46 protein-coding genes and 1 riboswitch (1 of these 47 running past the window's edge) are annotated in these 57,671 nt (G+C 47.7%); of the genes, 36 read left to right on the top strand and 10 right to left on the bottom strand.

Features of this window, described 5'->3' with window-relative positions; genetic code table 11:
• The 23 genes from AC1DLM_RS20050 to AC1DLM_RS19940 all read left to right on the top strand — a co-directional run.
• Positions 1 to 2,827: the 3' portion of an MMPL family transporter gene (locus AC1DLM_RS20050; RefSeq protein WP_477570947.1), read on the top strand. 284 nt of this gene lie to the left of the window's left edge; only the last 2,827 of its 3,111 coding nucleotides appear in the window; its start codon lies beyond the left edge, outside the window; the stop codon is at positions 2,825 to 2,827.
• 134 nt (positions 2,828 to 2,961) lie between these two features.
• On the top strand, positions 2,962 to 3,174 hold the full coding sequence (locus AC1DLM_RS20045; RefSeq protein ID WP_441991182.1) for a hypothetical protein: 213 nt from the start codon (positions 2,962 to 2,964) through the stop codon (positions 3,172 to 3,174).
• A gap of 1 nt (position 3,175) precedes the next feature.
• The gene (locus tag AC1DLM_RS20040; RefSeq protein WP_441991181.1) at positions 3,176 to 4,726 is read left to right on the top strand and encodes a spore germination protein; all 1,551 of its coding nucleotides are present in this window, start codon (positions 3,176 to 3,178) and stop codon (positions 4,724 to 4,726) included.
• A gap of 18 nt (positions 4,727 to 4,744) precedes the next feature.
• The gene (locus AC1DLM_RS20035; protein ID WP_477570946.1) at positions 4,745 to 5,845 is read left to right on the top strand and encodes a GerAB/ArcD/ProY family transporter; all 1,101 of its coding nucleotides are present in this window, start codon (positions 4,745 to 4,747) and stop codon (positions 5,843 to 5,845) included.
• Positions 5,829 to 7,061, top strand: a complete 1,233-nt coding sequence (locus AC1DLM_RS20030; protein WP_477570945.1) for a Ger(x)C family spore germination protein — start codon at positions 5,829 to 5,831, stop codon at positions 7,059 to 7,061. Before AC1DLM_RS20035 ends, AC1DLM_RS20030 begins: the two co-directional genes overlap by 17 nt.
• Positions 7,062 to 7,268: 207 nt before the next feature.
• Positions 7,269 to 8,201 (top strand): ABC transporter permease, encoded by a 933-nt coding sequence (locus AC1DLM_RS20025; RefSeq protein ID WP_235550613.1) that lies wholly within the window; start codon positions 7,269 to 7,271, stop codon positions 8,199 to 8,201.
• 18 nt (positions 8,202 to 8,219) lie between these two features.
• Entirely contained in the window at positions 8,220 to 9,101 is an 882-nt protein-coding gene (locus tag AC1DLM_RS20020; RefSeq protein ID WP_173119739.1) for a carbohydrate ABC transporter permease, read from the top strand.
• Between the two features lie 169 nt (positions 9,102 to 9,270).
• Complete coding sequence (locus tag AC1DLM_RS20015; RefSeq protein ID WP_477570944.1) at positions 9,271 to 10,860, top strand: extracellular solute-binding protein; 1,590 nt, start codon at positions 9,271 to 9,273, stop codon at positions 10,858 to 10,860.
• Positions 10,861 to 10,948: 88 nt separating this feature from the next.
• The gene (locus tag AC1DLM_RS20010) at positions 10,949 to 11,986 is read left to right on the top strand and encodes a response regulator transcription factor (protein ID WP_441991177.1); all 1,038 of its coding nucleotides are present in this window, start codon (positions 10,949 to 10,951) and stop codon (positions 11,984 to 11,986) included.
• Positions 11,986 to 13,839: a cache domain-containing sensor histidine kinase gene (locus tag AC1DLM_RS20005; protein ID WP_441991176.1), complete on the top strand. Its 1,854-nt coding sequence runs from the start codon at positions 11,986 to 11,988 to the stop codon at positions 13,837 to 13,839. The genes AC1DLM_RS20010 and AC1DLM_RS20005 overlap by 1 nt, the downstream gene beginning before the upstream one ends.
• Before the next feature lie 343 nt (positions 13,840 to 14,182).
• Entirely contained in the window at positions 14,183 to 14,950 is a 768-nt protein-coding gene (locus AC1DLM_RS20000; RefSeq protein WP_477570943.1) for an SDR family NAD(P)-dependent oxidoreductase, read from the top strand.
• Positions 14,947 to 17,019: a heparinase II/III domain-containing protein gene (locus AC1DLM_RS19995; protein WP_477570942.1), complete on the top strand. Its 2,073-nt coding sequence runs from the start codon at positions 14,947 to 14,949 to the stop codon at positions 17,017 to 17,019. Before AC1DLM_RS20000 ends, AC1DLM_RS19995 begins: the two co-directional genes overlap by 4 nt.
• A 164-nt stretch (positions 17,020 to 17,183) precedes the next feature.
• Positions 17,184 to 19,484 (top strand): DUF4962 domain-containing protein, encoded by a 2,301-nt coding sequence (locus tag AC1DLM_RS19990; protein WP_477570941.1) that lies wholly within the window; start codon positions 17,184 to 17,186, stop codon positions 19,482 to 19,484.
• A gap of 300 nt (positions 19,485 to 19,784) precedes the next feature.
• A complete protein-coding gene (locus tag AC1DLM_RS19985) occupies positions 19,785 to 21,095 on the top strand; it encodes an extracellular solute-binding protein (protein ID WP_477570956.1) in 1,311 nt (436 codons plus the stop codon).
• A 110-nt stretch (positions 21,096 to 21,205) separates the two neighbouring features.
• The gene (locus tag AC1DLM_RS19980) at positions 21,206 to 22,096 is read left to right on the top strand and encodes a carbohydrate ABC transporter permease (protein WP_477570940.1); all 891 of its coding nucleotides are present in this window, start codon (positions 21,206 to 21,208) and stop codon (positions 22,094 to 22,096) included.
• A gap of 16 nt (positions 22,097 to 22,112) precedes the next feature.
• Positions 22,113 to 22,994 (top strand): carbohydrate ABC transporter permease, encoded by an 882-nt coding sequence (locus tag AC1DLM_RS19975; RefSeq protein ID WP_171633585.1) that lies wholly within the window; start codon positions 22,113 to 22,115, stop codon positions 22,992 to 22,994.
• An 83-nt stretch (positions 22,995 to 23,077) separates the two neighbouring features.
• Positions 23,078 to 24,910, top strand: coding sequence for a sensor histidine kinase (locus AC1DLM_RS19970; RefSeq protein ID WP_477570939.1), 1,833 nt, complete (start codon positions 23,078 to 23,080; stop codon positions 24,908 to 24,910).
• A 5-nt stretch (positions 24,911 to 24,915) separates the two neighbouring features.
• The gene (locus tag AC1DLM_RS19965) at positions 24,916 to 26,112 is read left to right on the top strand and encodes a response regulator (RefSeq protein ID WP_477570938.1); all 1,197 of its coding nucleotides are present in this window, start codon (positions 24,916 to 24,918) and stop codon (positions 26,110 to 26,112) included.
• Positions 26,113 to 26,270: 158 nt separating this feature from the next.
• A complete protein-coding gene (locus tag AC1DLM_RS19960; protein ID WP_477570937.1) occupies positions 26,271 to 26,813 on the top strand; it encodes a C40 family peptidase in 543 nt (180 codons plus the stop codon).
• 78 nt (positions 26,814 to 26,891) lie between these two features.
• Positions 26,892 to 27,290 (top strand): pyrophosphohydrolase domain-containing protein, encoded by a 399-nt coding sequence (locus AC1DLM_RS19955; RefSeq protein WP_477570936.1) that lies wholly within the window; start codon positions 26,892 to 26,894, stop codon positions 27,288 to 27,290.
• A 12-nt stretch (positions 27,291 to 27,302) separates the two neighbouring features.
• A complete protein-coding gene (locus AC1DLM_RS19950; protein WP_441991168.1) occupies positions 27,303 to 27,521 on the top strand; it encodes a helix-turn-helix domain-containing protein in 219 nt (72 codons plus the stop codon).
• 169 nt (positions 27,522 to 27,690) lie between these two features.
• Complete coding sequence (locus AC1DLM_RS19945) at positions 27,691 to 27,891, top strand: cold-shock protein (RefSeq protein ID WP_028555213.1); 201 nt, start codon at positions 27,691 to 27,693, stop codon at positions 27,889 to 27,891.
• Between the two features lie 181 nt (positions 27,892 to 28,072).
• Positions 28,073 to 30,817, top strand: coding sequence for an SLC13 family permease (locus tag AC1DLM_RS19940; protein ID WP_477570935.1), 2,745 nt, complete (start codon positions 28,073 to 28,075; stop codon positions 30,815 to 30,817).
• Positions 30,818 to 31,161: 344 nt separating this feature from the next.
• Here AC1DLM_RS19940 and AC1DLM_RS19935 read toward each other — a convergent pair whose 3' ends face one another.
• Together AC1DLM_RS19935 and AC1DLM_RS19930 are read right to left on the bottom strand one after the other, a co-directional pair.
• The gene (locus tag AC1DLM_RS19935) at positions 31,162 to 32,496 is read right to left on the bottom strand and encodes a 5'-deoxyadenosine deaminase (protein WP_477570934.1); all 1,335 of its coding nucleotides are present in this window, start codon (positions 32,494 to 32,496) and stop codon (positions 31,162 to 31,164) included.
• A gap of 73 nt (positions 32,497 to 32,569) precedes the next feature.
• A riboswitch (purine riboswitch) is annotated at positions 32,570 to 32,669 on the bottom strand.
• A gap of 126 nt (positions 32,670 to 32,795) precedes the next feature.
• Complete coding sequence (locus AC1DLM_RS19930) at positions 32,796 to 34,904, bottom strand: multicopper oxidase family protein (RefSeq protein WP_477570933.1); 2,109 nt, start codon at positions 34,902 to 34,904, stop codon at positions 32,796 to 32,798.
• Between the two features lie 308 nt (positions 34,905 to 35,212).
• On the opposite strand from AC1DLM_RS19930, the gene AC1DLM_RS19925 reads away from it, so the two are divergent.
• From AC1DLM_RS19925 to AC1DLM_RS19910, 4 genes are all read left to right on the top strand, one after another.
• On the top strand, positions 35,213 to 35,413 hold the full coding sequence (locus tag AC1DLM_RS19925) for a cold-shock protein (protein WP_047679716.1): 201 nt from the start codon (positions 35,213 to 35,215) through the stop codon (positions 35,411 to 35,413).
• A 92-nt stretch (positions 35,414 to 35,505) separates the two neighbouring features.
• Positions 35,506 to 35,733 carry a cold-shock protein gene (locus AC1DLM_RS19920; protein ID WP_056622331.1) on the top strand — a complete coding sequence of 76 codons (228 nt, stop codon included), beginning with the start codon at positions 35,506 to 35,508 and terminating at the stop codon, positions 35,731 to 35,733.
• Positions 35,734 to 35,852: 119 nt separating this feature from the next.
• Positions 35,853 to 37,286, top strand: coding sequence for a M23 family metallopeptidase (locus AC1DLM_RS19915; RefSeq protein ID WP_477570932.1), 1,434 nt, complete (start codon positions 35,853 to 35,855; stop codon positions 37,284 to 37,286).
• A gap of 580 nt (positions 37,287 to 37,866) precedes the next feature.
• Positions 37,867 to 40,197, top strand: a complete 2,331-nt coding sequence (locus AC1DLM_RS19910) for an ATP-dependent DNA helicase (protein ID WP_477570931.1) — start codon at positions 37,867 to 37,869, stop codon at positions 40,195 to 40,197.
• A gap of 70 nt (positions 40,198 to 40,267) precedes the next feature.
• On the opposite strand, the gene AC1DLM_RS19905 is transcribed toward AC1DLM_RS19910, so the two are convergent.
• Positions 40,268 to 41,431: an iron-containing alcohol dehydrogenase gene (locus AC1DLM_RS19905; RefSeq protein ID WP_477570930.1), complete on the bottom strand. Its 1,164-nt coding sequence runs from the start codon at positions 41,429 to 41,431 to the stop codon at positions 40,268 to 40,270.
• 179 nt (positions 41,432 to 41,610) lie between these two features.
• Between AC1DLM_RS19905 and AC1DLM_RS19900 the strand changes: the two genes are divergently transcribed.
• From AC1DLM_RS19900 to AC1DLM_RS19890, 3 genes are all read left to right on the top strand, one after another.
• A complete protein-coding gene (locus tag AC1DLM_RS19900) occupies positions 41,611 to 42,660 on the top strand; it encodes a GGDEF domain-containing protein (RefSeq protein ID WP_441991161.1) in 1,050 nt (349 codons plus the stop codon).
• 5 nt (positions 42,661 to 42,665) lie between these two features.
• Positions 42,666 to 43,061 carry a VOC family protein gene (locus AC1DLM_RS19895; RefSeq protein ID WP_441991160.1) on the top strand — a complete coding sequence of 132 codons (396 nt, stop codon included), beginning with the start codon at positions 42,666 to 42,668 and terminating at the stop codon, positions 43,059 to 43,061.
• A gap of 489 nt (positions 43,062 to 43,550) precedes the next feature.
• Positions 43,551 to 45,371, top strand: coding sequence for an ABC transporter ATP-binding protein (locus AC1DLM_RS19890; protein WP_441991159.1), 1,821 nt, complete (start codon positions 43,551 to 43,553; stop codon positions 45,369 to 45,371).
• A gap of 62 nt (positions 45,372 to 45,433) precedes the next feature.
• Here AC1DLM_RS19890 and AC1DLM_RS19885 read toward each other — a convergent pair whose 3' ends face one another.
• Positions 45,434 to 46,045, bottom strand: coding sequence for an FMN-binding negative transcriptional regulator (locus AC1DLM_RS19885; protein WP_441991158.1), 612 nt, complete (start codon positions 46,043 to 46,045; stop codon positions 45,434 to 45,436).
• Positions 46,046 to 46,226: 181 nt separating this feature from the next.
• Between AC1DLM_RS19885 and AC1DLM_RS19880 the strand changes: the two genes are divergently transcribed.
• Positions 46,227 to 47,204, top strand: coding sequence for a Gfo/Idh/MocA family protein (locus tag AC1DLM_RS19880; RefSeq protein WP_441991157.1), 978 nt, complete (start codon positions 46,227 to 46,229; stop codon positions 47,202 to 47,204).
• Between the two features lie 54 nt (positions 47,205 to 47,258).
• Here the strand turns inward: AC1DLM_RS19880 and AC1DLM_RS19875 are convergent, their stop codons facing one another.
• The gene (locus AC1DLM_RS19875) at positions 47,259 to 48,752 is read right to left on the bottom strand and encodes an MDR family MFS transporter (protein WP_477570929.1); all 1,494 of its coding nucleotides are present in this window, start codon (positions 48,750 to 48,752) and stop codon (positions 47,259 to 47,261) included.
• A gap of 117 nt (positions 48,753 to 48,869) precedes the next feature.
• On the opposite strand from AC1DLM_RS19875, the gene AC1DLM_RS19870 reads away from it, so the two are divergent.
• A complete protein-coding gene (locus tag AC1DLM_RS19870; RefSeq protein ID WP_441991156.1) occupies positions 48,870 to 49,409 on the top strand; it encodes a PadR family transcriptional regulator in 540 nt (179 codons plus the stop codon).
• A gap of 22 nt (positions 49,410 to 49,431) precedes the next feature.
• On the opposite strand, the gene AC1DLM_RS19865 is transcribed toward AC1DLM_RS19870, so the two are convergent.
• Positions 49,432 to 49,917 (bottom strand): hypothetical protein, encoded by a 486-nt coding sequence (locus AC1DLM_RS19865; protein WP_441991155.1) that lies wholly within the window; start codon positions 49,915 to 49,917, stop codon positions 49,432 to 49,434.
• Between the two features lie 189 nt (positions 49,918 to 50,106).
• On the opposite strand from AC1DLM_RS19865, the gene AC1DLM_RS19860 reads away from it, so the two are divergent.
• Together AC1DLM_RS19860 and AC1DLM_RS19855 are read left to right on the top strand one after the other, a co-directional pair.
• Positions 50,107 to 50,781, top strand: a complete 675-nt coding sequence (locus AC1DLM_RS19860) for a response regulator transcription factor (protein WP_441991154.1) — start codon at positions 50,107 to 50,109, stop codon at positions 50,779 to 50,781.
• The gene (locus AC1DLM_RS19855) at positions 50,778 to 51,923 is read left to right on the top strand and encodes a HAMP domain-containing sensor histidine kinase (RefSeq protein ID WP_441991153.1); all 1,146 of its coding nucleotides are present in this window, start codon (positions 50,778 to 50,780) and stop codon (positions 51,921 to 51,923) included. The genes AC1DLM_RS19860 and AC1DLM_RS19855 overlap by 4 nt, the downstream gene beginning before the upstream one ends.
• 548 nt (positions 51,924 to 52,471) lie before the next feature.
• Here the strand turns inward: AC1DLM_RS19855 and AC1DLM_RS19850 are convergent.
• From AC1DLM_RS19850 to AC1DLM_RS19840, 3 genes are all read right to left on the bottom strand, one after another.
• On the bottom strand, positions 52,472 to 52,843 hold the full coding sequence (locus AC1DLM_RS19850) for a DUF2500 domain-containing protein (RefSeq protein ID WP_441991152.1): 372 nt from the start codon (positions 52,841 to 52,843) through the stop codon (positions 52,472 to 52,474).
• A 54-nt stretch (positions 52,844 to 52,897) separates the two neighbouring features.
• Positions 52,898 to 53,341 carry a GNAT family N-acetyltransferase gene (locus tag AC1DLM_RS19845; RefSeq protein ID WP_441991151.1) on the bottom strand — a complete coding sequence of 148 codons (444 nt, stop codon included), beginning with the start codon at positions 53,339 to 53,341 and terminating at the stop codon, positions 52,898 to 52,900.
• 178 nt (positions 53,342 to 53,519) lie between these two features.
• Positions 53,520 to 54,596: a M42 family metallopeptidase gene (locus tag AC1DLM_RS19840; protein ID WP_441991150.1), complete on the bottom strand. Its 1,077-nt coding sequence runs from the start codon at positions 54,594 to 54,596 to the stop codon at positions 53,520 to 53,522.
• Between the two features lie 159 nt (positions 54,597 to 54,755).
• Here AC1DLM_RS19840 and AC1DLM_RS19835 point away from each other — a divergent pair, with 159 nt between their 5' ends.
• Both AC1DLM_RS19835 and AC1DLM_RS19830 read left to right on the top strand, forming a co-directional pair.
• On the top strand, positions 54,756 to 55,481 hold the full coding sequence (locus AC1DLM_RS19835; protein WP_441991149.1) for an MBL fold metallo-hydrolase: 726 nt from the start codon (positions 54,756 to 54,758) through the stop codon (positions 55,479 to 55,481).
• A 15-nt stretch (positions 55,482 to 55,496) separates the two neighbouring features.
• Positions 55,497 to 56,075 carry a TetR/AcrR family transcriptional regulator gene (locus AC1DLM_RS19830; protein WP_441991148.1) on the top strand — a complete coding sequence of 193 codons (579 nt, stop codon included), beginning with the start codon at positions 55,497 to 55,499 and terminating at the stop codon, positions 56,073 to 56,075.
• A gap of 53 nt (positions 56,076 to 56,128) precedes the next feature.
• Here the strand turns inward: AC1DLM_RS19830 and AC1DLM_RS19825 are convergent, their stop codons facing one another.
• A complete protein-coding gene (locus AC1DLM_RS19825; RefSeq protein ID WP_477570955.1) occupies positions 56,129 to 57,562 on the bottom strand; it encodes an IS1182 family transposase in 1,434 nt (477 codons plus the stop codon).
• Positions 57,563 to 57,671: the final 109 nt, after the last annotated feature.

The following is a 57,671-nucleotide window of genomic DNA, read 5'->3' as shown; positions in this document are numbered from 1 at the left end:
CCAGCTCGGTTTCAATCAGTTAATTGATCCGTTTACCATGCCTGAGGCGAAGTCATCGTTGATTTCTGAGGATGGCACAACCTTAATGGCGAGCTTTTCGTTGGATAAAAGAGGGCGTCACGTCGAGGACATTAAGCTGGAGTTTGAAGATGTTCTGAAGGACATGAAGGTGGAGTATTACCTCTCTGGGGAGGATTTCATCCAGGATGATTACATTAAAGCTTCCGAGTCCGGTGTTGAAAAAAGTGCCGCGCTAACGGTCATTTTCATCCTAGCTGTCTTGGTGATCATGTTCCGTTCCGTTATTATTCCGGTGGTATCCTTGTTGGCTGTCGGTATATCGTACCTGGTGTCCATGGGGATTGCCGCGCAGCTCATCGATAAGTTCAATTTCCCGGTGACGAGTGTTACGCAAATGCTGTTGATCTTAATTCTTTTCGGGATTGGGACCGATTATAACATTCTCTTATTTAATCGATTCAAAGAGGAATTATCCCATGGCTTATCCGTGGATGAAGCGATCATTGTGACCTACCGCACGGCGGGTAAAACGATTTTCTACAGTATTTTGACCGTGTTTATTGCGTTTGCTGCCTTAACGTTATCGGATTTCGGTATTTATCAGTCAGGTAACGTGGTTGCGATTGGTACGGCGATTCTCTTGCTCCAAATCGTAACGGTGACGCCGTTTTTCATGAAAATGCTGGGCAATAAGCTCTTCTGGCCTTCCAAAGGCATGGGGGGTCATAAGGAGAGTAAATTCTGGGCAGGTTTGACGAAAATTGCGGTGAAAAGACCGATTATAACGACAGTAATCATTCTAATTATTACAATTCCGCTTGCGCTTGCGAATCATCAGAAACTGTCGTTTGACCAGTTGAAGGAACTTGGAAATGATCACCAATCCACCAAAGGCTTCAGCCTCGTTGCGGACCATTTCAGCCGAGGTCAGGCACTCCCAACGATGGTCGTTATTGAGAATGACAAACCACTTAACACGAATGATGGTTTAGCGGCAATTGATAAAGTGACGGAGAAGCTGAAAACCATTCCAGGTGTCGATATGGTTTCCAGCGTGACACAGCCGCAATCGAAGCCGATTGATGACTTCTATATTTCTACGCAAACGAAGACGGTTGCCGATGGCATTACAGCTTCGCAAAAAGGGGTAAATCAAATTCGGGATGGCCTTACTATGATGCAAAGCAAGCTGGAAGTGCCTGATACATCAAGCGTTGGCCAACTTGTAGATGGCACAAGTCAAGTGCAGGATGGCTATAGCAAACTGACTACTGCTCTGGATCAAGTAGCTAGCGGTATCGCGCAAGGTGCTGGCGGTGCAGATGAGCTAAGTACGGGAATTGCTGCATTGAAAGATGGCATGGACCAAGTGAGTGTCAATAGCGTTAAGATCACTGACGGGCTGACACAGCTAGGGCAAGGATATAACGCTATGACGGAAGGTTACGGCCAAATTGAGGGGCAGCTTACGGGGATTCAGCAAGGACTTGTCGGGATGAATGGTCTGATTGGCGGGCTTGGCAGCAAGTACAACCAATTGAACACTGATGAAGATTACATCAAGCTGAAGCAAACGGGCGAAGGTCTTGCCTCCGGTCTAACGCAGCTGAGCGGCGGACTAAGCGAGCTTGGCAAGAACGCAGCCAAGCTGAACAGTGCTTTCGCCGAAGCGACGCAAGGCTTGGCGCAAGTGAACGGCGCGCAGGCGCAGCTAGCGGCGGGACTTACGCAGCTGGAGAGCGGAGCGGATGAGCTCGCCAAAGGGCTGAAGCAAGGCAGCGCGGGCAGCCGCGAGATCGCTGCGAACATGGCGAAGCTGAACGCTGCGCTAGGCAGCGTCAAAGACGGTCAGCAGAAGCTGAGCGAAGGCCTGTCAGGTCTTGGCAGCGGCATGGGCCAGCTGAAGGACGGCCTTGGGCAGAGCGGCAACGGACTCGGTGACGTGTCCGAGGGACTTGGCATGACGAGCCAGTTCCTGACGCAGCTGAACGGCTCCAAAACGTTCTTCATCCCGAAAGAAGCGCTGTCGAGCGCAGATTTCGGCAAGTCCTTGGACAGCTTCATGTCCAAGGATCGGAAGATGACGAAGATGATCGTCATCTTGAAGGATGACTCGTATTCATCGGCGGCGATGGATACGATTGAAGGCATTAATGCGGAGCTCGCTGCGAGCGTGAAAGGCACCGTGCTGGAGAATGCGAAGGTCGGCGCGGCAGGACCGAGCTCGACGACATATGACACGAACAAGGCGCAGCTGAAGTCGTTCAATAGCACCGCGATTATCGTCATTATCGGTGTGTTCATCGTCTTGCTGTTCGTCATTCGGGCCTTCTGGCCAGCCGTTTATATCATATTGAGCTTAGTGATATCTTACTATGTGGCGATGACGGCGACGAACGTCGTCACGGATAAAATCATTGGTGCCGATGGGGTTTCCTCTTTCGTACCGTTCTTCTCCTTCATCATTATTATTGCTGTCGGCGTCGACTACAGCATCTTCCTGATGATGCGTTATAAAGAGCTTGGCGATTTATCGCCTTCGAAAGCGATCGTGCAAGCCGCTAAGCACATCGGCGGCGTGGTCATCTCGGCGATGGTCATCCTTGGCGGAACCTTCGCCACGCTCGTACCATCCGGCCTCGTTCTGTTGATCGAGCTAGCGGTGGCCGTGATCGTCGGCCTCATCGTGCTCTGCTTCGTCTTGCTGCCGATGCTGCTGCCTGCGCTGCTGGCTATGCCAGAAGCACTACGGGCAAAGCGCGGCGCCAGCGCGCACAAGATGTCGACGGAGAGTCGCACGGCGTAGGTACAGAGATTTGTATAGGGCTTCCTTCCAAGGTGATTGCACCTGGAGGGGAGCCTCTTTGCTGTGTAGATAAGAATGGATATAAATACAAGTAAATGCAGAACCTAATGTCAAAATAAGATTAGGTGATACTTATGCTATCGTTACTTGTTTCTCTTTTTCTGTTTATCATTGGTTATCCCCGAAAAAGTACTCGCCAAAACGATAGCAGAATCGTTGTTGCCTATGTTTCCCTGGCCATGATCGGCCTGGCTCTGGCTGTTTTTCATGCAACGGAAACAACCTATGTCCTAACGAACATGTTACAAAACACGCTGAACAGTATTGTTGAAAAGGGGGGCGGATAGTGTGTCTCTATTGGGAAAGCTTCTTAAGAAATCAGCATCGAGCGCATCGCCCGATCTGTTGACAGCAGCCGTCGAATTACAAGAGCAATCGTCAGAACAATTGAGTGGCAGTTTAGAGAGCAACTTGAGCTTGATTAAAGACGCTACGCAGAATCCTTCCGATCTCATTGTTCGTGAACTTCTATTGCAGAACGAGGATGGCTTGAAAATTCGAGCCGCTGTTCTATATATTGATGGACTTGCAGAAAAAGATATTGTACACCAATGTGTCATTCTCCCTCTGATGCAAATGGACCATAACGTGCAGGTTACATTAACACATATCGAAAAATTTGTCATAACAGCTAGCGGTATAAAGCGAGTAAGCACGCTAAACGAAAGTATCAAAGGACTGTTATACTCAAGCACGCTTGTTTTGCTTGACGGGGTTGCTGAAACCTTACTCATCACCTCCGAGGGCTGGGAGCATCGGTTCGTTTCCAATCCGACTAGCGAGCCGATTATTCGAGGCCCTCAGGATGCCTTTAATGAGGTGCTTCGAACCAATACAGCCTTAATAAGAAGAAAGATTAAAGATCCGCAATTAGTGCTCTTTCCTATTCAAATTGGTACGCGAACATTGACCGATGGTGCTATCGCTTATTTACAGGACGTAGCGAATCCAAGCATCGTGAATGAGGTCAAACGAAGGCTCGCCAAAATTGAAACCGAGGGTATTCTGGATAGCGGCCAGCTTGAGGATTATCTAAAAGATTCTCCGTACTCGCCATTTCCGCAGCTCAACTCGACGGAAAGAGTGGATAAGGCATCTGCAGCGATCTTGGAGGGTAAAGTTGTCGTGCTCGTTGATGGCACGCCATTTGCACTAACGATGCCGATCACTTTTACTGAATTTCTACTGGCTACCGAGGATTATTACACGAATTATTGGGCAGCAACGATGCTGCGCTGGGTGCGATTCTTGGCGATGCTTATGGCGCTTACGCTGCCCTCCATCTATATTGCAATTACGACGTTTCATCAGGAAATGCTCCCGACGGAGCTCATGCTTGCTATTGCAAGCAATCGCAGCGGGATTCCATTTCCAGCTTTTTCAGAAGCGTTGATTATGGAAATCAGCTTAGAGCTGCTGCGGGAAGCAAGTCTTCGCCTCCCTGGCACAATGGGCCAAACGGTCGGTATCGTTGGCGCACTTGTCATTGGACAAGCGGCTGTTCAGGCGAATATCGTCGGCCCTGTACTGACGATAATCGTTTCTTTTACGGCCATTGGTGCTTTCGCCATACCGAATTACAATGCCTCTTTAACCATTCGGCTGCTGCGCTTTCCTATTATGATGCTAGCTGCCGTTTTGGGCATTTTTGGTATCGTGTTTGGAACCAGCATGATTCTCATCCACATGATTCATCTACGCTCCTTCGGCGTCAACTATCTGGCTGCTCTGACCCCCCAATCCTTAAAAGATGTGGATGATTCCATCGTGCTCAAAAAGCCAGCGTTTTCTTTAAAATACCGCCCATCTTTTCTTGGCTTTAAGAGGCGAAAACCGTAAGCGAGTGGAGGCATATCGTTGAAATCTGCACATCTAACGACCAAGCAAATGATGATTCTAGTATGCTTTATATCTTTTGGTACGATTTTTTTTACACTTCCGCGCACGTTAGCGCAAGCTTCGGGGCATAGTGGATGGCTGTCGATCCTCATAGGCAGTCTTATGGTCATTCCAACTTTCTGGTTAATTACACAAATTGGTTCAGCTATGCAAGAGATGAGCATTATTGCGTATTGCTTAAGCCTGTTTGGACCTGTCTTCGGGCGTGTTTACGCACTTCTCTTCCTGCTGCCGTTATTGTTTTTTGCTGCAATTATTATACGGATCCTTGCGGAAATTATCGTTTCACTGGTTCTCCCGGAAACTCCCTTGGAGCTGGTTATCATTATGCTGCTCGTTCTGCGTTATTATTTGGCGCAAGGCGGGATGCTGTCAATTGCTCGCTGGGGCGAGATCATTGCTCCCGTGATCGTTTTAATGTTCGTCACGATGTTTGCCCTTTCGATGGAAAATGTGGATCTTGAACGCATAGAGCCTTTTTTTAGTGCTTCATTGATGGAAGTATGGAAAGGTTCATTGGGCATTTGCAGTACATTCTCTGAAATGATCGTGCTCCTATATATCTATCCACAAATCAAGAAGAAAGCCCAAGTATTGCCTGCGTTACTGTGGTCTATGTTCATCGTCTTGTGCTTGTTTGAGGTAACTTTCCTGATTACGATGGGAACCTATGGCAGTGCATTTACACAAAGACTTATGTTTCCTGTCATTGAATTAGTAAAAGATATTGCCATATTTGAATTTATTGAGCATTTGGAGAGTCCCTTCTTGGCCGTGTGGATATTTATAAATATTACCAAAAATTCATTGTTGTTTTACGCTTGCTGCGTTGGTTCTCGGGACTGGTTCGGTACGATTGACATTGGTAATCTAATGATTCCAATTTCTATAATTATCTTTTACTTGTCTATGATCCCTGACAACATTAACGCTAGCATCGTTAGTTTCGAAATAGCCAAAGGGGTTACGTTCTGGCTGTATGCGTTCGTTCTTCTCACGATTCTATGGTTAGCAGGTAAGATGAAAGCAAGGAGAACCGCGAATGAGAAACCTGCGTAGAAGCGTCAATTTGCTGTTGCTGAGCGGGATTCTCATCTTAACCACAGGGTGTTGGAACAGACAGGAAGCCGATAAAATCGAATATGTCCTTGCCGCGGGCGTCGATCTTAACGATAAGGGACAAATCGTTCTTACGGTTCTAACGCCTGTATTGGAAGCTATGAAACCAACGAGCGGCTTAAAGGGAGAGCAAAAGAAAACATTGAGTGTAGTCGGAGATACAACATTCGAAGCAGCGCGGAGTTATCTGCAAATCGTGGGAAGAAAGCTGTATTGGTCCCATCTGCAGGTGTTAGTAATTGGAGAAAAAGCGGCAAGAACAGATGTTCGACATTACTTGGACTTTTTCTCATCGGATCCCGAGCTGCGGGGCACGGCATACATAGCCCTGGTAAAAGGACGCGCGCTCGATATGCTAGAGTCAACGCCAGACATTACAGCCATATCCTCTAATTACTTGAAAGATAGTATTAAAAATACGGACTTAGATGGCAAATCCGTCAAGGTGCATTTTACTGAATTTGCTCGCAAGCTGGCAGAACCAACAGGCGGACAACCTTACACCTCTATGCTTCAGTTAGTTGAACAAGCGGATTATGTCAAAAATACGGTCGGTGTGAAGCCCTATCAAGGAGGGGGGGCCAAACAATCGAGTTTATTTTATACGTCGGGTACAGGCGTGTTTTCCAATGGGATGCTGGTAGGGACTTTGAACGGCACAGAGTCTAGAGGTTTTATGTGGGTCACGGGAAAGCTGAAAACAGCGATTGTCACCGTCCCTTGCCCGAATGAGTCGAATTGTCAAATATCCTTGGAAATTGCAGGTGAAAAGAAAAGTAAGAGCAAGGTTTATTACACGGATGGTAAAGCGGTGATTCAACTCCTTATTAGTGTGGAATTTAATATTGGAGATAAAGCTAGCAGTAAGTTCAAGGTAGATGCCAAAACGATTTCTTATTTGGAAGAACAATTGTCCAATACAATTCGTAACGAAGTGCATATGGCTTTTCGCAAAGTTGCCATTGACTATAAATCAGACATTTTTGCTTTCGGCAACAGATTAGAAGATCGAAATCCTAAACTATGGAAGCAAATTAAAGATCGGTGGGAAAATGAGATACTACCAGAGGCCGAATTGGATATACAGGTCATCTCCAAGCTTCGCAGAACGTCAAGAACGCTCTATTCGCCTTGGGTGAAAGCTGAGCATTCTTAATTAGACATACAAAGAGGGACGTATGATGCACGGATTAGCATGTTCATCCCTCTTTTTCCATGCCCCAAAACCTAAAAAAAACACAAGTGAGTGAAAAGCCATTCCATAGTTGAAAGCGCTGTATCAGGTTACGATAGACCTATAACATCGACGAAGATAAGTGAGGGGGGCCAGAGGATGGCGGTCAACGCACAAGCAGTAAAGCAAATGAGTGGACGTAAGCAGATGAGCAAGGGCAAGTCCTTGCTGCGAACGTTTTGGAAGTATAGGGCGCTATATCTAATATCTCTGCCGGGCATTATTTATTTTATTGTATTCAAGTATGTACCTTTGCTAGGATCCGTTATTGCTTTTCAGGATTACAACATTTTCGACGGCTTCACGGGCAGCAAGTGGGTAGGGCTTGAGCATTTTACCCGGATGTTTGCACACTATGATTTCCTCAATATTTTGAAAAATACAGTGCTCATCGGTGTTTATGATTTGCTGCTAGGGTTTCCAGCGCCGATCATTCTTGCATTGCTTCTAAACGAGCTGCGCATCGTGGTGTACAAGCGTATTCTTCAAACGGTTGTGTACATGCCTCACTTCTTATCCTGGGTTATCGTAAGTGGGATTGCAATCGGTATTCTTTCTCCTTCAACAGGAGCTGTTAACCACTTTATTACTTGGTTAGGCTTTGAACCCATTTATTTTATGGGTGAAGAATCGTGGATTCGTACCGTGTTAATTTCCTCAGGTATTTGGCGTGATTCCGGTTACGGCACGATCATTTATCTAGCAGCTCTAGCTGGGATTAATCCGGATTTGTATGAAGCTTCTGAGGTAGATGGCGCCAATCGATGGAGACAAACGATATCCATTACACTACCTTCATTATTGCCGACAATTATGATTTTGTTCCTATTACACATTGGTAAATTCCTTGACTTTGGCTTCGAGCGTGTTTATGTATTCTTGAATCCGCTTAACAAAGAAAGTGGCGAAATTCTAGATACGTATATTTATGCGCAAGGTTTACAAGGTCAGCAATTTAGTTATACGACAGCTATTGGACTTTTCAAAGCCGTTGTAGGCGTGATCTTTATTGTAACTGGTAATATTTTAAGCAAAAAAACAACGGGTGAAAGCTTGTACTAAGACGGAGGTGAACGCTATATGAATCGCAAGCCGACAGCCGGCTGGCAAGTGTTTAACGGCTTTAATATATTATTTCTATCACTCCTATCGTTAGCGATGCTCCTGCCGTTCTTAAACGTGCTGGCTCAATCGTTCAGTTCTTCGGAATCTATTGTGAATGGGAAGGTATTGTTCTGGCCTGTTCAGTTTACATCAATTAATTATCAATATGTATTTAGTGATGCGGCAATCTGGCGTTCCTTCGGAGTAACTGTGTATATTACTGTAGTGGGAACACTCATTAATCTGATCGCGACCGCCTCACTGGCTTATCCGGTGTCGCGTCCTGAGTATGCCGGCCGTAAAGCAATCGTTATTATGGTTCTAATTACGATGGTTTTCACAGCGCCGCTCATTCCTAACTTTATTTTGATGAAAAATTTACATCTGACGAACTCGCTTTGGGCCTTAATGATTCCTGGTGCGATCAGTGCTTTTAACTTCTTCATTATGCGTTCGTTTTTCATGCAAATTCCGAGTGAGTTAATTGATTCTGGTCGAATCGACGGTTGTTCCGAGCTCAGAATGATTTGGAATATTGTTTTACCGCTATCCAAACCGGTTATGGCTTCCTTGGGGATTTTCTACGCTGTAAGCCATTGGAATACGTTTCAAGCTGCCTTGTACTATGTAAATAAGCCTGCACTTTGGCCGCTTCAAGTTAAGCTTCGTCAATTGATTGTTTCCGAGGATATCAGTATTGATCCGAACGCTTCCCAGTTCAGCGGGCTTGCTCACATGGACCCGGAGGGTATCAAAATGGCGACGATTATTATCGCAACGCTTCCGATCATTATTATTTACCCGTTCTTACAACGCCATTTCGTAAAAGGTATGATGGTGGGATCGGTTAAATCCTAGTTGCTGTCGACAGATATATACAAAAAACCTACTATTTAACTCTTTTTACACAATTCTAAAAAAAAGACAATTCGAACTAAAGACAGTCCATAGTCGCTAATTGTAAACGCTTTTACAATGGGGTTATGAAAGTGTTAGTTACCTAGTCGATAAGAAAAGAGGGGTAGAAATGAAAAAATGGATTCCCACGACGATGGCTGTCGTATTAATGGCCAGTGTGATGGCTGCTTGTTCTTCTTCCAAGACTGAGGATAAACCGGCATCTAGTGCTGGTGCGACTACAGCTGCTAGTACTAAACCAGCAGAGAAAACGAAGTTCTCGATCTCCTTGCGTACACTTGCTTTCGGACATGTTGAGAAATCGCCTGATATTAATCAAGACAAATGGGTGAAAAAGCTCGAAGAACTAACAAACTCCGATATGAATATCGTGCTTGTTCCACACAAAGAATATGAACAAAAAATGATCCAAATGTTTGCAACAAATGACATTCCTGACGTCGTACAAGGCAGTGGTGGCGTGAACGGGAAGGAAATGGCGGGATCTGTAAAAGCCGGCGTATTCCAACCGCTAGATGAGCTGCTGAAGAAGTATGGTCAGAATTTGCTGAAAAAAGTTCCGAAAGACGCTTGKGATAACGTAACGTACAACGGTAAAATCTATGCGATTCCGGAGTATTTGTCCAATCCATCCCGTCGTTCGATCTTTATCCGTAAAGATTTGCTAGACAAAGCAGGTTTAGGCGTGCCGAAAACGGTTGATGAGTATATGGCTGTTCTGCGTAAGTTCAAAGAAATGGGTGTTGAGAACCCATACATGGGCCGTGAAAACTTCAAGTATGCCGATTCCTTCTTCGGTGCTTATGATGTGTATCCGTACCTGTCGATGTTCGAGAAGTCTGGGGATCAAATCCTGCCGAAATTCTTTGATTCAGAGAACATGATGAAAGCACTGCAAACGTACAAAACGATGTTTGACGAAGGCTTGATCAACAAAGAATTCGCAACTATCAATGCGACTGTGTTCAAAAACACGATTCTTGCAGGTAAAGCAGGTATGTGGTCCATGAACGCCAATGAAATGCTGCAATGGGAGACACAACTGAAAGCAACAGTGCCAACGGGCGATATCGAAATTATCAGTTCTCCAACTGGACCCGACGGTAAAGGTGGTCACTACTTGTATGGACCAGCGCCGCGTGCTTACTTCATCAACAAGAACGTGAAAAATGCCGAGCAAATCATTAAGTTCTTCGACTGGATGATGTCCGATGAGGCTGAGAAATTCTTCACATTCGGTATCCAAGGCGACACGTATACAGAAGCTAATGGTAAAATCGACTACAAAGCACCAACAGATCCAGCTGCAGTCGATGAAGAGCGTTACCGTCAATCTTTCTTGTGGCTTGTCCAAGATACAACTTATAATAAGGGTACACTTAGCTTGACAGAAGATGGCAAGAAATTGATGAACGTGTATGACACGACGTTGAAGAATGAAGGACGCGACGGTATCAACTTCGAGCCTCGTCTAGAATCTTTGATGAAAAACCCTGATATTTCACCACTTTCTGACCAAGCACCTCCAGTTATTCTTTCCCACATGGTGAAAATGGTTTATGGTAAAGAACCAATTTCCGACTGGCCGAAAGTATTGGAAGAGTGGAAGTCCAAAGGTGGAAACGAAGTTATCAAGGAAGCAACAGAGAAATTTAATAGTAAAGATTCCGGTACGACTGTGTCGATGCCGCGTAAATAAGCTCAGTTCCTGAGCATGCCGCCTCCTCACGTGCCCAACGGTACGTGGGGAGCGTGCATTTCATCCCATTTTGAAAGGAGAGTTTCTCATGTACCGCATACTCATTGTCGATGACGAACCGATGATACGCAGAGGATTACAGAAGCTTGTGGAACAATCGGGGCTGCCCATTGAAAGCTTGCGAACGGCTGAGAATGGTGTTGTCGCAATGCAGCGGATTCAAGAGGAACGACCTGATTTTCTTTTTACAGATATACGTATGCCGAAGATGGATGGTCTGGAGCTATGTGCACAAATTGCCGAGATGGATGCTGACATTCAAGTGGTTGTGATCTCCGGTTATGGGGATTTCGAATACGCGCAGAAATGTGTGTCTTACGGGGTCAAGGAATATTTGTTGAAGCCAGTCAACATTAAGGGATTTCAGCAGGTGTTAGAGAAGCTCATTCTGAACAAAAGCAAGGTGAGCTCGGAGTCTTTCGTCGCCGTCACGAAGCTGGAGAGTTGGGCTACGCGTTTGGAGCAAGCGGTATGGATGCTGCAGCAAGAGGAGCTTGACCGAGATCTCGAGGAGATCAAGGCGGAGCTAGGTACTTATAAATTAAAGCTCAATCGCATGAGTGATATTGTGCAGGAGATTTACACACTTGTACATGGGCGGCTTATCGTTCGGGATGTGTATATGATTCAGGAAGAGTCCCAGATTTCTCCTTCGCTCAGCGAGGAAGATGTGTGGCTGTGGTTTACGGCCTCTGTGAGAGGGTTGCTGCAAGAGCTCAAGAATAAGCGCAAAGGCAAGCAGAAGGACCCTGTCGAAGAAGCGAAACAGTATATGGAGAAGCATTTGGCGGAGGAAGTTTCCTTAGAAGAGGTAGCTGAATTCATTGGATTGAATCCCTCCTACTTTAGCCAATTATTTAAGCAAAATACGCAAGAAACCTTCGTTCAGTATCGAACGCGTCGCCGCATGGAGAAGGCGAAGAAACTTTTACAGCAGCCGCATTGGCGCATTACCGATATTTCTGGTGAGGTTGGGTATGCGGATCATCCGCATTTTACCAAAACATTCAAAAAGTATGAAGGCTGTCTACCCTCGGAATACCGTCAGCGTATGGGGATCCGATAATGAAGAGAAAGTCGCTTTCACGTCAAATTTATGCGTATTTTCTCATCGTTATCGTCCTATCGTTGGTGTCCGTTGGGGCTGTGTCCTATGTGCAGTCTTCACGGGCGCTGGATGATCAAGTTAAGCAATATATGGAGCAGATGATCGATAGTGCGAACTATCAAACGGATAGCTATTTACAGGCGTATGAGCTGCTCAGCAATGCCTTTTCGTCGAATTCGGATGTGCGAGCATTCATGGAAATCAAGCCGGATGATGGTTATGAATACTATGTGTATTCGGAAAAAATCAAGGAATTCGCCCGAATTTCGGTCACTTCCGTCATTACCCTGTATAAACAGCTGAACATGAGCTACGTCGTGGGTCAGCACGGTCGATCTGTTATTTACGAGAATCAGAACCTGCTGAATTTCGATCCAGTGCTTGTCCGTGAAAAGTTCGACTACTTGATGAAATCAACGCCTGGAGATGGCAAAATTGCGCTGCTCAATATGAGTATCCGTCCTGTTGATGAAGGGTCCGTTGTAACGATGGCTCGCAAAGTGAGGGGGCCATCCTATGGGGATGCCAACCGCGGAGTTGTCGCCATTGAAATTAAGCTAGATGAACTTGCGAAGACGTGGGACCGTGTTAGCTTGGGGAAAGAGGGCTTTTTCTTCATTGTGGATGACACGGGCAACTACATTTATCCACGTACGATGAGTGAACGCAAATCGCAGGATGAGTTAGCTTCGCAAGTGCTGACAAGTGGAAATCAAACATTTTTGTCCAAATATAATGGCGAAGAACGTATGTTTGTGTCGAGGAAATCAGGATATTCCGATTGGAACCTTGTTGCCTCAATGCCAGTACAGGAGCTGCGCCGACCTGCCAACACGATTCGAACAACGACGATCATTGTAGGTCTGGTTACATTGGCTGCTGCACTTGTGCTTGCTTCTCGCTTTGGTCGCTCCATTATTAGGCCGATTCGGGATCTCAAAGACAGCATGCGGGAGACGGAGAAAGGGAACTGGCAGTATATCGAGGACGCGGGGAGAACGGATGAGATGGGTGGACTCATTCACAGCTACAACCTGATGGTAACGCGTCTATCGGATATGATCGAGCGTGTGTATGAGGCCGAGCTGGAGCAGCAGAAAAACGCACTCGAGCTTGGCGAGACCAAGCTGGAACGTCAGAGGGCCGAGTTTCAGTCCCTGCAGCTGCAAATTAACCCGCACTTCTTATACAACACGTTGGAAACGATCAACTGTTACGCCATTGTTCAGGATTCAGGAGAAATCACAGAGATGGTTGAGGCCATGGCTTTCATGCTCCGCTACTCCGTTCAGACCAATCTAGAGGAAATCACGGTTGCGAATGAGTTGAATCATGTGCGGAACTATATGATTATTTTGCAGCATCGGACGGAGCGGGAATTCGAGATTGATGTAGCGATCCCTCCAAGCCTGCTGCTAGAAAAGATGGTCCGTTTGACGTTGCAGCCGTTGATTGAAAATATTTTTCAACATGCTTTTCCAGAGGGTGTGGAAGAGCGGCATACCATTCGCATCGATGCTCGCAAAGAGGGCGGCTTGTTCCAAGTTTTCATCGAGGACAATGGCACTGGCATGATGCCGGAAAGACTTGCTGAGTTACGTAGGAAACTAGAGGAGAACCGTCTGGCGGAGCCGGAAGAAGCGACCACCGGGACGAAGAGGGGTGGAGGCATCGGTCTGATGAACGTTCATCGACGGATTCAAATGGTGTTCGGCGAAGCCTACGGGCTGTCGGTTGACAGCGAGTGGGGACGCGGCACCTGCATCACGATGACGATGCCGGAGACGGCGCGGCCTCGGCTGCGCGGGTAAGTGGAGCGGCGCCTGGGAGCAAACTGAACCCTTCTCACGACTCTGCTCGACGGATGCCCCTCGCCCCCGTACCCCGCCGCCTCGTCTAACGGACACAGATGACGTTAATCGGTCTTTTAGCGGGATTCATATGTTTTAACGGACAACATGGCCGTTATTCCCCTGTTTGGGGCACAATTTTGCCTCCCAAACAGTAAATAGCGTCTCTGGTGTCCGTTACACGAGGAAACTGTCTGCTTTTATAGAAATAGCGTCGCTCGTGTCCATTACAATTACAGGTAGTTACGCTGCATAAGCAGCGATTCAAATAAAAATAGATTTATATCCATGGGAGGATACCACAATGAACATCAACTTAACGGGGAAAATAGCGCTTGTAACAGGATCGAATGCAGGGATTGGACGCGCAATTGCGTTAGCATTGGCTAGCAACGGTGCGAAAGTAGGCGTGAACTGCTTGAACAATGTGGCACAAGGACAGGAAGTTGTTGCAGAAATCCAAGCATTAGGTGGGGAAGCGGTACTTGTACAAGCAGATGTAACGAGTTTGGAGCAAATCGACAGACTTGTGACCGAAGTGGAGCAAGCTTTGGGTGGAACGATCGATATTCTTGTAAACAACGCAGGTCACTTAGTACAACGTGTACCGAATGCTGATATGTTTGAAGAAATGTATGATCGCATCATGGATGTAAACTTGAAAAGCACAGTATTCGTATCCAAACGAGTGATCCCTGGGATGAAGGAAAAAGGCTACGGCCGCATCATCAACATGACATCCGTTGCAGCTCATAATGGCGGTGGACCAGGATCCAGCATTTATGCAGCAAGTAAAGCAGCAGTTCTTACGTTCTCGAAAGGTTTGGCGAAAGAAGTTGCAGCTAGCGGCATCACAGTGAACAACGTTTCACCGGGTTTCATCGGCAATACGATGTTCCACGCGACATTCACAACGGATGCTGCGCGCCAAGCAACAATCAATGGCATTCCACTGCAACGTGAAGGAACACCAGATGATGTAGCTGGCGCAGTTCTTTACCTGGCTTCCAATTTAGCTGCTTATGTAACAGGTGAAACGATTGAAATCAACGGCGGGATGATGATGCGATGAGTACCGCGATCCCTTTGGCCGCTAAAGTAGAGACATTAACGTGGGCGGGTCAAACCGCTCACAAACTTAAAGAAGAAATCGACAGGCTGCAGCAAGCAGGCAGCCTGGTCGTTCCTAAAGAACCTGGTGGTTGGTGGCACCAGTATGTTTGTCCACACCATCATACCGAACTGACGTTCGATGAAAGCTTTGTAGATGCTTCAGAATTTCTGTGCCCACACGGGTGTGTGATCACAGGTGATGCCTATCGTGGTGCTTGGCTTGTGTTTAAACACCAGTCCTTGGCACGAGTGGCGTTGCAGTCGGCCGCTGTTTATGCAGCGCTGGGTGACGTTTCCTATGCACAGATTAGTAAACGTTTGCTTGTCGAGTATGCGGAGCAGTTCCCGCACTACCCGGTGCATCCGGAAGCACAGAGCTGGATGCTAAAGGGACGAGCCTTCCACCAAGCACTGACGGAGGCGATTTGGTCTACTACGCTGATACGAGCCTATTTACTGCTTCGCGATGGAGGCATTACCTTTGACGCGAAGGAACAAGTGGCAATCGACGTGTTCTTAGGTTTGTTGGCGGGAAGTATGGAGGAGTACCGGCATATTTTGATCCATGAGCGGAACAATGCGGAGAACAACTATACCGCTTGGCTGAATGCGTCCTTATCTTGTGTGTACGCGGCTCGTGGCGAGCAAGCGCTACTTGAAGCGCTTATTGAAGGCCAAGGCGGCTTCATTCATCATCTCTCCATCGGCGTGAAAGCCGATCAATTCGAATTCGAAGGAAGCACGTATTACCATGTATTCGTGCTTCGTGCCTATCTCATCGCTGCCGAAATGGCGGAGCGCTTCGGCATTGACCTCTACGCCACAACAGGCGCAGAGGGGCAGTCCATGCGTGGCATGCTCGAAGCGTTGGCCGACTTAGCCGACGACCAGGGCGCTTTGCCGGCCCTGCATGACGGGCCGCTGGAGCGAGGCCCTTACGCCCGCGAAATCGCCGAGATCGCGGAGCAGGGGCTTGCGATCTACGGCATCGCCGGCCTCGCGAAGGTGCTGCGCGAAGCGTACCGGCAGCTAGGCGCTGCCGGAAACGAGCAGCTTGAGGCGCTGCTCTACGGCGGAGGCGCTGACCGCGCCGCAGCTTCAGAGCCGCGCAGATCGCGGCTCTGGCCGGACGCTGGCTTCGTCATCGGCCGCATCGCGGGGAACCCGCTGTCGTTCCTCGCCGATTTCGGTGAGCACGGCGGTTCCCACGGCCACTACGACAAGCTGCATCTGACGTTGATGCACCGAGATCAAACCCTGACACCCGATCTGGGGATGGTGCCTTACGGCTCGTCCATGCGCAGATCGTGGTTCGCAGAGACAGCCAGCCACAACACGGTTTCGCTGGCAGGTCAATCGCAAGCGCCGCATGAAGGGCGCCTGAAGCACTATGAAGCGACAGAAACTTCGGTTTACGCTTGGATTCAATCGACGGAAGGCTATGTAGGCTGTACGATGAATCGACATCTTTTGCTTACGGAGGATTGGATGTTGGACTGGTTCCAAGTTGAGCTTTCTGGTGATCAACCGCAAGCGATTGAATGGTGGATGCACCCTGTCGTAGCGGTAGAAGCTTTGCAACAACCACTTAAACCTGAGGCTAGTTATCCATTGCTTGTCGCTGAGAAAGTAGGGGACGTAACGACGCTCAAGGAGCAGCAACTGCCGATTACTAGCAGATTTGTACCCACTGAAGGGATTGCCGGTAATGGCGTGGGTGAACTGCAAGCTTCTTACAACCTCACGAACTCAGACGCTGTCATCTTCCACTCCGCACTCGTTCAACCGGGTGATGAGATTGTGGCTGTTCAGACACCCGGCGATGCCGTGGATCCTTGTCGCTCACTTACAGCGATGCTTCATCGCCGTAATGACCGTAGGGCGGATTTCATTCATGTCTATCGCGCGGGCCATACAGTTCAGCTAACGCAGCTGACGGGCAATGAAATCATTATCACCGTTCCTGGTCAATCAAGCGGTGCAGTCCGCGTACGATTAATGACAGATAAGGGATTACAAATTCTGTAATTTGTCATTCGGGCTTTTGCTCGAAAGACAAACGCAACGCCAAAATTCGCAAAATCACTATTAAATTCTATATAAGTCGCATTCATATTTCATATTCCATCATGCTTCACCTAAATCCTTATCATCATAAGCCTTACAGAACCAAACCTGGAGGGGAACAATCCATGTCATTATCGCCACTTTACGAACCGCAGAGCGGTGTGTTAACCGTACAATACGAGCCGAATGAGAAGACGGTGTTGCTGGAAAATCCACCTCGCTTCACGTGGATTCCCGCACAGCTGGAGCACGATCGTTATGTGCTGCAGATCGCACAATCAGAGGCTTTCGAACCTGCCGAAACGCAGACTGTTCAACCGATTCCATATAATTTATACACACCTGATGCTGCACTCAACGCAGGCACATACTACTGGCGCTATGCATTGCTCGAAGAAAATGGCGAACAAACGGCATGGAGCTGCATTCGCCGCTTCGAAGTACCGGCAGATTTGCCTGAAACACCGCTGCCAAGCAGAGCTAAGCGCTATGCAGAGGTCTCGACGCAGCATCCACGATTATGGCTGCAAGCTTCCGAAGTAGAAGCCTTCCGCACCGCTTTAGCGACGGATCCAAGCTATTGCGAATGGGATGTTTTCTATGAGAAGTCTGTCAAACCATGGATCGAACGAGATCTGATTGCGGAGCCGCTTCATTACCCAGGAAATAAGCGAGTAGCCAAATTGTGGCGGCAAATGTATATGGATACACAAGAAGCCTTGTATGCGGTGCGTCATTTGGCAGTAGCAGGCCAGTTGCTCAACGATGCTACGCTATTAGATCGTGCCAAAACCTGGCTGCTTCACATCAGTACTTGGGACGTTAAAGGGACGACGAGCCGTGACTATAACGATGAGGCGTCCTTCCGAATGGCTGGCGCCATCGCCTGGGGCTATGACTGGCTCTATGATCAACTATCCGAAGATGAACGAAAGCATATTCGTCACGTTCTGCTCGAACGTACACGCCAAATCGCGCAACATGTTATCGAACATTCCAAAATTCATCATGTACCGTTCGACAGTCACGCCGTACGCTCTTTATCTAGTGTGCTTGTGCCTTGCTGTATTGTGCTTTTGCAGGAAGAGCCAGAGGTTCAAGAATGGTTGGACTATACCCTTGAATATTATGCTTGTCTCTACTCGCCGTGGGGCGGGCCGGACGGGGGCTGGGCCGAAGGTCCGATGTATTGGACGACGGGCATGGCTTTTGTTACGGAAGCGATGAATTTGCTGAAGAAATATACAGGCATTAACTTTTACAAACGACCATTTTTCGCAAAAACAGGTGATTTCCCGCTGTATGCGTTCAGCCCAGACACCTTGCGTGCAAGCTTCGGCGATCAGTCGACATTGGGGGATCCCGTCAGCTTGAAAACGGGCTTCAACATTCGTCAATTTGCAGGTGTGACAGGAAACGGTTTGTACCAATGGTATTATGAACGTGTTCGCGAGACAGATACAGATTCAGAAATGAAGTTTTACAACTATGGTTGGTGGGACTTCCGATTTGATGAAATGGTATATCGTCACGACTATCCGCAGATTGAAGCGATCGCACCTACCGATGCGAATATTCAGTCGGTCAAATGGTTCCGTGACATTGACTGGGTTGCCTTTCACTCCAATATGGCGGATCCGGAGCGTCACATTATGCTCCTCACGAAGAGCAGCAAATACGGATCTGTCAGCCACAGTCATGGCGATCAAAATGGCTTCTTGCTGCATGCCTACGGCGAGCCGCTGGCCATTGAAAGCGGCTACTACGTGGCGTTCAGCTCCACGATGCATATGAATTGGCGCAGACAGACGCGCTCGACGAACAATATTTTGATCGACGGTCTCGGTCAATACGCCGAAAAAAACAAAGTACTAAATATGGCGGCTAATGGTTTTGTGGAAATTGCTGAGCAGCGCAAAGGCTACGGTTATTCCCGCGCTAACGCAACCGCAGCCTACCAAGAATACGTTCCCTACCTAGAGCGGTATGTACGTGAACTTTACTTCTTCGGCACTTACGTAGTAGTTGTCGATCATATCGATCTCACACAGGCGGGTACCGTAGATTGGCTGTTCCAGACGCTGTATGAGATGAAGTTGAACGGACAAACATTCAAAGTCCAAGGTCGTAAGGCCGATATGGACGGCCGTTTCGTCTATTGTTCCTCTGGGGAACTCCAATTGTCCCAGCATCAGAGCTTTACCGACATCGATCAATCGGAGATTGAAGGTTTACCGCCGCACTATCATTTGAAGGCAACGACGACATCCTCCCGTAGCCACCGTATCGCAACATTGCTTGTACCAATCAAGCATGGCGAGCCGAAATATGTTTCCTATTTCATGGATGACCAAGGTTTCGACGTTCATATTTACTTCACGGAAGATGGCATCACGCACCGTGTAGAAGTTCCAAAGGCTTATTAAAGTATCCCGCAAATCAGCGACCTATCTATCAGCGCAAGCTATAGGAGGTCGTTTTTTCTTTGTTTTTATCCCCCGATTTTCAGCGCTAAATGCCATCTTTCTCATAAATAACCACCCTAGGGGGAAAGTTAAGGTGCAGAGATAAATCTATAGAAATCAAACATCATACCTGAAGTTCACACATTGTAAGGGGTACCAATTTCACGGCATAATAAGGACATAAAGACATTCACTCAAAACGAACGAGGGGGATTTACATTGGTGAAAAAGTATAAAGCACTACAAGTGATAGGGGCAAGCATGCTAGCCATCAGTTTAACAGCATGTGGTTCAAACGGAGATAGCAAAAGCACGGCTTCACCGGCTGCAGGCGCATCAACAGCTCCAGCTGCTACAGCAAAAGCTGAAAACATTACGATCACATTCCAAAATATATATCCAGATCCGACAGATCCGAAAAACGGCATGTTGAAAAAAATCGTTGCTGACTACCAAACTAAAAACCCTAACATCAAAATTGAGCTTGATTCCCTGAACACGGATCAACAAAAGCTTAAATTGAAAACTCAAGCAGCTTCCAAAGAAGTGCCTGATATCACAATCGTTAACCCAGCTGCACAAATGCAACCTTTCGTAGATGCGGGCCTATTCGCACCATTGAATGACATGGTTGAGCAAAACGGACTTAAAGATACGTTCCAAAGTGGAATTCTTGACTTCTACAGCTTCAACAAGAACATTTACGCGTTGCCAGACGGTAACAACATCGGTGTTATTTATTACAACAAAGACTTGTTCAAACAAGCTGGTATTGCAGATGTTCCCAAAACCTTCGAAGAAATGGTTGAGGACGTAAAGATCTTGAAATCCAAAGGCATTCAGCCAATGGCGATCGGTGAAAAAGACTCGTGGACGGGTTCCTTCTTATTCATGAACGTATTGCTTCGCACCAACGGCGGCCCTGGATTCTTGCAAGCTGTTGTTGACGGTAAGAAAACATTCGCTGATCCAGCATTCACGGATGCAGTTAGCTCTTTCGAAGACTTGATCCAAGCTGGCGCGTTCCAAGAAGGCGCAACTTCATTTGATTACAACGCAGGCGAGAACTTGTTCAAAACAGGTAAAGCGGCTATGTACTACATGGGTAGCTGGGCAACTGGCGGTATCGAAACTTCTTCCGTTAACGGTAAAGTTGGCGTGTTCCAATTCCCTACTGTTAAAGGTAAAGGTAACCCTGATGAATTCATGTTGGCTCCAGGATCCGCATTCGCTATCTCTGCAAACAGCAAGCACTTGAAAGAAACCAAAGATTTCTTGAACTACTTCATGTTGAACTACCCGAAAGAAGCATTCAAAGTTAAAGGTGCTGTTGGTGTAGGTCAAAAAGTTGACGGCGACTTTAAAGCTGCTGGATACTCCGATATGGCGATGGATGTTCTTGGCTTGTTCAAGAAAGTTAAAGGCGGCGACCTAGCGTTCGATAACACGATGAACCCAGGAACGGCACAAGGTCACTTAACTAGCATTCAAAACCTTTTCGTACAAAAAGTTGATCCTGCAACTGTAGCGAAAGAGCACCAAACAGCTTACGACACAAACAAAAAGAAATAAATAAATTGATTTGATGTAGTAGCCCAATAGGGAATTTACCTGGAGCGCCTCGGAGGTGCTAAGGTAAGTTCCCCATGGGTATATCTAACCMCATGAAGGAGGCGAGCCAAGTGAATGTGTTAAGAGTCTCCAAGTGGACGATTGCCATGTTTGTACTGCCCTGTTTGATCATTTATGTCGGTCTTGTGTTTGTACCTATTCTCGTGTCCATGTACAGTGGATTGCTGGAATGGAATGGGATTGGCACATCGAAGTTCATTGGTTTAGAGAACTTCCGTACGATGCTTTTCCATGATCCTGTATTCTGGCCATCTGTCAAACGCACATTAATGTTTGCTGTGTTTTCCATGTGTGAAATCCCGATTGCATTGGGCGTAGCCATTTTACTAAATCGTTTTATCAAAAAACCGAATTTCCTTGTTTCTGCTTACTTTTTACCGGTAATTTTATCAGTTGTTATCATTGGACAATTGTGGAAAACAATTTACAATCCAGCGTCAATGGGCGGTATGCTCAATCAAGTCCTAGATTTACTAAACTTACATAGCTGGACGAGATCATGGTTAACAGATCCGAAAATTGCTATGTACTCCCTTTATTTCGTAGCCCTATGGCAGTACTTGGGTTATCACACATTAATCCAGTTTACTGGTATTCAGAACATTCCAGCTGATATCTATGAAGCTGCGCGTCTGGATGGAGCAGAAGGGCTGAAAGCCGACTGGTATATCACTTTCCCTATGAATATTCCGATTTTCAAAATATCGATCGTCCTAGCCTTCATCGGTTCCTTACAAGCGTTTGACATGATTATGGTCATGACAGGCGGCGGACCTGCACATGCGACAGATGTCATCTCCACCTTGATGTACAACAATTCCTTCCTATCCCTGAAATATGGTTACGGAAGCGCGATTGCAGCCTTCTTGGTAGTGGTATGTCTCGTGGCAACCGTCATTATTAACTCGATATTCAACCAACTAGAGAAAAAATATACGTAGGAAGGGGAGTGTCACCATGTTAAACGCCAGGGATGTAGCTTCGGCTAAACCTGCCATCATCCGGAGACGCAAAAGCTTCTCTATCCTAAAGGTTCTTGTTGTTATATTTCTATCCTTACTTGTGGTCACACAGGTATATCCATTGCTTTGGCTGTTCATTTATTCCCTCAAAACGAATGAAGAAATCCTGTCTGGGCGGTTCTTCTCACTGCCGCATGTGCTCCAATGGAGCAACTTCACGAATGCGATCAAGTCGGGGCATTACTTCCAGTACTTGAAGAACAGCCTCTTCGTTACCTTAATTACAATGGTATGTGTTCTCTTCTTGAGTTCCTTAACGGCTTTTGCCATTACGCGGTTCAAATGGAAGTACGGGCAGCTCGTCATGGTCATCTTCCTGATCGGGATGATGGTTCCCATGCAGGCAACCTTATTGCCGCTTATGATTATTTTCAAAAACATGCACATCCTGAACACGCATCTTTCGATCATTCTGCCCTATATCGCGTTTCAAACGCCAGTTGCGGTCTTTATCCTCAGCGGCTTTATGAAATCCATTCCGGCAGAGATTGAGGAGTCGGCTGTCGTGGATGGCGCGGGGATCTTCAAAATCTTCACGGGGATCATTCTTCCGATTTCTGTCCCTCCGATGATGACGGTGTGTATCCTTACCTTCATTAACATCTGGAACGAGTACATCTTAGCAGCGACGTTTATTTCGTCCGAGCGGCTTAAGACGCTTCCTTTCGGGGTGAACAGCTTCGTCAGTCAATATTCCGTTAACTATGGCGCGATCGGGGCATTCCTTGTACTAGGTGCGTTGCCAGTGATTATCGTGTACTTCTTATTAGCGGACAAAATTACAAAAGGTATGGTAGCGGGAGCGGTGAAGGGTTAACTTCACCCCTCGCTTTTTTCTATTTCTAATAGGACTATGGTAAAATAGCAAATACTGCCTTAGGAAAGGGGATCGCGATTAGTGTGAAACGGGGCCTTAATTCCATTCATAATCGGCTATTTATGCTATTCATCTCCTCGATGCTTGTGCTGGTGTTGATTGTTAGTTTTTTGTACTATCAGAAAACGACGCAAATCATACATAACAAGATTAACGATTTAGCTCAGAAAAACATTTCACAAACTGTAGGTTTATTTGATTTGCTTCTGCAAGGGTATGACAGTATTACAAAATCCCTGAATAGTAACAATGAAATGATTCGCTTAATTGAAGAACGGGATAGCAATCCTGATGTGACAACAAGCATTTTCAATGAGCGTACGATTACGAATATTCTAGGGGCCATTTATTACTCGCGGGATGATATTGTCGGCATCCATGTCGTTACGAATGCTGGCAAAAATTATAATTACGAACGCGGCTTTGATAGCGTAATCGATGCGAATTATTCCTCTGCGGAGTGGTATAAGAAGCTGCAGGACTCCACGGGGGAGATGGTTTGGTTAGGTCTCGTACAAGGCTCTGTTATCAATCAGTTTCAGCGTGATCCGATGTTTGTCTTTGGCAGAAAGCTGTTCGATCTGACCGACCACCGCGTCATCGGCGTCATGCTGATCGAAACGAATCCGCAGCCGATTCTAGCTGCTCTGTCCAACGTTACGATTAGCCCGAACAGCCGTGTATACATCGTAGATCAGGATAATCGCTTAATCGCAACGACTGCGGAAGATAAGAAGAACTCTCCCTCTTTTAACGGACTTCCGCGTCCTTATAAAAATGAAATCATCGTCGATGATCAGACGGATCAATTGATTGTAGCTGCCAATGCGAAAATGTCGAATTGGACCGTTTTTGGTTTAACCCCTAAGGGTGATATCAATGCTGAAATTGTTAAAACGCGGGAATACTTATATGTCGTGATTATCGTCCTCATTATTCTTTCTACCGCTTTGGCAAGTTTGATCTCGCAGAACATTGCTTCCCCTCTGAAACTGCTTATCCGAGAGATGAAACAGGTCGAGATGGGGAATTTCAAGGGCTCCGTAACGGTTAGGTCGTTCGAGGAGATTAATTCCCTTGTATCCTCCTTTAATCGAATGGTGAACCGGATGGATGAGTTAATTGAACGGATTACACTGTCTTCGATGAGTGAGAAAAATGCAGAGTTGCACGCCCTCCAGTCTCAGGTAAATCCGCATTTTCTCTACAACACACTAGATATGATTTATTGGATGCTGGATGAACGGGAGAACGATCGGCTGGGGAAAGTTATCTTAGCGCTGTCGCATATGTTCCGGTACAGCAGTGATTGGCAAGAAGCTTCGAAAACGACGCTGCAGCAAGAGCTGGATCAGATGCGTCATTATATGACGATTATTGAGAATCGGCTGGAGGGCAGAGTCCGAACCGAGATACAGATAGATACCGAGTGGCTGGATGTGACCTTACCGAAGATGACCCTGCAGCCCATAATCGAGAATGCCGTTAAATACGGTCTTGAACCGAAGCGGGAGCCAGGTGTGCTGCGGGTGTTCACGCAGGTGCACGAGCAAGAGCTTCATATTATCATTTCCGATAATGGTGTGGGGATTGAGCAAGATCTTCTGCGTCAGATGCAGGAAAAGCTCGAGGAGGATGCTCGCATGATTGGCGATCGATTCTCGTACAAAGATGATACGGCCAACAAATCCCAACTCGTACAAGACGGCAAGACACGACGGGGTATCGGACTCACCAATGTCCATCGGCGTATTGCATTAATGTTCGGAGACGCGTATGGGCTTCGAATCGAAAGCAAACAAGAGGTAGGAACCACGGTGATCATCGCGATGCCGCTACCTCGCAAGGGGGTATAACAACCATGGATATTCTAATTGTGGATGACGAGACGATTATTCGAGAAGGCATTCAACGTACGCTGCAGAATCGCTTTCCTGAGCACACCATACATTTGGCCTCTAACGCGGAGCAAGCCATCACGATACTGCGGAGTCAATCCATACACATCGTGTTAACAGACATTCTCATGCCAGGGATGACCGGCTTAGAGCTCATGAATATGTCGCGAAGCCGTCATCCCCATGTCAAATGGGTCGTAATCTCGGCGTACTCGGAATTCTCCTATGCCCAAGAGGCTGTGCGTCTAGGGGCGAAAGATTATTTGCTGAAGCCGATAGGCAAAGAGGTATTGAGCGAAATGATCAGGAAACTGAGCGAGGAAATTGCTCATGATACGGAACTGATTGAGGAAGCGGAGCTGCTGAAGACGAATCGTAAATATTTGCAAGAAGCGGTCTTCCAACGCTGGGTGCAGGGTCTAGATACGGGGCGTATTGATATGGGCCCTTTCGTGGAGCAGCATCCCAATTTCCACTTAATTATGGTTAAAATGGAGACCGATAAAGCAGTGTTCCTCGAGAATTTCATTATCGAGAACGTTCTGCAAGAGCTGATTGACCGTTACGGTAAGGGTTTTGTAACCGTGCATGATAGCAAGAGCCTGCTAGGGCTTGTCACGCCTCCAGAAGGCACGAGCATCGGCCAGCTCGTGGAGGATCTGCGCTGTCACCTTATTAAATATTTGAAGGTACCTTTCCAAATCATGAGTACAGAACGAATCGAGCAGTTCCAGTCGGTGCCTGCGGAGGTTCAACGCATGCGGCAAGCCTCAACGACACAGGTCTATGAGCATCATGCCAGCGGCAGCGACCGTTCTGTTGAGGTTGCTCTCCAATATATGCGCACGCACTATCAAGAGGATCTTTCACTAGAGAAAGTGGCGTCGATTGTGTATTTGAACCCTGTTTATTTTAGCCAGCTGTTTAAGCAGAAGACAGGTCAGGGATTCAAGGAATTCGTCATTAACCTGCGATTAGAGCAGGCCAAACAGCTGCTGCTGAATCCCAAGATGAAGCTGGCGGACGTTGCTGAGCGCATCGGCTATCAAGATATGAGACACTTCTCTCAAGTGTTTAAGAAGAAATATGGAGCTACACCATCGGAGTTCCGCCAGGAGCATACTGGTGATAAAGCGGATTCATTTCTGTCAAGAGATTGACTCTCATGAAATTCTCAGACAATTCTCAGAATAATGCCTACAATTAGGTGTGGCGCGACTTTCCTCCTTATCTGTTAAATATTAGGTCATTTGGCATGTGCTATGGTAGTAGCAGGTCCAACAAACTTATATTTAAATACCAAAGGAGGAAATCAATCATGATTTTTGTGAAGAAGAACCGCCTTACTCATTCGGTCGTAGGCTTAAGTCTGTCCATGTTAGTCGCAGGAACGGCGTTGCTAAGCCCGCAAGCAGCCTCTGCTGCCACGACAACGACGAATGGGGCTGTAGCTGCCGCGTCAGCTACAGCGACGAGCACATCCCGTGTAGACAGTATCCTGCGCACTGCGAAGTCGTACATCGGAAAGGTTACTTACCGATTTGGTACGAGAAACACGAGCCGTCTTATTCTGGATTGCTCCGCCTATACGCAGCTCGTTTTTAGTAAAAATGGGATTACAATCCCTTGGGGCTCCAAAGCGCAAGCGAAATTAGGAACCCTGGTCTCGAAGAAGACAAGCCTAAGCAAGGGCGACTTGGTGATGTTTAGTACATCGAAGCCTGGCGTTATTAATCATGTGGGTATTTATATCGGTAACGGGCAGTTCATTAGCAATACGACCAGTTCTGGCGTTGTTGTACGTGAAATGAACGCTGGTTATTGGAAAGACCGTTTTATTATGGGACGCCATTTTAAATAACATCAGAGATATTGACCACAATCCCTTCGGGTGGTATATAGTAGAAAACTATAACCATGTTAAGGGAGATCAGATACTATGACATTAAAGCTAGCCTTTGAAGCTGTTAAGAAATTCCATGAAACGTTCGAGCACCCAGTGGGCGCATCACCACAGCGCCTATCTGCTCAGCGTAAAGCCGCGCGTCTGGCATGGATGCAAGAAGAGCTTAATGAATTTGAAGAAGCAGCTACGTTAGAAGATGAAGTAGATGCTATGATTGATGAGTTGTATTTTGTGCTAGGGACACTTGTAGAAATGGGTGTAGAGCCTGGACCAATTTTTGATATTGTTCAGCACGCGAATATGTCCAAGGTTTGGCCCGATGGGAAGGTTCATAAGAATGAAATGGGCAAAACCATCAAACCGCCGCACTGGGAAGACCCATTCGACAAAATTAGAACTGAAATTCAAAAACAAATAAATAAGGAAAGTTGAGGTGAGGCCAGCATGGCCTTCCACAATCGGCTCAAAGAGCTGCGACAACAACAAAATCTCACATTGCGTAAGCTTGGCGAGAAAGCAGGGGTCAGCTATTCCATCCTAAATTCAATCGAAAATGGTCGAATCATCCCGTCGAAAGATGTCGCATTAGCACTAGCTATAGCACTTAAAATTGACGATAGGGAAGCCTTCGTTGCTTTAGTAATAAATCCCTCTCAGGTATAATTGCAATACCTAATATAGTGTGGTACAGTATTAATAGTCTTAAAGGGAAAACCTGAATTGCGTATTGCAAAGGGTTATCATTTAAGTAAATGAAACCTTTTCCAATGTGTAATTTTTTTGTTCGAAACAAGAAAAAAGACATGTTAATAAAACTTTGGAGGTATTACCCATGGCAGTAGGAACAGTTAAATGGTTTAACGCAGAAAAAGGATTTGGATTTATCGAAGTTGAAGGTGGAAACGATGTATTCGTACATTTCTCCGCAATCACTGGCGAAGGTTTCAAATCTTTGGACGAAGGCCAACGCGTTGAGTTCAACGTAGTTCAAGGCAACCGCGGACCACAAGCTGAGAACGTTGTAAAACTGTAAGCTTCAGCTTGCAAATATAGCATTCTCTAGAAAGACCCTTAACTTAGTTAAGGGTCTTTCTTTTGCGTTCGGAGGCTGTTAGGAATTTTTGTAGACAAAAATGTCATACCAAGCGTACAGTATTCTTGGAGTTAGTAGCTTGGGTGTTTTCATAGCATCACGCAAGGAGAGTAGATCAGTCGTGGCGATTAAAGATATGGAGATGTTTAAGGACTTCTCTAACATAGAGTTAGCCAAGCTTCTGGGCAAATTGGACATGGTGAAAGGACAAGCGGGAGACATGCTTTTCGAGCAAGGTGATCCTGGTGACAGCATGTATCTGATTGAGAGCGGCCGAATCGAACTGTTCTCTCAGAAGCAAGATAGTACACGCCAGTCGCTCGTGAGCTTACAGGATGGGGATACGCTCGGGGAAATGGCGCTGTTAACGAACGAGCCCAGATCGGCAACGGCTATCGTAGCTGTAGAAAGCGTTCTCTACTACATTGATCGAGAAACCTTCGATCGGTTAGTCGTCGAGCAGCCGCAGATCTCTTCCTATTTCATTCGACTGCTTTCGCAGCGATTGGTATCAACCAATGGTCGATTGCAAGCCTCCAAAGAAGCGAAAGCGCAATGGGTACTGCATGAGGTGGAGTTGCTGCCGGCGTTATTGCGGGACTTCTTTTTCGCGTGTGCTTGCTTGCCAAGTGTGCGTGATGGACTGCTTAAGCATCTATTTGGTATGACCATAGAAGAAGCCAATCAGGCTTACGCTGCGCTAGGACGGTTCGTCCAGCAGGACGTGGAGCGTGATTCTGTTCACATGCGGCCCGAAATCGCGCGTGTCCTGCTCGACATCCTGCCACAAAGGTATGGTGAGCGTCAGCAGCAGCTGTGGGTGGATCAGGCTTTGGCTTACTATCAGGCCGAAGGCGATTGGTCGTCGATGGTTGAGGTTTATGCTGCGCGCAACGAGTGGGAACTGGCGCTGAATGTGGCGGCTATTGCAGCAGGTGAATGGGCGGAGCCGGGGCAAGTAAAGGCAGCAGGACAAACGGTGAAAGCGAGGCGGGAAGAAGGAGAGAAGGCTGAACGCCTGGTTGGAGAGCGGGCAGAGAAGACAAAGATAGCAGCAGAAGCTGCCCTGGCCGAGTCTGAGCGGCAGCAAGGCGTGATCGGCCAAGCGCTTCGGCGCTGCCCGGACGAGCTGCTCGTCGCGCGCTACGCGGTCTTGTGGGCCTATGTCCGCTACTGCGTGGAACACGCGCCTGAAGCGGGCTTGGCCATCGTTGAGGCGGCGCTGGATCAGCGAGGCGCCGCTTATTCGGCGCAGCAGCTCACCACCGTCTACGAGTGGGGTGCTGATCTGTGCCGCAAGCTGGGGCGAAACCAGCTTGCGCTCGAGTATTTGCAGCTCGCGGAGGCAACCGCGCTGTCGGGATCGGGGTCGGCCAAGCGCAGCGGCGACCAGAGCTTCGGTCTGGCCAAGCAGATGCTGGCCAGAAGCAAGAGCGAGCGCCTCGCCGCAGGCGCGGGGCGGCTTGGTGATCGCAGCCGCTGGCTCGGCCTAGCGGCAATCATCTTGGCCGTGGCCTCGGTGCTCGGCTTCCACATCGCCGAGCCCGTCGCGGGGTTGTCCCGCCACGGCATGGACTTCATCGGGATCGGCTTAGCCGCCGTGATCCTCTGGATCGTGAACATCATGCCCGACTACATCGTAGCCTTGGGCATGGCCATGCTGTGGGTGCTCGGCGGACTCGTCGAGCCCGAAGTGGCATTGTCGGGCTTCGCCTCGCCGACCTGGCTGTACATGATCTTCATCATGGCGATGAGCGCCGTGATTACGAAGTCGGGCTTCTTATACCGCTTCTCCCTTCATGCCCTCAAGCGCTTCCCCGCTAACTATCGCGGGCAGCTGTGGGGCATCGTGGCCGGCGGTATCATGCTGAACCCGATGATTCCTTCCTCCTCAGCGAAGGTATCACTCGGCGTGCCGATTGCCCAGACGCTGTCCGAATCCATGGGATTCGGAGCGCGCAGTCACGGCGCAGCAGGCTTAGGCCTTACCGCCATGCTGTTCTACGGCTTTACAGCGCCGTTCGTGCTCACAGGCTCGTACACGAACGTACTGGCCTTCGGATTGGTCACCAGCGCTTCGCCTGTGAACTGGATTCAATGGTTTATCTATGCCTTACCGGCATTTGTCATATTTAGCAGCGTGCTGCTTGCCATGATCTTCATTATGTTCCGTAAAACAGCTTCCGCCAAGCCGATCGCTGCCGACGTCCTAGACGAGCAGTTACGGCTGCTAGGACCGCTGACGTGCGAGGAGCGTATTGCCGTTGTAACCGTCTTGAGCTGCATCATCATGCTGGTATTACAACCGCTCCATGGCATCGACAGCGCTTGGATTATGCTTATTGGTTTTGCTGTACTCGTCATCAGCGGCGTGTTGGACCGCAAAACCATTTCCACCGGCATCGACTGGACGTTCCTTCTGTTCCTTGGCGTAGCCTTCAGCTTCTCGGCGGCCGCCAACGAGCTTGGACTTGTCGAAGCCCTGTCTTCGTTCCTGGGTCAGCATATGGGCGTCTTCGTAACGTCGCCGTTCTTCTTTCTAGCCGCCGTTATCGTGCTCTCGTTCATCGTCACGCTGATCGTCAGGGACGATCCCGCTGTTATTTTACTGGTTACGGCGCTCCTGCCGCTTGCCGATCAAGCAGGCGTGCATCCATGGATCCTCGTATTCGTGGTACTATTATCAACAGACCCCTTCTTTTTCGCGTATCAATCGCCGACGTATTTGACGGCTTACTATAGTTCCGAAGGGAAAGCATTTAGCCATCGACAAGGCCAGAAGGTTGCCTTTGCTTATGGATTAGCCGTGTTGCTGCTTGCGCTTCTGTGTGTGCCTTATTGGAAGTGGCTGGGGTTGATTCACTAGTCTTCAATTTTAACTGTAAAACATGTAGGTAATTTCTTGTAAAACTAGCTAAAAAGCAAGATAAATGGAAAACATCCATCTATTTTCACATGAACTGCTCCTTTTACGGGAATCTGCCGAAATTAACTGTACATTCTCCATCTACTCCMTATTTATAGTCGATTATGAGATAAATAGCTGTACATTTTACATGTTTTGTTGGATGGAAGGGAAAATTTGTGGTGGTTAAGGTACCTTTGTGTTATGTGCGTGGTAAGAGTAGTTAGCCTGCCGAGATGAAGAACCCCCAACAAATCCTACGCTTTAGGAGGATTTGTTGGGGGTTTTTGAGCTACGTATGAAACTCAGCGGAGATTCGCTCTCTTCAATAACCGCTGAATCGAGCGGTTCGCCTCGGGCAGGACGATGTCCTTATCAACCGTCCGCAGAATGCGGTTTTCCATGACGATCCGACCATTGATGATGGTCGTTTCGACATCAGCACGCGTCGCCGAGTAGACGATGCGCGAGATCGGATCCACGTCGTAAGACGGATACGTGTGGAAGTTATCGAGATCGAGGATCGCGAGGTCGGCCTTCTTGCCGACTTCGAGACTGCCGATCTCATCAGCCATGCCAACGGCGCGAGCGCCGCCGATGGTCGCCATGCGGAACACCGTCTGCGCGTTCATCGCTGTCGGTCCGTGCACGGGCTTCTGGATGAGCGCAGCGAGCCGCATCTCGTTAAACATATCGAGATTGTTGTTGCACGGCGCGCCATCTGCCCCTAGGCTGACCGAGATGTCCATCTTAAGCATCTCCGGCGTCTCGGCGATCCCTGAAGCCAGTTTCAGGTTAGAGCCCGGACAGTGGCTGACGTGCACGCCACGCTCGTGGATGATGCGTTTCTCTTGCTCATCGAGCCAAATGCAGTGCGCGAGGATCAAACGCTCATTCGCTAAACCGAGATGATCGAGGTAGACGACGTTGCGCATGCCGGTTTCAGCTTGCACGATCTCGATTTCACCGAGATTTTCAGAAGCGTGCGTGTGGACCTTCACGTTGTACTGTTCCGACAAATTGCGCACCTCGCGCAGCAACTCTTCCGTACACGAGATGACGAAACGCGGTGAGAACGCGTACTGGATACGCCCGTCATCGTGTCCGTTCCATTTTTCAAGCAAATCAACGCTTTGTTGCAGCGATTCTGTCGTATTTTCCTGCAGAGCAAAAGGAACTTCATCCCCTTTGTCCATCATCACCTTGCCTGACAATGCCCGAATGCCGCTCTCGGCGATCGCCTGAAAGGCAAAATCCGTATGGTGCACCGTCTCCATATCCACGATCGTTGTGGTGCCGCTTTGAATCAGTTCACCGATACCGAGCATCGCCGAATAGTAGATCGACTCCTCATCATGGGAAGCTTCAAGCGGCCAAATCCGCTTTTTCAACCAATCCATAAGCTCGAGATCGTCCCCTTTACCGCGGAACAACGTCTGGCACAGGTGAATATGTGTCTGAACAAAGCCTGGAATGATCGTGCGATTCTTGGCGTTAATGATTTTATCTGCATGTGTAGGGTTCAAATCGGGTCCGATCGCGGTAATGCGATCATTTTCGATCAAAATATCCCCCGTTATAATGTCTCCGCCACGATTCATGGTTACGATCTGAGCATCTTTAATTAAAATCGTTGTCATCGATCAAAACCTCCTACTCCCCTAATATATGAACTATAGGCACAAAAAAACTAGCCATGAAAAATATGCCTGTTGCTCAGTGCACATTTTTCGTAGCTAGAAATTTACGGTTTCTAAGTAGAGACCCTTAATCCAATTATTAAGGTTATACGAAAGAGGTGATATGCAATTTGTCGTGCCTTCCTCTTTTAGAGTAAACTGCCAGGGGATGTTTTGTCAATTGTGTGTAAGTTAATGTGACATGCCCTCCCTCTTTTTTGAAAATACGTCTTCCAATCTTGTCGAAATGGTGAATGCCGTCACTCTGGATGGTTCAACGTTGCACTTCCTACTGAAAATGGCGTTGTGATCCCCTCATACATCAAATGCATCGACATCCCCGCGGCAGCGTGCACAAGGTTATGACAGTGATCCATCCATAGTCCGGGATTATTAGCAACGAAAGCGACCTCATACGTTTCACCAGGCTGAACATCTAGTGTATCCGACCACCATGGACTGCCTGTAGAAGGCTTGCCATTGCGGGAAAGGACGAGCACATGGTGACCATGCAAATGCATCGGATGTTCGACATTTCCACGATTGACGAACGTCGTTTTAACCAGATCCCCTTCCTTCACCATGAACATCGGCGCATCTGGGAACACTTTTCCATTCAACGTATAGAGGAAATCGAAATTTCTGTTATAGAAGCCTAGTTTATTATCTAAAATTAATGTGAAATCTCGATCATATTTGCTGCTCGCATCAAAAKGTGTGGCCTTCGGACTGCCATAGGTAAGCGGATCGAAAGCTACGGTTTGCGGCAGCTCAGGAACGTTCCCTTGGCCATCAGTTGACAGAAGAATGCCTCCGTTTTTATTCGTTCCCACATGTAAATAAACAGGATGATCCGGCATGACAAACGTTAGATCAAATCGTCCCCCAGTTGGCACAATGACACGTGTATTGGTCATGAGATCCGGCTTATTCAGATCTGTCCCATCGATAGCCGCCACTTCAAAAGGAGTACCCACGAGCGTATAGGTTTGATTGACCCAATCATCTGTGTTAATGAGTCGCATACGGACAGGCGTCCCAGGAGCGACTATTTGACGGTCCAATTCATCATTGGCGCCAATAGCGAACGTATTCTTCCAACGATGGGTCATAACTGTGATATCTTTGAACGGAATTGTAAATGTTGTTGTATCTGCAACCTCTTTAGGGTCTACAATTAACGCTCCGAAAAGCCCTTTACTTACCGCTTCTTGTGAATCCTGATGGGAATGGTACCAGAAGCTGCCCACCTGTTCAGCGCGAAAACGGTACGTATAGGTTTCACCTGGCATAACCGCATTTTGTGTGGCTCCAGCAACGCCATCTTCGGCGTTTGGTACATCTAAACCGTGCCAATGGGCGGTAACGCCAACATCAATATCTTCGTTCGTTAGCGTGACTTCAATGAGTTCGCCTTCTTTCATACGAAGCTCAGGTCCAGGGATTTGACCATTGTAGGTCCAAGCATCCACCGTTTTGCCCGAGCTGAGTGTGACCGTTTTTTTCTGCGCTACGAGTGTAAAACGACGATCTGGCGTGCCCTCTTTCGGGCCCGTTAGGTCGGCCACTGATACCATGCCCGGCATATTGGACATAGCGGTCATGTCATGACCAGTGTGCTCGCTTACTGCGCCGCCGCCGTAATCATGCGTTCCGCTGGCCATGTCGATCTCGGCTGGCAGTACGCTTTTGTCCATTGCGAATGTAATGAAATAGTAGCCGATACCAGCAGTCACGACGAGAACGCCTGTCATGGCACCAAAGCGCGCCAATAGTCGAGGTGCTTGATAGTTAGGTGCTTTACGTACCTGCTTGGCACGCAGATCGTGCCTCAACCAAAGTCCAGCGGCTAAGACAATAAAGACTGCGAGCGGAATGCTGATTTCTAACCATTGGAAAGGAACTGGCGGTACAAAGGTGAAATATAATGACGTTACTGCGCTAAGCGCGGTTAATTGATAAGGAAATATAAGTCCAGGGCTAGCGGCTCTTTGGAACATAGCAGGCTCAATTGTGGTACCACTTTCGGCTAAGCTTATCTTGGTTAGCGAGCGAAGCTTCAGCAACTTAGGAACGGCCACGAACCATATGCTCAAAAGAGGAATAACGACTAGCGGCGCTTCTAGGAAGATGCGGTCCTTCCAGAAAATCGGGTCCATATTCATCTGCAGCCAGACAATGGCAGCTACAATTGCTGCTGCAGGAATGATGGGAAACCATGCCCAGAAAAGCAGCTTGCGCGTCTTACGGTGCAGTTTCTCTAAGCTTCCACTGTACAATAATCGGGAAGCCTTGACGCTTCCGATCCATGTGAAAATGACGAATAAAACACTTACGGCTAATATAGTTTGAATACTTGCGTTATACACGATGAAAACCCTCCTAAACTCGATACGTCAAGTATAGTCCCCCTGCCCTGCGCATCAAACCGTCTGGAGACCAATGGGCAACCTAGACTAAAGTTGGGGCTGCTTTTTCAAAAAATACACTAGTAAAAGTTTGGAAATAGTTTGCGTTTTCATAAGTGGTGTGTTATGATAAATCCAATCGACAAATAGAACCTGAATTCACATATTGTAAAGGGTTTTCATTTTTGTTAGTGAACCTTATACAATGTGTGAATTTTTTCTCTTTGAAGAATAAAAAACATGTTAATAATTTTTGGAGGTATTTCACAATGGCTACTGGTACAGTAAAATGGTTTAACGCAGAAAAAGGTTTCGGTTTCATCGAAGTTGAAGGCGGCAACGATGTATTCGTTCACTTCTCCGCAATCCAAGGTGACGGTTTCAAAACTTTGGACGAAGGTCAATCCGTTGAATTCAGCGTAGTTCAAGGTAACCGCGGACCACAAGCAGAAAACGTTGTAAAACTGTAATATAATTAAAAAGACTGCCTTTACTTAAGTAATGGCAGTCTTTTTCAATTTAAAGCTATCTGACGCTTAGTACACTCTAAGGAGGTTTATCCATGTATTCCAGAAAAAAGTCGCTTGAAGAGATGCCTCTAGAAAATGTGACGGTATGGTCTTGTGAAAATGAAGGCTGTAAAGGCTGGATGCGAGATAATTTTGCATTCGATCACGTGCCGACATGTCATTTATGTCAGTCCACAATGGTTCGAAGTGTCAAGTTACTTCCATTAGTTAATAACACGAATAGTGATCAGAAAACGCTCAAAAAGGGCGTACAAATATAGCGTTATAGAACCCGGAGACATAGCTGTCTTCGGGTTTTTTGTGTTACCATGAGAAGAGTGAAATCAGAGACGACGGTGTTAGCAAGAGGACAACCCTCGTCAACCTTTAGGAGGTAGGCATGTCTGTGAAACCTAGAAAACGGCGCCAATGGCCGCTGCTGGTCGGTGCTTGCATCCTAGCTGCTGGTGCGGTCATTTTCATTGGAGACTCACCATTTGAAACATCGACCTCTTCGAATAAGGAGGTACCTGATATCGTAGCGGCAACACCAGTACCAACCCCAACACCTCGTGTAGCTGTGGAGTTCCGCATGCTTGATCTGGATAGAGGCTGGGTGAAGTATGCGGACGGGATGGCTCATACTACGGATGGGGGAGCCCATTGGCAGGAAGCCACAAGTACGGAAGCTCTGCCGACAGATGGCGAAGCGGCTACGAATGGATTGGAAGCGATCACAAAGTTGCTGAGCTTGGAGAGCGGGACTGGGAGTGCGGCGGAAGGAGCTTCAGCTACGGCTACGGCAACCTCAGGAAGCCCGAGCGTGGATATTGTTACGCTGAACGGGACTATGTTTGATGTGAAGCAGTCACAGTTCGTGACGCCGAAGATTGGTTGGGCGCTATTACCAAGCACAACGAATAGCAAAAGCCCACTCGTGCTCACGGTGGATGGTGGGCAGAGTTGGATAGATGGCATGACGGAGKACGCGAAGGCGGCCATTCAAGGGGTGAAAGCCCATTTGACTCAGCTCAAAGCAGAGGCGTTGCTCTATAAAGATGAAGCTGGCGCCAAAGCAGCCATGGGTGCTAACTGGAAGCTCATACCGGAGCAGGCATCGCCGGGAGATATTGTACTTGTGCGCCATAAGGAGCCGGGCAGTATCACTTGGCAGGGCAAAACCTACACACTTCAACCTTATGAAGCGGGATATTTCACGTATTTGCCAATCTCGATGAGTGTGAAGGCAGGCACGTATCCGATTGGTGATCAGACGCTGACCATCAAGGCGAAGAAGTTCGAGACGCAGTATTTGAAGGTTACTGAGCAAATGGAAAGCATGAAACAGGATACGACGCGCATCAACGCCGATCAGAAGAAGATCGATCTGGCGCGCAGCAAGTCGGAGCCGAGTTTCTTGTTTAGCGGGCCATTCGTGAAGCCGGTCGAGGGGATTTTGACCACGCCGTATGGGTACACCCGTTATGTGAACGGGAAATACGACAGCGCGCATATGGCCCTTGATCTGGCCGCCAAAGAAGGCACGCCGATCAAGGCTACGAACGATGGAGTTGTCGCGTTAGCGGAACTCCTGTATTTGACCGGCAATTCCATCTACATTGACCATGGGATGGGGCTGTTCTCTCAGTACGCGCATCTCTCCGAGCTGCGTGTCAAACCTGGCGACCGCGTTAAGCAGGGCGACATTATCGGGCTTGTCGGCACGACGGGCTTTTCCACCGGGCCGCATCTGCATTTTACGTTCTGGGCGCATAATATTCAGGCCAATCCGGACTTATTTTTTAATACAACCCCGTTTCAGTGGGTGAAATGATCGTGATGTGAAATGATCGACAAGTGGAAATCATAAGACTGTTCACCCCTTCTGCGTATGAGCTAGGCTCGACGTGGAGGGGGTTTTTGGCGAGGGGTTTGTGCATCGCCACATACGCACTCATCTACCTCACCCACCACACGCTACTCTTTACTCATTCATCTATCACACGAACCACACGCTACTCTTTACTCATTCATCTATCACACGAACCACACGCCACTCTTACCCCTCATCTACCTCACCCGCAACACGCTACCCTTCTCACACTCAATCACCTCCCTCCCGCCACACTCAAATAAATGGAAAAAATACAGCTAATTCCCCCCTATTCCTTGGAAATTCGCGTTTAGATGGAAAATATGTAGTTAATTCGACGGGTTTTGATGATTTTCTTGTATATGCTCGATTTTAGATGGATATTTTCCAGTTATTTCGCCTAATCGGGGTAAAGCGATGAAATTAGCTGTACAAAATCCAGTTATTTTGCATGGGGAGGTTAGAGTGACAGGGGCTAGTAGTGTTTCACTGACACGCATGGTATAATAAGGAACAAATGTTCTAAAAATGGAGACATGGCATGCTAGCTGTTGTTCAGATATCGGTTCGTTCGCTTGTGGAATATGTGTTTAGCAGTGGTAGTATTGATGCGGAATTTCGGTCGAGCAAGGCATTGAGAGATGGCACGAAGGCGCATCAGAGATTGCAAAAGCAATACGGAGAGTCCGATCAGCATGAAGTGTATGTGTCTGCGGAGATTGCGCATGAGGGGCTTTTATTTGTCATAGATGGGCGTTGTGATGGGCTGCTAAATGGGACTGATGACGGAGATATGCTTACGGTAGATGAAATCAAATCGACTTCCGGAGATATTGCGCTGATTGAAGAGAATTCGTACCCTGTGCACTGGGCACAGGCGATGTGTTATGCGTACATGGTGGCCCATGATCGTGGGCGTAGCCATATGCGAGTTCAGATGACGTATACACAGGTGGATACGGAGGAGACGCGGCATTTTGTAAGGGAAGCAGCTTACGATGAGCTTGAGCAGTTTGTGCAAGAGGTGATTCAGAACTACTATCCATACGCACAAATGAAGTTTGACCATGAGCAGCGCAGAAATCAGAGCATCAAGGAGCTGCAGTTCCCTTTTCCACAGTATCGTGAAGGGCAGCGCAAGCTGGTAGGAGCGGTATACAAAACCATCCAGGACGGGCACAAGCTATTCGCTAAGGCACCAACAGGCATTGGCAAGACGATGTCTACGCTTTTTCCGTCGGTGAAAGCGATGGGGGAGGGCGTGCTGCAGCGGTTTTTTTATTTGACGGCAAAGACGATAACGCGTACGGCGGCTGAGGAAGCTTTTTACCTGTTGCAGGACAAGGGCTTGCAGCTACAGGTGGTGACGCTAACCGCGAAGGATAAAGTGTGTTTGAAAGACGAGGTCAAGTGTACGCCGGCACACTGTGAGTTCGCGGATGGCTACTATGATCGGGTGAATGAGGCGGTGCTTGATCTGCTCAGGCAGGAAACGGTGATGACCCGTTCTGTGATTGAGACGTATGCGCGGAAGCACCGTGTGTGTCCGTTTGAGTTCTCGTTGGACGTGGCTTATGCGGCGGATGCGGTGATTTGTGATTACAATTATATCTTTGACCCGCGTGTGAATTTGAAAAGGCTGTTCGAGGAGCAGAAGCGTAAAACAACGCTGCTTATTGATGAGTCGCATAATCTGGTGGATCGAGCACGGGAAATGTACGCCAGTGAGCTGCACAAATCGGTTTTTCTTACACTACAACGTGAGTTCAAAGGTGCTAGTAAAGAGCTCCATGACGCGGCGAAGGCGATAAATGCCTATTTCATAGCACTCCGCAAACAAGTGGGAGATCGTGAGATGATGGTGGAGGCGGGGCTGCCGGAATCGTTATTGGTGCATGTGGATGCTTTTATTGCGGTGGCTGAAAAGGAATTAGCGAGATCGGCCGGTGGTAACCCGGTGAGTGCGGTACTTTTGGATGCGTATTTTGGAGCGCAAAATTTCGTGCGCATCTCGAAGTTGTATGACGAGCGGTATGTGACGCTGGCTGTGAATGACCGGAACGAGGTCAGCGTGAAGCTCGTGTGCTTGGATCCATCTCATTTGCTGCGGCAAATGGGGAAGGGGTATCGGGCGCATGTGTTTTTTTCGGCGACGTTGTCACCTTTATCCTATTTCATGGACATGTTAGGGGCAGGAGAGGACGATTACTCTGTGACGGTGCCGTCGCCTTTTGCGAAAGAGCAGCTGGAGGTTTTCGTGCAGCCGCTTTCGACTCGTTATCAGGACCGGGAAAACAGTCGTACGCAGATTGCTCGTTCGATCTATGAGCTGGTCACGGGACGAGCTGGTAATTATTTGGTGTTTTTCCCTTCGTACGCGTATATGAGCAGTGTGTATGAGGCATTTACGGATCTTGTAGGTGAGGCGGCGGATGAGTCGCAGCTCCATGTACTCGTTCAGCAGGCCAAGATGACGGAGGAGGAGCGAGAGCACTTCCTATCGGCGTTTCAGGCGGGAGCGGAGATGACGTTAGTAGGGTTTGCGGTGATGGGCGGTATCTTCTCCGAGGGCATTGATCTTGTTGGCGACCGTTTAACGGGCGTCGTTGTTGTGGGTGTTGGATTGCCGCAGCTAGGACCTGAGCGCAATCTGATCAAGGATTACATGGAGCGCACGGGCAAAAACGGCTACGACTATGCTTATGTCTACCCCGGCATGAACAAGGTGCAGCAGGCTGGCGGAAGGTTAATTCGCTCCGAAACGGATCACGGCGTGCTGCTGCTGATCGACGATCGCTACCTGCAGCCGCGTTATCAGCGCTTGCTGCCGGAGGAATGGCGCGACTATAAGGTGCTGCCTGTGCAGCGTTAAGACCTCAACGTAAAAAGCCGCACCCCAAGGTTGACCTTGGAGTGCGGCTTCTTCATGTTCGCTATGATATTTATAGCGACATCTGATAAATTTTCACGACATCGGCGCGAGTCAGCTTCTGGAAGTTGCCGAAATCGCCGTAAATCATAGCCTTATCGGCCATGAGCTCGATGGTGGATTCGTCGATGTTGTAATCAGCCAATCGGCTAGGTGCGCCGATGCTTGTGAAGAACGCGCGCAGTGCCGCGATACCTTCTTCCGCCACTTGCTTGTCGGATTTGCCGGAGGCATCGATGCCAAAGACGCGCTGCGCGAACTGCTTGAACCGTCCCACGTTGGCGTCGAGGTTGTGAGTCATCCAGTTCGGGAAGAGGATGGCTAGACCGCCGCCGTGCGGGATATCATGGACAGCAGAAACCGCATGCTCCAGGTTGTGCGTCGCCCAATCCCCACGGATACCCATGCTTAACGTGCCGTTAAGCGCCATCGTACCGCTGTACAGAATGGTTGCGCGATGTTCAAGATTGTTCAGATCCTCTAGCAATAGAGGAGCCGTGTCGATAACCGTACGCAGAATCGTTTCGCAGAACCMATCCTGTATAGGCGTATTCGTCCCATGATGGAAGTATTGCTCGAACACGTGAGACATAATATCGACCATGCCGTATACGGTTTGATTTTCAGGTAATGATGTTGTATGAGCTGGGTCGAGGATAGAAAATTTCGGGAAGGAATAAGGACTTCCCCAGCCTAGTTTATCGTTCGTTTCCCAATTGGTAATGACGGAACCAGAGTTCATTTCCGAACCAGTCGCAGCAATGGTTAGAACGGTTGCTAACGGTAGTGCGCCTGTTGCTGCTGCTTTGCGCGTAGCGATATCCCAGAAGTCGCCATCGAACTTGGCGCCCACGGCAATGGCTTTCGCACAGTCAATCACACTGCCGCCGCCTACTGCAAGGATAAGGTCGATGTTGTTGCTGCGGCACAGGGCTACACCGCGGTGGACGGTCGTTAATCTCGGGTTGGGCTCAACGCCGCTAAGCTCTACGATGGTTGCTTCTAGTCCTTGTAAGAGATGAACAACCTTGTCATAGATGCCATTGGCTTTGATGCTGCCACCACCATAGACGAGTAAGATATTTTTCCCATACTTAGGTACTTCAGTTGTTAGTTTGTCTAATTGACCTTGACCGAAATGTAGGGTTGTTGGATTATGGAAAGTGAAATTATTCATGATCTTACCTCCTTGAACATATATGGGGGCGTTGGTGCCCCTCTTACTATTGTATAGTAACGATCTGCTAAAAACAAAATTGGCGACGGATTCGTGGTTCGAGAGCATATAAGAAGGACATAGGGACAAGGTATAGAATGAATAAGGGGAATGTCATCTGGTAGGGATGTGATTGCAGCATGGTGAAATTAAGAAAGTCTGACCATATCTTAGAAATTGCATACAGTTGTGTACGTTGGTTCCTTCTTGCTGCTGCATCCTATTTGTATCTGAACTATTACTATAGCGCCTCGCAGAGTCTAACTCTTTTTTGGAGTATGCTTGTAATCGCTATTCTGTATATGGCAACTACGGAGGTGGCTCTGCACTTTACTCCTATAGCTTCTGGTTTCTATCGCATAGTGACACGAGTAGGTGTAGTCATGGATTATGTATCCTTTATTGCTGTTATCATATTGACAGATGGGACACATAGCCCACTTCTCCCAATTGCTTACTTAGTTATTCTTCACGCTTCGATGTATTGGAGCTTCCGAGGATCCATGGTGGCGACGGGGATGATCATCATCGGATATTGCTTCGTAGTTGAGCTAGTGGATGGCGGGTTTCTAATAGACGACATACCCCGACATTTTTTTAATTTTGTCTTCCTACTTATGATTGGCGTCATTGGTGGCATCATTGTAGCAAGGGAGCGGAAGCATTTCATTGAAAAGGGGATTTTTGAAAATTTAGCAAAACAGGATTATTTAACAGGGCTCCATAACCATCGAAGCTTTCAAGAACAGTTGAGAGAGGCTATTGCAAGTAGACGACCACTCACACTTATGATGGGGGATATTGACTATTTTAAGCAAATCAATGATCGCTACGGTCACCAAGCAGGTGATACGGTTTTGAGAGAGATTGGCAGCCTATTAGAGGCGTCCATCCCAAGTACGCAAGGCTGTGCCTTTCGCTATGGTGGTGAGGAGTTTGCGATTATTTTTTATACAGATTCTCAGCATAAGGCGACGGAGCTATTCAACTTATTTCTGGACAAGCTGCGGGCCAAAGTATTTGAGCATGGTAATGATGCATTTCAAGTTACGATGAGTTTCGGAGCTGCACTCCGTGATCGGGGACAAGGGAAGTCGGAGCTGGTCGCCGCGGCTGATGAATTACTTTATGAAGCGAAAACACATGGCAAAAATCAATTGCTATGGGCTCGTACAGAAAGGATGGAGTAGAAACTATGGCAACCTTATCCCCTTATATTTATAGTGCTGACGCGCGAAAGCAGGCTGACTTCTATGTGAGCGTGTTAGGCGGAGAAATTATTAACGTCCAGTCGTATGGCGATCTACCTGGGATGGAAGAGTCGAAGAAGCACCTGGTTATGCATTTGGAACTGCAGGCGCTGGGTCTACAATTCTTCATGGCTGATGCAGGTATAGAGGCCAGTGACCGAGGCAATGGTATGGATTTGGCACTCACCTTCAAGGATGAGGAGGAGGCGCGCAAGATTTATGATGGTTTAGCTATGGATGGCGATGTCATCATGCCATTTGAACGCATGTTCTGGGGAACGATGCTGGGGCGTGTGCAAGATCGTTACGGAGTTATGTGGCAGGTGGCTACTGAATTATAAATGGAACGAAGAGAGCTCCCTTGTGAGAAGCCGTATGGCTATCGTGAGGGAGCTTTTTCCTTGCCCTCTCCGATACTTCTCTCCGCTAACTCTCGTTGTATCGCTCCTCCCGCGACCGGTGTAATTCTAATGGACATAGCAGTCGCTATTGCGACGAAATCAGACAGATTCCTCATTTAACGGACACTAGAGCCGCTATTTACGGTTTTAGAAGTAATATTGCATCTCAATCTGGAGAATAACGGCCGTGTTGTCCGATAGAACAGGCGAATCCAGCCAAATGACCGAATAACGTCATCCGTGTCCGTTAGACGGGAGCGATAGGGAGGATTGGGTTCGAATTCGCCTCCAGATCTCCCATTCCGCCTCAGGACCGATTCGAACGCGTTTATATTCTGTTTAAAATAGGGGAGTATGATCATAACCAGTGGTAGATAACAAATTCATTCACACGGAATTACATCCGATCGGGTAAAGGAGTAGAGATAGATGGCAAAGACGAAAAGAGATCTACCGAAACAAAAAAATGACTGGCGGGGCTTCCTCCGCTTGCTGAAGAGCGCTAATCCGCCTAAACTTTTGCTGAGTATTGCGCTGGGGTTAAGTGTGATCGCAACGCTTGTCTCCTTGGTTATACCGCTATTCACGAAAAATGTGGTCGATAATTTCTCCATTAGCTCACTGAATTGGTGGCAAATTAGCGGGATGGGGCTTGCCTTCATCGCATCGGCTGTTGCTTCTGGCGTAGCCACGTATTTATTGAATTTTTCAGGTCAGCGCGTAGTGGCGGGTATTCGGGATCGCCTGTGGAAGAAACTGCTCGTGCTTCCGGTTAAGTATTATGATAATCATCAAACGGGGGACACGATCTCGCGGATGACGAATGATACGGCCATTATTAAAGGCCTTATTGCTGAGCACATGGCTGGGTTTATTACGGGCACCATTTCCATTATCGGGTCTATTATCGTGCTCTTGTATATGGATTGGAAAATGACACTGATCATGTTCAGCATATTCCCGATTGCTTTCCTTATCCTTTTTCCATTAGGTATGCAAATGTACAAAATTTCTAAAGGCATGCAAGCCGAAACGGCTAATTTCACGTCGGTGTTGAATCGGGTATTATCTGAGATTCGTTTGGTGAAGGCTGCCAATGCAGAGCCTGTGGAGTACAAGGAAGGTAGCGCAGGGATCCAGACGTTGTTCAAATTTGGACTAAAAGAAGGCAAAATTCAAGCCTTGATGTCGCCGCTGATTATGTTTGTCATGTTGATGATGTTCGTCGTCCTCTTCGGGTATGGTGGCACACGCGTAGCGTCAGGAGCGATATCTGCCGGTCAGTTGGTCGCTTTCATGCTGTATTTATTCCAAATTGTGATGCCGATTACGCAGATTACTCAATTTTTCACGCAAACTCAGAAAGCGATGGGCGCAACAGATACCATTCTTCAGGTGCTGGATCATGAAGAGGAGGATCCGCACGTAGGTTTACCCGTTAAAGATGCTTCCCAATCCCTGCATTTCGAGCATGTATCGTTTGGTTATAAAGAGGGTGAATCGGTTCTCAAAGATGTTAGCTTCACGATGGAATCGGGTAAAGTTACCGCGATTGTAGGGCCGAGCGGAAGCGGGAAGACGACGATGTTCTCGTTGCTGGAACGTTTTTACTCGCAGCAAGAGGGTAACATCTCACTAGGCGAAGCAAGGATTGGTCAGTACTCGCTCGTCTCCTGGCGCAGCCAGATCGGCTATGTATCGCAGGAAAGTCCGCTCATTGCGGGGACAATTCGGGATAATATTTGTTATGGCTTGCAGCACGAAGTGACAGAAGAGGCACTGAAGCGGGCTTCCGAGATGGCCTATGCGGATGGTTTCATTGAAGAGCTTCCGCAGAAGTATGACACGGAAGTCGGAGAGCGCGGAATCAAGCTGTCAGGCGGACAGCGGCAACGGATTGCTATTGCCCGGGCGCTGCTGCGCGATCCGAAGATTCTCATGCTGGACGAAGCGACATCAAGCTTGGATAGCAAATCAGAGGTCGTCGTACAGCAAGCGCTGCAGAATTTGATGCAAGGACGTACAACCTTAGTCATTGCCCATCGTTTATCTACGGTCGTCGACGCGGATCAGATCGTGTTTCTCGACAAAGGTGTCGTTACAGGCCGCGGCACGCACCAAGAGCTTATCGAGTCACATGAGATGTATCGTGAGTTTGCTACCCAACAGCTGCAGATACAAGAGCAATTGATTGCAGAGCATTCACTGCTGACAACTGAATTGGCGCCAACTGAGCAAATCCATTCTTGAATGACAAAAAGCCTCTACACCCATGAAATGACGGGGTAGAGGCTTTTTGTTCGTTCGCGGCATTAGACGCCACCCAGTTTTCCCTTCATTAGCACAGCAATCTGCTGCTCCTGATCTCCCTTAAGCTCCAATTCTCGAATAATGCGCTCTTGGCGCTCTACGGGCTGATTCTGGCTGAGCTTGGCCTTGCCTTCGATGCTGGAAATCGAGAGCCGGAAGGCTTGTATCCCTTTGCTCAGCCCAGCAATCAAGTGAGGATCAACGCTGTCTAAATCATACGGGCTGTCGGCCCTCTCATACTTGCTGGTTAGCTGCCGTAAGACGCGTAACACGTCTTGATCGTCGTGAATGAGCTCGACCTTGCCATACACATGAACGGCCATATAATTCCACGTTGGGACAGCGGCAGCCGTTCCATACCAGGAAGGCGAGATATAGCAGTGGGGACCTTGGAAAATGACCAAAACCTCCTGCCCCTCGATATCCACCCACTGTGGATTAGAACGAGCGAAGTGCCCATATAGGCACTGCTCCTCAGCACTCAACATTAGGGGGATATGAGTCGCGAAGGGGCGCTCCTGATGTTGCGAAACGACCGTAGCGAAGCTATACGCTTCGATGAGGTCATACATCTCCGACAGCTCTTCTATTTTAAAATGGGAGGGTGTGTACATGGCTGCACCTTCTTTGTCTTAGCATTTTAGCAATAGTATAGCAACCATTATGGTATATAAAAAGTGCCAATTTCTTCGATTTTGAGTAGACCACTATTGTTGCTTACGAAGTGTGTACAGGAGGTCGCAACCCTAATGTCGAATACCTAACCAACTACGCAATTCAAGAGGAGGCAATAGAATGGAAAAAGTTCGTTGGGGAATTATTGGCTGCGGTGATGTGACGGAGGTCAAAAGCGGCCCAGCCCTGCAGAAGGCAGAAGGCTCGGAGCTAGTCGCGGTAATGCGCCGCAATGGGGCACTAGCAGAGGACTATGCGAAGCGGCATGGTGTGGCAAAATGGTACGATGACGCCGTGGCGTTAGTCAACGACCCAGATGTAAATGCGGTCTATGTCGCAACGCCGCCAGGATTCCATCACGAGTATACGTTACTCGCTGCCAAAGCAGGAAAGCCTGTCTACGTGGAGAAGCCGATGGCTAGAAATCACGCAGAGTGTCAAGAAATGATCTCCGCTTGTGAAGAAGCGGGCGTGCCTTTATTTGTGGCGTATTATCGCAGAGGGCTCCCTAAATTCGTGGAGATCAAGCGTCTGATTGATAGTGGGGTGATCGGGGAGGTCCGTTTCGTACAATCCACCTACCTGCAACCGATGAGAGAGTATGAAGAAGGACTAGAACCGTGGCGCATTCAGCCTGAACTGTCCGGTGGCGGACTATTCGTGGACTTGGCGAGCCATGCACTGGATATCCTTGATTATATATTGGGGCCGATCGGAGAGGTCAAAGGATTCGCAAGCAATCAAACTGGCAAGCAAAAGGTCGAAGATATCGTAACAACGAGCTACGCATTTGAATCCGGTGTGATGGGTACAGGGGTATGGAGCTTCAATGCGTTCACACGCCTAGATTTGAATGAGATTGTGGGTAGCCTTGGTAAACTATCGTTCTCTACGTTTAGTGGTGATCTGCGCATTGAAACCGCAGATGGGGATGTTCAAGAACTGACGATTCCCAACCCTCCACACGTTCAACAGCCGCTGATTCAGAAGATTGTTGATGATCTCCGAGGCATCGGGCAAAGTCCTAGTACGGGTATAACAGCTGCACGTACGAATCGTGTGATGGACGAATTGCTGCGCGACTTCTACCGCGCATAAGTATAAACGAAAACCCCAGCCTAATGTGAATGACATCAGGCTGGGGTTCTTTATTCATGCATTAGGCTTTCGGGTCGGCGTTGCTACAATAGGAGCAGGTGCCGACGCAGAAGGATTGTCGGGTGCTAAGGAACGCTTGTTAAGGAACAAGCTGAGCGGCAGAGCGACCAGAACAATAAATGTGGCAAGCAAGTATACGTCATTGACACTCATCGTGAAGGCGTGAGTACCAATTTGCACTTTGTCCGTCATCCCGCCGGTAGCAAGATCCTTGCTATGTGTTGCGGTTTGGGACGATAAAACGGAAGTGAATAGGGCAATCGCGAAGGACCCGAATACGTTACGAACCCAGTTATTAATCGATGTTGCATGGCCAGAAAGAGTTCTCGGAATTTGCTCCATCCCTGCATTACTTGCAGGCATCGTAGCGAAGGCAATCCCGACGTTCCGAACGATCATCCAGAACACAATATAGCCGCGTGACACGTCTGTACTTAACCAACTGAGTGTGAGCGTACCAATCGCAATTAAGGAAATACCGATAAAAATTAGAATACGAGGCCCAACACTGCTATACAGCTTGCCTACGATTGGCATACAAAGTGCCATCACGAGGGAGGCAGGTAATAGAATTAATCCTGTATCCAAGGGAGTAACATGCTGAATGTTTTGCAAGAAAATTGGTGTCAGGAAGGTACCAGAGTACAAGCTTATCGTAACAATACTGGAAATAATGAGTGATAGCGTATATCTCGAGTTTTTCAAAACACGGATATTCAATAATGGGGAGTCAGCCTTAAGTTCTCTCCAAATGAATAGCAGAAGGACTAGGAAACCTGTTGCAAATAGACCAATAACACGTCCTGATGACCATCCCCAAGCATGTCCTTGGGAGAAGCCGACGAGCAAGGCAAGACTGCTGACAACGACAGTGAGTAAGCCGATTAAATCGAACCTTTTTGGAACAGAAAGACGGTAATAAGGGATTAATTTGAAAACGAGAATAATAGCAACAATGCCGACAGGTACGTTCATGAGGAACAACCAGTGCCAGCTCCAATTTTGCAATAGCCAACCGCTCAATGTAGGCCCGATTGCTGGCGCCATCATAGCAGACAAGGACCAAAGTGAAATCGCGATCGGTTGCTTGTCACGCGGGATAACTTGATACACAATCGTCATGGTAGCTGGCATAATTAGACCGCTGAAAGCCCCTTGAATAATACGGAAAGCAATCAGGGATGAAGCATCCCATGCTAACGCACATAGGAGTGAAAATACGGTAAAACCAATCAACGCAATCGCGTATAATCGTTTGTAGCTGAATTTCTCCCCGAAATACCCTGTAATCGGAGCGATCGTACCGCTTGCGAGCATGAAACCAGTAATTGTCCATTGGATTTTGCTCAAATCTGTATGGAAATGATCACTAAGAATCGGTATCGCGATATTAATCGTACTCATACTTAGAATCGAAACGAACGATCCGAAGAAGATAGCGATCATTATTGGCCAGAAGCGCACTTGCTGTAACTCATCCTTACTCAAAATAATGCCTCCACTCTATCCATTGATCTTACCGATAGTATTCTCTATAATTTGAATGAAAATCATCATACTACCGATATGTTTATATGTCAATAATGACATAAAGGAGGAGCGGAAATGAATACCCTTTCATATGGATTACTAAGCCTTTTAACCAAAAACTCCCGTTCGGGGTATGAGCTTATGCAACATATACAGCCTTTTTGGTCAGCCAAACATAGCCAGATCTACCCCTTATTAGCACAATTAGAGCAAAAGGGGCACGTCGCTTTCGTACATGTTCCTCAATCCGATAAGCCAGATAAGAAAGTGTACTCCATCACAGAGCAAGGGAAGCAGGCATTACGGGGTTGGATCGCTGAGCCAACGGATGAACCTGTGACAAGGGATGAGCTTGCCCTTAAGGTGTACTGCATTGGATTAGTGGATAAAGAACAGGCGAGGAAGATGCTCGCGGTACGCGAAGTATATTATAAGAAGAAAAAAGAGCGATTCAACCTCCTGATGGATAAGCTCCAACAAGGAAGTGATAAACCGCTCGATCAATTAGAGATTGAAGATGATGCATTCGGCATGTATGTATTGGTACATAAAGCCACAATGAAAGTAGATACGGATTTATATTGGTGTGAGTGGATGAAGGAGAAATTGAAGTGATTTGAAGTATTTTCAAGTGATCCTAACTGCCGATTTCCTGTATGACGGTTTGGATTTTCTGCAGACGAATGTATTCGGACTTCTCTAATTGCGGTCGGAAATAAGCATACAGATAGGCCGCATCCTCGAACGTCAATGCAGGGTAGCAGACGACCTCTTGTACTACGAGCGGATTATCCATGATAACCTGCCATTCTCCGGCTCTCTCTGCTTGAGGGATGTTTGCGAAAATGTGTTTCTTGGCAGCTAGGGTACTTTCGAGCTCTGGCCAAATCTTCTCCCAAGATGGACTGAAATCAACAGGTTCAGGAAAAAGTCGCTTTGCTTTCGCAACGGACTGTTCGACGATGTCCATTTCTGTGTCCCCCGCGGCTTTGATCGCATCCGTGAGACTGTCGAGTAACCGCCTGAAACCTGCGAATCCTTCCGAGAGTACCTCGCGCCTAAATAGGGCTTCCGCTTCCGCGGTAGTCAGCTTGTTGAAATCCGCCAATGTGTTATTTGTCATACAGGCCACAACCCCCCAAACTGTTCCTTTTCCCAAATTTATCATAAATCATTTTCCAAATAAAGCCCTTTCATTTCATAAAATAAGCTTCTGGTTTAAATTGAGTTTATATTGCTCCTTTATACTAATTTCTATCATAAACACATTCTATATGCAGACAATAACATCAAGAATCGAGGCTGAACATAAATGGCACCTATTATGATCGTAGATGATGATCCGTATATTCGTGAGCTTGTCCGCGTGTTCATGCTGAACGAGGGCTTCGATGTCGTCGAGGCCGAAGATGGCGTCCAAGCGCTCAAGAAGCTGCAAACCGTCCAAGTCGATATGGTTATTCTTGATGTGATGATGCCGAACATGGACGGATGGGAGCTGTGCAAGGAGCTTAGAGAGCATTATGATGTGCCGATACTCATGCTAACGGCCAAAGGAGAAACGGCGCAGAAGGTCAAGGGCTTCGAGCTCGGCGCAGACGACTACCTCACCAAGCCCTTCGAACCGCTTGAGTTGGCGATGCGAGTGAGAGCGCTGCTGAAGCGCTATAAAATCGCTTCCTCGCAAACGATTCAGGCTGGCGATTTAAGCATGAATCGCAAAACCTATGAAGTCACCATTGGCGCAGAGAGCATCACGCTGCCACTCAAGGAGTTCGAACTGCTTTACAAGCTCGCGAGCTACCAGGGCAAAACTTTCTCGCGCGATCAGTTGATCGAGCAGATTTGGGGCTTTGACTATGAAGGCAACGAGCGAACCGTTGATGTGCATATTAATCGGCTGCGTGAGCGATTTCCTGAGGAGCGGCACGCTTTTCGCATCGCTACAATTCGAGGCTTGGGCTATCGGCTGGAGGTGCTGAAATGAATCATCGGCACAGAGCAGAGAGAAGAGAGCGGAGAGAAAGACAGAAGAAGCGGAGAATGAGCCAGAATAATAAGCAGTCCATTCTCCAACGAATAGGCGGCTTCTTTTTCGGCTTAGGGATATTTATTCTTATTATCGTGTATTGGTTAGCTGCCTTCTATGGCACGGAGTATCTCTACGAACATCTGGGGAAACGCCCTGCGGAAGTCATCGTGCAATTGATCAACTGCATCGGAGGCATGTTCTTCTGGGGGATTACTATGGCCATTCTTGGCCAATTTATGAGGAAGCATCAGTTAATTTTCTTCCAAAGTTTGAATCAAGCGATCCGAAGCATGTCGAGAGGGGACTTCAATGTGTTGGTGGATGATAATCCTCGAAATGGACCCTTCGTGGAGTTAGCGGAGTCGATCAATCAAATGGCGACCGATCTCGGGCAATTAGAGAAAATGAGGCAGGAGTTTATTTCCAACGTCTCTCACGAGATTCAGTCGCCTTTAACGTCCATTAGCGGATTCTCCCGCGCACTGCAGAATGATCAGCTGTCGCCGGAGGAGCGTAAGCATTATTTGACTATCATTGAAACGGAAAGTGTACGCTTATCCAAGCTCAGCGAAAATTTGCTGAAACTGACTTCCTTGGAGTCGCAGCATCATCCTTTTGAACCGAAAAGCTATCGTTTGGATAAACAGTTGCGCAATCATATCCTCGCTTGTGAGCCGCAGTGGGTAGATAAAGATATTGAAATGGACATCGAGCTGGATCCAGTAACCGCCCAGGCCGATGAGGATCTACTCAGCCAGGTATGGACAAACCTCATCCACAACGCAGTGAAATTTGTACCAGTTGGCGGAACGATTCGTGTTCGAGTGGTTAGTAATGGGGAAGAGGCTGTAACGCGGATATCGAATAATGGGCCTAACATTCCAGAAGAGGATCAGACGCATATTTTTGAACGTTTTTATAAAGCGGATAAATCTAGAAATCGCATGGCAGGAGGCAATGGGCTGGGCTTGTCGATTGCGAAGAAAATCGTGGAGATGCATCATGGGTCGATCACGGTGGAAAGCGGAATGGAGGAACTGACTTCTTTCATTGTCCGATTACCGATTGTTCAGAAGGCACAGATACCCAACATTTAAAATCGTATGAACGCAAATAGAGGCCCCCGCTTATCCATGATAACCGGAGGTCTCTATGAGTCATTTTGCCTATTCAATTGTTCTTCCGCACACTCCATTCCCCGAAAATTCGCAAGTCAGTTGCTGCAATCGATACGTTCGCCTCAAAGTTAAAGTGTCCTTTCCTCTTCGTTAATTGCCCATTTAATCAACCATACGACAAGTCCCTCACTACTGTTCCTTTCCTAATGTGATGACCTGCCTGATCTGATTTCCTGCATGCTGGATGAACGAGTGGGACGTTCCTGCACTTGGTTCCTGTCGTTTAGAACGCAAGTGAGTAGCATGCTTCGCTAACATGGTCCAATGGACTATCCCCTCTCTTAGAAAGTCTGTAAGGCTCTTCGTTGTTACTGCACCGTGTGGTGCGGGTTGTCCTCTCTGTCTGCCTTGGATTTATAATAGCCTATTATTAAAATATTGTAAATATTCAGATTATTCAAAAATCGGCACAAATATGCCTATTTTTTTGTTTTTCCTTGTAAATGCTTGCGTATTCGTGGAATTGCTCACATTGCTTTCTTACGTTCGAATTCTTTGAAACGAGTGCCCTGAAAAGTTAAATTCCCTATATCCCCCTCGGCCATATGGCCAAACTGCTGCCGGCCTATCCACAATTCCATTCTGCTCCGGTCTTCAAACTCAAAAGTAACAAAGTAGGAGGTGTTCGAATTTAAATTACTGGTGTTTCCGGAGAGTTGAATCCGTTTGGCAACAACCTTACAGAATCGATCTTGAATGGGGGCATTGTTATTGGATGTCCAGACCGAAAGAGATTTGATAATAATGGATAGAAAGATGCCAACCACGAGAATAAGGATGAGGATGAAGAGGATAAGGACAAGCGTACTTAAAGCTCCTTCATTTAACCCAGCTAGCACAAGTAAGCACTCCTTCGCAGATTTGATAGAATAGGTGAAACGACTTTCTCCTAGCTAGAGGAACCGTTTGACGAAACGATAGCCGGTTTCATGAAAGCCGATGGGCGGTTGGGTGGTTCGGGAAATGTCAGTGGATTCTACATCCGTCAACCACATCATGCCAGCGCAGTTATGATCACTTGCCAGCTGTTCGGCATAGCTTCTCAACTGTGCCAAAGGTGCTTGGTTACTATCGGGATCTTGCTTAAAGGAAATAACCGAAATTTCACTAAATGTTACATTGTGTGCGGCATGATCTCTGCGGATACGAAAGCTTAATGTACCGAGAATCCGATTCTTTTCTTCAAAGACATATAGCAATTCGTCTGGGTTGTCGCGCATGTTATGCAGCCTATTTTCAATATGTAAAGGGGAAATCAGTTTGCCAGTAAGATGAGAAACAAGTGAACTAATTGCTGATGTATCCTGGGGTGTTGCTTCACGAATGCATGTAGTCATGGGTATCCTTCTTTCTAATAACAAGTTATATTGCTAATTGTACCATATATTGGAACATTAGTTCTATATTTATGAAAAAAATGTCAATTTTTTACGTATAAGGACAATGTTTAATGAAATGCAAAAAAGCGCAGCAAGAATTCATCTTGATACGCTTTTTTTTGGTTATAAACGGGACTTAGGCTTGAGAAAGAATGGTGTTTAACGTTGTGCGATCGCTGGCCTGTACTAACTTGATCAGCAGTTCCTTGGCAGCGGCGTAATCATCGACGTGAAGAATCGACGCAGAAGTGTGAATATACCGCGCACATACCCCGATCACAGCGGATGGAATCCCACTGCCTTGTACGTGCACCTGTCCCGCATCCGTTCCGCCTTGCGAGATGAAGTACTGATACGGGATCTTATGCGTCTCCGCCATATCCAGGATGAATTCAACCATCCCACGGTGGGTAATCATCGTGGGATCGAAGATCCGCAGCAGCGCTCCGCGCCCTAGCTGCCCGAAAGCTTGGCGGTCGCCGGTCATATCCCCGGCTGCACTAGCATCCAACCCGTAGAACAAGTCCGGCTGAATCATATTCGTGGCCGTTCTTGCGCCGCGCAGGCCGACTTCTTCCTGTACGGTGGCTCCCGCGTACAGGACGTTCGGGAGCTTCGGCCCGCCGTGAAGCTCCTTCAAGAGCTCAATCGCGAGGCCGACGCCATAGCGATTGTCCCAAGCTTTGGCCATAATCCGCTTCGGATTAGCCAGGGGTGTGAACGGGCAGATCGGCACGATCTGCTGCCCGAGCTTGATGCCGATGGCGATGGCATCGGCTTTGTCTTCCGCGCCGATGTCAATGTACATCGTCTTGATGTCTGCAGGCTTGCTGCGCGCAGCCTCGTCCAGCAAGTGCACCGGAACGGAGCCGATCACACCGATGATCGGTCCGTTTGCCGTCATGATCTGCACGCGCTGCGCGGGCAGCACTTGACTAAACCAGCCGCCGAGCGGCTGGAACTTGACTGTGCCGTGCTCGGTGATGCCGTTGACGATGAAGCCTACCTCGTCGAAGTGGCCCGCCACCATGATGCGCGGTCCTGCCTCATCGCCGCGCACAACCCCGAATAGGCTGCCGAGCCCGTCTTGTACGAACTCATCCGTATATTTAGCCAACTCGCCGCGTACAAATGCACGGATCTCTCGCTCAAAGCCAGGTGCAGCTTGCATTTCGGTTAACGTTTTAAAAAGTGCTAAAGTTTCAGTATTCATTAGGTAACCTCACTCACTTCGTGTGGATTGTAGGACAATATGAGAACTATTTTACCACATATGGAAGGTTAAGTTTTTGGTACCCGAAAAATGCCTATTTACAAAACTAATGATATTAGTTATTATACTAATATAAATAGTTAACAGGAGGCGTTTAACATGAAAATAACGCGAATCGGACATCTGTATCAGCTGGCTTTTATGCCTAGGTTTTTCCCAGTGAATTGTTACTTGGTAGAGGAAGAGTCCGAATTAACCCTGATTGATGCGGCCTTACCATTCAGTGTGAAAGGTATTCTACAGGCGGCGCAGCAAATTGGGAAGCCGATTACACGTATCGTTCTAACACATGCGCATGGGGATCATATTGGTGCATTAGACGGTTTGAAAAAAATGCTGCCACAAGCTCAGGTCTACATCTCCAGAAGAGATGCGAAGCTGTTGGCGGGGGATGTGGCGTTAGAAGCGGGTGAGCCGCAAACCCCGATTAAGGGCGGCATTCCAAAAGGGATTCAGACGAAGCCCGATGTGTTACTGGCTGATGGGGATCGGATCGGGTCCTTGCAAGCTTATGCAGCTCCTGGTCATACACCAGGTTCCATGGCTTTCCTTGATGTACGGAGCCGGGCGTTGATCGCTGGGGATGCTTTTCAAGTGCGAGGCGGAGTAGCGGTATCAGGTGTTGTGAAGTGGAAGTTCCCGTTCCCAGCGCTGGCGACTTGGAGTAAGGAAGCTTCCTTGGCAAGTACGCGTAGATTGAGACAGCTAGAGCCTAGCTTATTGGCAGTCGGACATGGACGGATGATTGAGCAACCGGTAGCGGTGATGGATGCTGCACTCGACGAAGCGACTGCAAAATTCCAAGGCGTATCAGCGTCAATTTAGAAAGAGGGGCACTAGATGGCGATTCGACAAGGATTAGATGCAGAAACGGTTTTGCAAGCGGCAATAGAACTTGCTAATCAACAAGGGGTTGAGCAGCTTTCGCTGGCAGCGCTGGCGGGCCAACTCCATATTAAAACACCTTCACTTTACAATCACATTAAAGGTTTGCCTGATCTGCGCATGCAGCTATCGAAGCGGGGCCTTGTCCTCGTGAAAGAGGCGATGGTTGAAGCCGTAATTGGTAAAGCTGAGGATGAAGCCTTGCTGGCTGCGGGTGTGGCTTATGTGGAGTTCGCTCGAAAGCAGCCGGGTTTGTACGAGGCGATCTCAGCGCTGCCTGATTATGAAGATCCCGAGTTGAAAGAAGTCGGTGCTGGGGTTGTGACCTTCTTGTTGCGCATCCTTGCGCCCTATGGACTCAGTGAGGAAGATGCGCTGCATGTGGTGCGCGGTTTCCGGAGCATGGTGCATGGATTCGCCTCGCTCGAGCATCGGAATGGCTTCCGCATGGGGCTGGATCGGGATGAGAGTTTGCGCCGGTTGTTGCAGACGTATCTACGGGGGCTGCGTGCTGATGTGGGGCGTGAGAAGTAGCGTGATGCTTATTTCTCATCACGCACATGATCAGGCTGTCGAGTAAAGCGCTTTCATGAAACTTTCAATACCCTCCAATTTGCTTTCCACGCATATTTACATGCAATAAAAAAGATCCCCCTTTTGTTTGCGCACTTCGCAAGCTGTCGGGCGATCTTTTTTATGTTTTGTGCTACTGCTGTCATAAGTGCTTTTTCCTGCATATTCGTTCGCCCCCGTAACAGCGAACAGCGAAGTCCATGGAGCTCTTTGGCATCCGCGAAACTTCGCTCAATCGTTTGGCACCGAAGTCGGTACAGTTTTTTTCCTGMGACACTATTCCTGTTTTTTGCTACTTGCTCTTTGTGGTTTTCCCAAATATGTCTCTGAATTTTTCGAGTGTGGTTCTTTGATGTTGTACAATTTGTAAGTACAGGGCAATCTTGGCATTGTTTAGCATTTGATGAATACTCGCGGTAACCTTGTCGGTTCGTGGTGGTGTAATGTAACTCCTGTCCCTTTGGACAGATATACACATTTTTCTCCGCATCAAAAACGAACCGCTCCTTCGACATTCCCTCCAAAGTTGATGTCGTTGCGCGTCCTCCAATAACGGGATACATACCCATAGTTAATGTCTCTTTACAAATGTGCGGAGTGAAGTAGCCGGAGTCTAGAGCTACGGCCTCGAGTGTATCTTTAAATCCGAACTTTTCAACTTGGTGCTGTAAACGTTCGATATAAACAACGGAGTCATTCACATTTCCTTTTGTCACGTACACATCCGTAATAATGTTGAATTTATGATCAACCGTGCGATGATCCAAGTAAAAGAAGCCTTCTGGTTTACCTTTACGCATCATATATCCACTGTCTGGATCCGTCGTGCTTACTTTCATTTGCTTTGTCTCATTCACCTCCTCCTTGCGCTCCAGTTGCTTTTTTCCATGGAGTTCTCGATCTTTGTCTACAGCTTGATCCAGTTCTAGTGTGTATTCATGAGGTGTTTGCTCCACCGTTTGCATGGTGTACTTGTTTTTACTGGCTCTTGCTTTAATATGCGTGGAGTCTGTAATCAGCACACGACCTGCAACCATCCGATGTTCAATGGCAAGTCGAACAATCTCATCAAAAATATCCTGAAACACATTCGTATCTTTAAACCGAGTTCGACGATTCCAGCTAATCGTGGTGTGATCCGGTGCTTTTTGAGAGAGTCCAAGTCCTAAAAACCAACGGTAACCGATATTTAAATTGATTTCTTGCTCGAGTTGGCGCTCCGAACGAATGCCGTATAAATAGCCAATAAACATCATTTTAAAGAGTAGGATAGGATCAATTGAAGGCCGCCCATGATTATCGCTGTAAAAAGGACGAACGATATCAATAATAAATGTAAAATCAATATGAGCAGCTATATGGCGGAGTAAATGGTTTTGTGGAACCATTAAATCAATACAAACGAGTTCATAGTCTAATTGAGGGTCATTCGGTTTAGAGCGAAGCATGAGGTTCACCACTTTCAAGAGTATACTTATATTATACCAAATTAACGCGGTAATGTGATGAACTAAAAAGAAAATAATAAAGACTGTCGAGACTTTCTCGACAGTCTGA

Source organism: Paenibacillus sp. 01T442 (assembly GCF_056398345.1).
The sequence above is the reverse complement of the archived record's forward strand: the minus strand, read 5'-3'. Positions and strand labels throughout refer to the sequence as shown.

Coding starts and splice junctions, on each gene's coding strand:
- AC1DLM_RS20045 (WP_441991182.1), top strand. CDS start 2,962: ATGCTATCGTTACTTGTTTCTCTTTTTCTGTTTATCATTGGTTATCCC.
- AC1DLM_RS20030 (WP_477570945.1), top strand. CDS start 5,829: ATGAGAAACCTGCGTAGAAGCGTCAATTTGCTGTTGCTGAGCGGGATT.
- AC1DLM_RS20025 (WP_235550613.1), top strand. CDS start 7,269: ATGAGTGGACGTAAGCAGATGAGCAAGGGCAAGTCCTTGCTGCGAACG.
- AC1DLM_RS20020 (WP_173119739.1), top strand. CDS start 8,220: ATGAATCGCAAGCCGACAGCCGGCTGGCAAGTGTTTAACGGCTTTAAT.
- AC1DLM_RS20010 (WP_441991177.1), top strand. CDS start 10,949: ATGTACCGCATACTCATTGTCGATGACGAACCGATGATACGCAGAGGA.
- AC1DLM_RS20005 (WP_441991176.1), top strand. CDS start 11,986: ATGAAGAGAAAGTCGCTTTCACGTCAAATTTATGCGTATTTTCTCATC.
- AC1DLM_RS20000 (WP_477570943.1), top strand. CDS start 14,183: ATGAACATCAACTTAACGGGGAAAATAGCGCTTGTAACAGGATCGAAT.
- AC1DLM_RS19995 (WP_477570942.1), top strand. CDS start 14,947: ATGAGTACCGCGATCCCTTTGGCCGCTAAAGTAGAGACATTAACGTGG.
- AC1DLM_RS19990 (WP_477570941.1), top strand. CDS start 17,184: ATGTCATTATCGCCACTTTACGAACCGCAGAGCGGTGTGTTAACCGTA.
- AC1DLM_RS19985 (WP_477570956.1), top strand. CDS start 19,785: ATGCTAGCCATCAGTTTAACAGCATGTGGTTCAAACGGAGATAGCAAA.
- AC1DLM_RS19975 (WP_171633585.1), top strand. CDS start 22,113: ATGTTAAACGCCAGGGATGTAGCTTCGGCTAAACCTGCCATCATCCGG.
- AC1DLM_RS19965 (WP_477570938.1), top strand. CDS start 24,916: ATGGATATTCTAATTGTGGATGACGAGACGATTATTCGAGAAGGCATT.
- AC1DLM_RS19960 (WP_477570937.1), top strand. CDS start 26,271: ATGATTTTTGTGAAGAAGAACCGCCTTACTCATTCGGTCGTAGGCTTA.
- AC1DLM_RS19955 (WP_477570936.1), top strand. CDS start 26,892: ATGACATTAAAGCTAGCCTTTGAAGCTGTTAAGAAATTCCATGAAACG.
- AC1DLM_RS19950 (WP_441991168.1), top strand. CDS start 27,303: ATGGCCTTCCACAATCGGCTCAAAGAGCTGCGACAACAACAAAATCTC.
- AC1DLM_RS19945 (WP_028555213.1), top strand. CDS start 27,691: ATGGCAGTAGGAACAGTTAAATGGTTTAACGCAGAAAAAGGATTTGGA.
- AC1DLM_RS19935 (WP_477570934.1), bottom strand. CDS start 32,496: ATGACAACGATTTTAATTAAAGATGCTCAGATCGTAACCATGAATCGT.
- AC1DLM_RS19925 (WP_047679716.1), top strand. CDS start 35,213: ATGGCTACTGGTACAGTAAAATGGTTTAACGCAGAAAAAGGTTTCGGT.
- AC1DLM_RS19920 (WP_056622331.1), top strand. CDS start 35,506: ATGTATTCCAGAAAAAAGTCGCTTGAAGAGATGCCTCTAGAAAATGTG.
- AC1DLM_RS19910 (WP_477570931.1), top strand. CDS start 37,867: ATGCTAGCTGTTGTTCAGATATCGGTTCGTTCGCTTGTGGAATATGTG.
- AC1DLM_RS19900 (WP_441991161.1), top strand. CDS start 41,611: ATGGTGAAATTAAGAAAGTCTGACCATATCTTAGAAATTGCATACAGT.
- AC1DLM_RS19895 (WP_441991160.1), top strand. CDS start 42,666: ATGGCAACCTTATCCCCTTATATTTATAGTGCTGACGCGCGAAAGCAG.
- AC1DLM_RS19890 (WP_441991159.1), top strand. CDS start 43,551: ATGGCAAAGACGAAAAGAGATCTACCGAAACAAAAAAATGACTGGCGG.
- AC1DLM_RS19885 (WP_441991158.1), bottom strand. CDS start 46,045: ATGTACACACCCTCCCATTTTAAAATAGAAGAGCTGTCGGAGATGTAT.
- AC1DLM_RS19880 (WP_441991157.1), top strand. CDS start 46,227: ATGGAAAAAGTTCGTTGGGGAATTATTGGCTGCGGTGATGTGACGGAG.
- AC1DLM_RS19870 (WP_441991156.1), top strand. CDS start 48,870: ATGAATACCCTTTCATATGGATTACTAAGCCTTTTAACCAAAAACTCC.
- AC1DLM_RS19865 (WP_441991155.1), bottom strand. CDS start 49,917: ATGACAAATAACACATTGGCGGATTTCAACAAGCTGACTACCGCGGAA.
- AC1DLM_RS19860 (WP_441991154.1), top strand. CDS start 50,107: ATGGCACCTATTATGATCGTAGATGATGATCCGTATATTCGTGAGCTT.
- AC1DLM_RS19855 (WP_441991153.1), top strand. CDS start 50,778: ATGAATCATCGGCACAGAGCAGAGAGAAGAGAGCGGAGAGAAAGACAG.
- AC1DLM_RS19845 (WP_441991151.1), bottom strand. CDS start 53,341: ATGACTACATGCATTCGTGAAGCAACACCCCAGGATACATCAGCAATT.
- AC1DLM_RS19840 (WP_441991150.1), bottom strand. CDS start 54,596: ATGAATACTGAAACTTTAGCACTTTTTAAAACGTTAACCGAAATGCAA.
- AC1DLM_RS19835 (WP_441991149.1), top strand. CDS start 54,756: ATGAAAATAACGCGAATCGGACATCTGTATCAGCTGGCTTTTATGCCT.
- AC1DLM_RS19830 (WP_441991148.1), top strand. CDS start 55,497: ATGGCGATTCGACAAGGATTAGATGCAGAAACGGTTTTGCAAGCGGCA.